Here is a 54,122-nt window from a genome sequence, read left to right as displayed (position 1 = left end):
CGACCGCTCGCCATGCGATCCGCGAGAACATCGTCGACCTGATAGGCATGACGCGGGCGCACATCGCCGACCCGGATATCGTCAACAAGATTCTGCGCGGTGAAGAAGAGCGGATCCGTCCATGCGTTGGCGCCACCTACTGCCTCTATAAGAAGGTGAACTGCATCCACAATCCAGTGAGCGGCCGAGAGACCACGCTGAGTTCCACGATCGATCGCGCCGCCAGCTCCAAAAGGATCGTTGTCGTGGGCGGTGGGCCGGCAGGCCTGGAGGCAGCCAGAGTCTCCGCCGAGCGAGGACATTTTGTCATCCTCTTCGAGGCGGGGGCGAAACTTGGAGGGCAGATCCTGGTTGCCGCGTCCGCGACCGAGCGAAGGGATCTGCTCGGTATCGTGGACTGGCGGGCAACCGAGCTTGAGCGCCTCGGTGTCGATGTTCGTCTGAACGCATATGCCGACGCCGATACCGTGCTTGCTGAAGGTCCAGACGTCATTGTGGTGGCAACTGGCGGTGTTCCCGATATGGAATGGCTGGAAGGGGCCGAACTCTGCGACAGTGTTTGGGACCTGCTGACCGGTACGGCATCCAGCAAGGACGATATCCTCATCTATGATGGCACCGGGCGCCAGGCGGCCCCGTCCTGTGCTCTCCAGCTTGCTGGGCAAGGGAAGTCGGTCAGTCTCGCGACCCCTGATGACGCCGTGGCGGTGGAGATGCCTTATCCCGAAAAGGCCAGCTTCCGTAAACGCATCTCGGAACTCGGCATTCGGACGATGGTGGACATCAGGCTGACCAAGGTGGCCCGCCAGGGCAACGGCCTGACAGCAATCTTCCGCAACGAGTTGACGGACACGGAAACGACCTTTGCCGTCTCGCAGGTAGTCATCGAAAATGGGACCATTCCGGCGGAAGAAATTTACCAGGAGCTGAGGTCCAGGTCTGCAAACGATGGGGTGCCCGACGCGTTCTTTGTCAATGATAATCAGGGTGATTTTGTAGAAGAACATCAGGTGGGAAAGTTTAAGCTATATCGTATTGGCGATGCGGTCTCCAGTCGGGATATATATTCCTCGATCTATGACGCTTATCGATTGTGTGCGGAAATTTAAGCTTAAATCGTGCTTACAGTTGCTGGAACTTCCGGCGAAAATTGGAGCGAAAAATGTCAAAATCATCGGGTTTTCACGACGATCTTGGCTCGGTCGACGGCGACAGACCGGCTGAGAACATCCTCGCCGCTTCGGCGGTGATCGTTGGGCGGCATCGGGGCAAGTCTGCGCCGCGCAATATTGCGACTTCGCCGCCAGTTCAGAATTCTCTGCCGTGAAAGCCAGTCTCTTCAGCCATTCAAACCGTCCGGATGCCATAAGCTCGGAAAAATGGCAGCCCCTCGGAAAAAGGCGCATGCACGTGAAAAAAGACTTCAGAGTGCTGACCTTCGATGTCGTCGGGACGTTGATAGATTTCGAAACGGGCATCGCCAGCTATGTGCGGGATGTCGCCGAAAAGGCAGGACTATCCGTCGATGGCGAAACGGTTCTGACCGCCTATCGCAAGGCGCGCGCCAAGCCGGATGCCGGCCTGTTTCCGGACGATCTCGCCCGCTGCTACCTCGAAATTGCTCGGGCGCTCGGCCTGCCGGCTACGGATGAGGCGGCGCAAGGCTTGCGCCAATCCGTGAAGCACTGGCCGGCCTTCGCGGATTCGGTCGAGGCGCTTGCCCGCTTGCACAAGCGGTTCAAGCTGGTCGCCATGACCAACGCCCAAAACTGGGCGTTGGCGCATTTTTCACAAACACTTGGCAATCCGTTCGACCTCACCGTCACGGTGGACGATGTCGGCCTGGAAAAGCCGGACCCACAATTCTTCGCCTTCGCCCGTGGCCGCATCAGCGCCTGGGGCTTCGGCCTGAAGGACATTCTGCATGTGGCGCAGAGCCAGTATCACGATATCGGCGTGGCGCGCGAGCTTGGCTACACCGTCTGCTGGATCGAGCGCCGCAAGGGCATGAAGGGATTTGGCGGCACGCTCGAACCTGCCAGGCTAACGGTGCCCGACCACCATTTCTCGACACTTGCCGAACTGGCCGACGCGGTCGACGAGGACCGCCTGGATCGCGTCGCCTGAATACGCCTGCGATACCCGCGTCCGCTCAGACAGTGGCGCCAAGATCATAACAAGACCAAAGAAACCAACAGGGGAACAGGAATGGAATGATGGGAAGACAGCCACACTGAATGTCATCGCCTGAGGTGCCTTCGGGCGCTTGAAAATGAACCAGAATGGTCTCCGGTGCGCGCCAAGCCTGGCCGGCCGGCTCAACGAAAGGCTGACACGATGAAACCCTATTTTGACAAGATTTTGCGCCCGGTCGACACCGCCCGGATCGAAAGCGCCATCCGCCACGGTGCCACAAGGCGCGAGCTTCTCGGCATGCTTCTGGCTGGCGGAATGGGCGCCGCGCTGGCCGGCACGGTGCTGGGCTCTGCCACCAAGGCCTATGCCGACACACCGAAGAAAGGCGGCAGCATGCGCGCCGCCGGTTATTCGAGCGGCACCACCGACACACTCGATCCGGCCAAGTCATCGCTTTCCACCGACTATGTTCGCTGCACCAGCTTCTACAACGGCCTTACCAGCCTCGACGACAAGCTCTCGCCGCAAATGGACCTGGCTGAGAGCTTCGACACCAACGATTCCGTCACCTGGACCGTAAAGCTGCGCAAGAGCGTGACTTTCCATGACGGTTCGACCTTCGGTCCGGACGACGTCGTCTATTCGCTCAACCGGCATAAGGACCCGGCCGTAGGGTCGAAGGCCAAGTCGCTCGCCGACCAGATCGGCGAGGTCAAGAAGTCAGGCGACAATGAGGTCACCATCGTTTTGACGGGGCCGAACGCCGATCTTCCCGTCATCCTCGGGACGTTCCATTTCCTGATCGTCAAGGCTGGCACAACCGACTTCACCACGGCCAACGGCACCGGCGCCTTCAAATGCAAGGAGTTCCAGCCTGGCGTGCATTCCATCGCCGTTCGTAACGAGAACTACTGGAAAGGAACCGGACCCTATCTCGACCAGGTCGAGTTCTTCGCCATTGCCGACGAGAATGCTCGCGTCAACGCCTTGCTCTCGGGCGACGTCGCGCTGATCGGCTCGGTCAATCCGCGGTCGACGCAGCTGATCAAGCAGGCCGGCGGTTTCGATCTCCTGACGACGACGGCGGGCAACTATACCGACCTGAACATGCGGCTCGACACCGCGCCGGGCAGTGATCCGAATTTCGTCGAGGCGATGAAGCTGCTGCTCGACCGTGAGCAGATCAAGACGGCGATCTACCGCGGCTACGCCGAGGTCGCCAACGACCAGCCGGTGCCGCCGACGAACCGCTTCTACAATGCCGACCTGCCGCAGCGCCCCTATGACCCCGAGAAGGCCAAGTCGCTGCTTGCCAAGTCGTCGCTGGCGGGCACAAGGATCCCGGTCGTTGCTTCGACGGCCGCCGACCAGTCCATCGACATGGCGGTGCTGCTGCAACAGTCCGCGTTCCAGATTGGCCTCGATCTCGATATCCAGAAGGTGCCTGCAGACGGCTACTGGTCGAATTACTGGCTTAAGGCGCCCATCTGTTTCGGCAATATCAATCCCCGCCCGACGGCCGATATCCTGTTCTCGCTGCTCTACACATCGAGCGCGCCCTGGAATGAATCGCATTGGAAGAGCGAGCGTTTCGACAAGATCCTTGTCGAGGCCCGCAAGGAACGCGACGACGCCAAGCGCAAGGAGATGTACGGCGAACTGCAGAAGATGGTGCACGAGGAGAGCGGCGTCGCGATCCCGGTCTTCATCAGCAACATCGACGCTCACAGCTCCAAGCTCAAGGGGCTGAAGCCGATGGCTACCGGTGGTATGATGGGCTTTGCGTTTTCGGAAAACGTCTGGCTCGAAGCTTGATGGTACCGACCTGGCGCGGGTGGCTCGCCACTCGCGCTTCGCCCGCATTCCGCTGGAGTTGCACGGCATGATAACGCGCATGATCCTGACCCGCCTCGGGGTGGCCCTGCTCACGCTGCTGATCGTTTCGGTGGTCGTCTTCGTGGCGACCAACATGCTGCCGGGCGATGTGGCGCAGATCGTTCTGGGTCAGGCCGCCACGCCTGAAGCGGTCGCCGGCCTGCGCAAGGCGATGCATCTCGATCAGCCGGCGGTGCTTCGCTATATTTTCTGGCTGGGTGGGATGATGACGGGGAATCCCGGCACGTCGCTGGTCAACGACATTCCGATCGTCACGCTGATCGGCGGCCGCCTTCACAATACCCTACTGCTTGCCGGCGTCACCGCCGCCTTTTCCGTTCCGATCGCCCTTACCTTGGGGATCACCGCGGCGATGTGGCGAAACACGCTCTACGATCGGCTTGTCAGTTTTGCCACGATCGCGGTCGTGTCGGTGCCGGAATTCATGGTCGCCACGATTGCGGTGCTGGTTTTCGCCGTGCACCTGCACTGGTTTCCAGCACTTTCCTTCGCAAACGACGTGCATTCGCTGGGTGAATTGCTGCGTGTCTTCGCTATGCCGGTCATCAGCCTGAGTTTCGTCGTCTCGGCACAGATGATCCGCATGACCCGCGCCGCATTGATCGACACGCTCGGCCAGCCATTCGTCGAGATGGCGACGCTCAAGGGCGCCGGCCGGGTTCGTGCGGTGCTGACGCACGCTCTGCCCAATGCGATCGGTCCGATCGCCAATGCCGTCGCGCTCAGCCTGTCCTATCTGCTTGGCGGCGTCATCATTGTCGAAACCATCTTCAACTACCCGGGCATCGCCAAGCTGATGGTGGACGGGGTGGCCACCCGCGACATGCCTCTCATTCAAACCTGCGCGATGATCTTCTGTTTCGGCTATCTCGCCCTCGTGACCGTAGCCGACATATGCGCGATCCTCGCCAACCCGCGTCTGCGATACAAATGACCAAGCACACCGATATCATTCCCGAGAGCCGGCGAACGACGTTTGGCGCAGGCGGCCTGACCATCTCCGCGGTCGGTGCGGTCTGCTTCTGCATCATACTGTTCTGGGTCGTGATTACGCTCGTCGGCCCATGGCTTGCGCCGTACCCGATCGGCAAGATCGTCAGCATGGACGTGTTCACCTCGCCGAGCCGCGATTATCCGCTCGGCACCGACTACCTTGGACGCGACATGCTGAGCCGCATCATTCTCGGGGCGCGATACACGGTCGGCGTCTCGATTGCGGCCGCCTTTATCGCCTGTACCATCGGCGTCGCACTAGGCATGATCAGCGCGGTCCTCGGCGGCTGGTTCGACACGATAGTCAGCCGCGGCATAGATGCACTGATTGCGATCCCGCACCTGATGTTCGGTCTCGTGATCATAGCGGCGATCGGCAGTTCGCTTCCGGTGCTGGTGGGAACGCTCGCCTTTCTCTATTTTCCCGGCTCTTTCCGCATAGCGCGTGCGCTCGCCGTCAACATCAACGAGCTCGACTTCGTGCAGGTCGCCAAGGCGCGTGGCGAAGGCTTCGTCTACACGGTTCGCGAAGAGATCCTGCCCAACATGATCGGGCCGGTGCTGGCGGATTTCGGCCTGCGCTTCGTCTTCATCGTGCTGTTGCTGAGCGGTCTCAGCTTTCTCGGTCTGGGCGTACAGCCGCCCAACGCCGACTGGGGAGCGCTGGTGCGCGAGAACGTATCCGGGCTGGCCTATGGGGCGCCTGCCGTGATCATGCCGTCGCTCGCCATCGCCTCGCTGACCATCAGCGTCAATCTAGCGATCGACAATCTTCCGCGCCGCCTGCGGGATCGCCTGCCATGAGCGAGCTCGTCGAAGTTAAGAACCTACGCGTCATCGCCCGTAGCGACAGCGGCCGCGAGACGCCGATCGTCCACGATATCAGCTTCACGGTCCCGCGCGGAACGGTCGTCGCGTTAATCGGTGAGTCCGGTTCCGGCAAAACGACGATTGCGCTTTCCCTGATGGGTTATGCCCGCAGCGGCTGCCGCATCACCGGCGGCTCGATCCGGATCGGCGAGCGTGAGATCCTGTCCCTGTCGGAAGCAGAAAAGGCCAAGATCCGCGGCCGCAATGTCAGCTATATTGCGCAAAGCGCGGCAGCCGCCTTCAACCCGGCGAGAACGATCATGTCGCAGGTTGTGGAAAGCGCGATGATCCACAAGCTGGCACCGCGAGCAGAAGCGGAAGCGAAGGCGGTGGAGCTGTTTCGCGCGCTGGCGTTGCCCGATCCCGAAGGGGTCGGGTCACGCTATCCGCACCAGGTGTCGGGCGGCCAGCTGCAGCGCCTGGCGGCGGCGATGGCGCTGATCGCTGAACCGGAGCTGGTGATCTTCGACGAACCGACGACGGCGCTCGACGTCACCACCCAGATCGAGGTTTTGCGCTCGTTCAAGTCGGTGATCCGCGAGCGCAACACCACCGGCGTCTATGTCTCCCACGACCTGGCGGTGGTGGCGCAGATCGCTGACCACATCGTCGTGCTGCGCGATGGCTCCATTCAGGAAAGCGCTCCGACCGGGCAGATTCTGACGGACGCCCAAAGTCCCTACACCCGCAGTCTGCTCGCCGCGGCCAATCCCGCCGTGCACGCCCAGGCCGCTCCGCCTGCCGAGATGACGCGGGAGCTGCCCTTGCTCGAGGTCGAGGGGCTGGTCGCCGGATACGGCAAGTCCCGTCCGGACGGCCTGCCGAATGTGACGGTGCTCAACGATGTCGGCCTCAGCCTGCAGCCGGGCACCAATCTCGGCGTCATCGGCGAGTCCGGCTGCGGCAAGAGCACATTGGCCCGCGTTATCGCCGGACTGCTTCCCGCTGCCGGCGGAACGGTGAAGTTCCGCGGCGAAACCCTGGCAGGATCCGTGGCGCAGCGCTCCAGGGATCAATTGCGCAACATCCAGATCGTCTTCCAGATGGCCGACACGGCCCTCAATCCGACCCGCTCGGTCGGGCAGATCCTGGGCCGGCCGCTGACCTTCTATCATAACGTGAACGGTGCCGAGCGCAGCCGCAGGGTGCGCCGGCTGCTCGACCTCGTGCATCTGCCGGCCAACATTGCCGAACGGCTTCCGGGCGAACTATCCGGCGGCCAGAAGCAGCGCGTCAACCTTGCCCGCGCGCTCGCTGCCGAGCCGGCGCTGATCCTGTGCGATGAGGTGACGTCAGCCCTCGACACCGTGGTCGCCGCGGCTATTCTCGATCTGCTGGCCGAGTTGCGAAAGGAGTTGAAGCTTTCCTATCTGTTCATCAGCCACGACCTGTCGACGGTGCGCGCGATCTGCGACGACGTGATGGTGCTTTATGCCGGGCGCAAGGTCGAAGCCGGCAGCCGCGCGGCAATGCGTGCGGCGCCGCTCCATCCCTATTCGGACCTTCTGGTGTCCTCGATCCCCGAATTGCGCACAGGCTGGCTGGACGGCCTCGGCAAAAAGGCTGCCTCGGCGGAAATGGGCGTCGCACCCGTCTTGGCGCGATCCGACCGCTGTCCCTTCGTGCCACGATGCCCGGTCAGGAAGCTCGGAGTTTGCGACGTGCTGGCGCCGCCCATTCGTCACCTGTCGAAGGGAAGCGAAATCCTTTGCCATCTGGAGGAGCGGGAATTGTTGGCAATGGGCGTGGGCGCCTAGCTCGTCAGAACTCCGCCACCTTGCCCCAGGCGGACGCATCGAGCCGCTCCGGGCGATAGGGCATGGGATCGACCACAGGAGTCGAGCCGGTTGCCAGATCGGCGATCAGGTGGCCCGCGCCAGGACCGATACCGAAGCCGTGACCGCTGAAGCCGGCCGCCAGGATGAAGCCCGGCAGCCCCTCGACCTCGCCGATGGCGGGAACGCCGTCCGGCGTGCTGTCGATATAGCCGGCCCAACTGGCCGCGACTGGCACATTTTGCAGCGTCGGCAGCAACGCGCAGGCGCGCCGGTGTGTTTCCCGGATCAATCCCCGGTCGGGGCGCGGGTCCAGAATGCGGTTGTGCTCCATCGGCGTCGGCGCATCGAGCCGCCAGCGGGCCAGCCTCTCGTGTCCCGATTGCCATCCCTGCAAGGTGCCGGGAGCAAGGCTGCGCCAGCGCCGGGCGAACATCGGTACGAATTCGCGGGCGAAACGCAGCTGCTGCAGCGTCGGATCAAGGCTGCCGCGGCCGCTGATAGCCAGCGTGTGGCCGCCGTCGCCGCGGCGGGTGACCGAGATCTCGGCAGTGTGCAGCGCATCCGGCAGCCCCGAAGGTCCGGGTGCGAGCGAAAGGATCGAAGAGCGGACGGAGGCTTGCGGAAAGCGTACGCCGAGCTGGCGACAGAACGAAGAGGCCCATGCGCCCGCCGACAGCACCACTGTCCTGGTACGGATTGTGCCCGCCTCGGTGATCACCGCGCTGACCCGGCCCGCTTCGGTCTCGATGCCGCGCGCGGCGCACATCTGATGGACACTTCCGCCGGCCTTCAGGACGCCACGCGCCACTATGGGTGCTGCGCGGGAGGGGTCGGCGGTTCCGTCGGAAGGTGAAAAGACGCCGCCCTTCCAGCGTTGGCCGGTGGCTTTTCCATGCTCGCTTGCCTCGTCGGGGCTGAGCATATGCGTGGTCACGCCGACGCCGTGGGCGAAATCACGCCAGCGGGCCCAGCGGGCTATCTCGGCCTCGTCGTTGCTGAGGTAGAGGAGCCCGCAACGGCGAAAGCCCGGATCTTCGCCGATTTCGCTGGCAAGCTGCTCCCAGAGTGCGAGGCTTGCCGTGGCCATCGGCAGTTCCCGGGCGTCGCGGTTCTGCTGCCGGCACCAGCCCCAGTTTCGGCTGGACTGTTCGGCGCCGATCCGGCCCTTTTCCAGCAAGGCCACCTGCAAGCCGCGCCGGGCGAGATAATATGCCGCGAAGGCGCCGACGATCCCGCCACCGATCACGACGACATCGGCCGCCGCCGGCAAGGTTGGCGTGGTCTCGATATGCAGAAGCGGGGAGGGCATGCGAAATCTCCGGCAGCGGCGACCACTCTACTGCTCCGGGCGAGGCGACGATTGCCACAGATCGACGGGCCGCAGCATTTCCTTTGGTCAAGAGCTCTGCCAGCGGGGGATTCTGCTACCGCATATCGAGCAAAAGCGCGCGGCAGGCCGACGAAATGCATAGAACGAAGACCTCAGGACATCGTACAAATCCGTTCAAACGCGCGCTTGGGTGCAGGTTTCCTGGAATTGCCGAAAGCGGCAGCGGGTGTTTGTCCTTGCTCCTGCTCGGCTTCGGCATAATATGCTTCGATCAGATCCGCCGGCGCCGTGCCGAGCCTTTGCCTTGGACCGTGCATGAAACTCGATCGGATCGACATCAAGATCCTCTACGAACTGCAGAAGAACGGCCGCATCACCAATGTGGAATTGGCGGAGCTGGTCAATCTCTCGCCCAGCCCCTGCCTGATGCGGGTGAAGAAGCTGCAGGCCGAAGGCTATATCGTCCGCTATTCCGCCCAGATAGACATCGCAAAACTGGGGCAGACGCTCACCGTCTTCACCGAGGTGACGCTGAGGAACCACCGCCAGATCGACTTCGCGCGCTTCCTCGCCGCTGTTGAAAAGGTGGATTCGGTGGTCGAATGCCACCTCGTTTCCGGCGGTTACGACTATCTGCTGAAATTCGTCACCGCCGGGATTGCCGAATATCAGGCGATCATGGAGCGGCTTACGGACATGGATATCGGCATCGACAAGTACTTCAGCTTCGTCGTGCTGAAGTCGCCGATCGTCAAAAATTACATGCCGCTCAAGAGCCTGTTTCCGCTGTAGCAGGCCATGCAGTGACGCGCTTCGGGTTCACGCCATGGTGGCGCGAACGTCCGGGTCTTCCAGCGTCTGGTCGAGTGTCATGCGCGTGCGATCGACGATGGCGTCGATCTCGGCCTCCGTGCAGCAGAGCGGTGGGGCATAACCCAGCACGCCATTGCCGAAAGCCCGGATGATGAGCCCGTTGTCCCAGGCGCGGTCGAATATCCGCCGCGACGGATTGGCCGCTGGTGGAAGCGGGGTCTTGCGTTGCTTGTCGACGACCAGCTCGATCGCCGCCAGCATGCCACGGCCGCGCACGTCGCCGACCAGCGGATGGTCGGCTAGGCTTTCGAGGCCCGACATCAGCCGGGCTCCTGCCTTGCGGCCGTTGTCCAGCAGACCGCCTTCATAGAGCCGCAGAACCTCGAGGCCGACAGCCGCACTGACGGGATGAGCGGAATAGGTATAGCCATGGCCGACGGCGGATTCGCCCGCGCCGTCCGCGATCGTGTCGTAGACATGGTCTGACATGAAAACCGCCCCCATCGGCGCATAACCGGAGGTCAGGCCCTTGGCGGTGGTCATCAGATCCGGGACGATGTTGTCCTCGGAACAGGCAAACAGCGGTCCAGTGCGGCCGAAGCCGGTGATGACCTCGTCGGCGACGAAGAGGATGTCCAGCTCCGTGCACAGATCGCGCATCGCCTTCATCCAGCCCGGCGGCGGCACCAGCACGCCGCCGGAACCCTGGATCGGTTCGGCATAGAAGGCCGCCACACGATCCTGGCCGAGCTCTTCCACCTTATGGCGTAGTGCGGCGACCGAGGCGGCGATGATCACCTGCGGATCGCTTCCTACCGGATTGCGGTAGGCATAGTGCGACGGAATCTTGTGCTGCCAGTCCAGCGGCACGCCGAAGCCGGCGTGGAAAGCAGGCAAGGCGGTGAGCCCCGCACCCACCGTTGACGAGCCGTGGTAGCCCTGTTCGATCGAAATGAACTGGTTCTTCTGCCGCATGCCCCTGGCATTCTGGTAATAATGGATGAAACGGATGGTGCTATCGACGGCATCGGAGCCGCCAAGCGTGAAGTAGACGTGATTGAGGTCGCCCGGCGCCCGCTCGGCAAGTTCCGCCGCCAGCCGGATGGCCGGTTCGGAGCCGAGGCCGAAATAGCCGGTGGCATACGGCAATTCGCGCAGCTGCCGGGTCGCCGCTTCGACGATGCTTTCCTGGCCATAGCCGGCGTTCACGCACCACAGGCCGGCAAAGCCGTCGATCATCTGATGGCCGGTGGCATCGGTGACGGTGGCGCCGGTGGCGGATTGCAGGACGCGTACCCCGGCCTTCTCATGGCCGCGATAGGAGGCGACCGGATGCACCAGATGGGCGCGGTCGAGTTCGATCAAGGAATTGCTCCGCATGTTTTCCTCCGGGTTCAGCCAAGGGCCTGACTGGCCAGGGCAAAGGTCTGGACGCGTGGCGCCCGCCGGGAAGCGGGGTCGCCCCTGCGCATGGTGATCCCGCCTCCCACCCTGGCCAGGCCCAGTCCGGCAAGCCACGGCGACAGCCCTGAACTCTCTGATGTATCGACACGCAACAAGGTGCCGGGGCTGGCGGCAAAAAGGAATGAGAGCAGGCTGCGGGCGGCCTCAGATGTCTCTGCTACGACCGGCCCCGCGACCTTGCCGCGGCCGAAGGTGCGCACCGCCGCAAAACCGACGGGCTTTCCCTCCCGGCGCAGAACGGCGATGCGCGCCTGTTCGCACAGCAGCCTGATCAGACCACCGCGGTCCATGCCGCAGGCCGAACGGTCCAGCTCCACGAATGCAGCGGCATCGTCCGCCGTCGCCCACTCGACGCCTTCGCCGGCAAGGGTCTCGGCGAGCAGGCCCTGATGCTGCAATACCGCCCCGGTCGCCTGGAAGCCGAGCTTTTCGTAAAGTGGCAGGCCTTCCCGTGTCGCCACCAGCCGGCATTCGCGGCTTTCGCTCGCTTGCAGGGCAAGATCCATCAGCTTGCGCCCGATGCCCCGGCCGCGCATCGCAACATCGACGATTACCATGTTGATGGTGGCGGCAGCTTTGCCGTATGGTGTGACCAGCGTGGTTGCGACAACCCGCTCGCCCTCCAATGCGACGAAGCCGGCGCTGAGCGCCAGCCCCATCGCCCAGTCCTCCCGCCTGTGCGGCCAGCCCGCCTGGGACGACAAAGCCACCGCGCCATCGAGATGCTCGGGGGCAAAATCCACGAGTGTGATTTCGTCTGTCTGCATGAGCTCATTTCCGACGGTTCGCTGCCCTGTGATAGACCCGTCGGCAAAGAAGATCGTCCCGACGACGTGCCGGGCGCGGTATCTTCCGCCGTCCCTTGCGGCGCTCGCCGCATCTTCTGCCGCAGGTTGACGACCGCGATGGAACGTCCGCTCCCCTGAGGTGGCGGCGACGGCACAACTTTCCGCCCCGGCAGCAATGATACGAAACATTCTGCTTTCAATGGCTGCAATTGCGGTGATCGAACGGGGATGCCTCTGCCTATGATGCAGTCCAGGCCCGCACCGCAATTTGGAAGGACTTTCGCGACATGTCACAGTTCCGGCCCAAATACATCACCTTCGACTGCTACGGCACGCTTACCAACTTCCAGATGGCCGAGGCCGCGCAGAGGATATACGGACCCCAGCTCGACGCGCCGGAGATGGCGCAGTTCATCAAGAATTTCGCGGCCTACCGGCTGGACGAAATCCTCGGCGACTGGAAGCCCTACAACGAAGTCATTCACAATGCCGTCGAACGCACCTGCCGCAAGAACGGGGTGGCCTTCCGCGCCGAGGACGCGCGTGCCATCTACGAGACTGTGCCGAGCTGGGGCCCGCATCCGGACGTGCCGGCTGGTCTGGCAAAGGTCGCCAAGGAAATCCCGCTGGTCATCCTGTCCAACGCGATGAACGAGCAGATCATGTCGAATGTGGAAAAGCTCGGTGCACCCTTCCACGCCGTCTACACCGCCCAGCAGGCCAATGCCTACAAGCCGCGCTTCCAAGCCTTCGAATACATGTTCGACATGCTGGGTTGCGGTCCGCAGGACGTGCTGCACTGCTCTTCGTCGTTCCGCTACGACCTGATGTCCGCCTATGATCTGGGCATCAAGCACAAGGTCTGGGTCAATCGCGGCCATGAGCCCGCCAACCCCTACTATGAATACACCGAGATCAAGGACATCTCGGGCCTGCCCGGGGTTGTCGGGCTCTGATGGAGTCTTGGCGATGAAGTTCGAGTCCTACTGGCACGATACCGCTCCGGTCTTCGCAGGAGCGGCCGAAGGACCGGCCGAGGGTCGCTACGACGTGGCCGTCATCGGCGGCGGCTTCACCGGGCTGGCGGCGGCGCGGCACCTGGCCAAGGCAGGCGCCAAGGTGGTCCTACTGGAAGCGGGCCGCGTCGGCTGCGGCGCCTCGGGCCGCAATGGCGGCCATCTCAACAATGGCCTCGCCCATAGTTTTCTCGCCGCCAAGTCCGAACTGGGACCCGAACGTGCCGTGGCGCTCTATCGCGCCTTCGACGATTCCGTCGATACGATCGAGCGCATCGTGGCGGAGGAGGCGATCGATTGCGACTTCCGCCGCTCAGGCAAGCTGAAGCTTGCCTCCAAGCCGGCGCATTTCGAGGCAATCGCCCGCAATTTTGCAGCCGTCAACCGCGAGGTCGATCCCGACACCGCACTGCTGACGGCAGCTGATCTGAAGAGCGAGATCGGCTCGTCCGTATTCCATGGCGCGATGCTGTCGAAGAAGAGCGCGATGATGCATATGGGACGGTTTGTCTCTGGCATCGCCGGGGCCGCGGTGCGGCAGGGTGCAACGATTTTCGAGAACACGCCGGTGACCGGGCACCGGTCGGCCGCGGGCCGGCATGAGCTGACGACACCGAGAGGCACTGTCGCCGCCGACAATGTCCTGTTGGCGACAGGCGCTTATACCACCAGTGCCTTTGGCTACTTCCGCCGCCGCATCGTGCCGGTCGGCAGTTTCATCATTGCCACGAGGCCGCTTTCCCCGGCCGAGATCGCGGCAACGGTGCCGGGCAACCGGACCTTCGTCACCTCGCTGAATGTAGGCAACTACTTTCGCTTGTCGCCGGACAACCGGCTGATCTTCGGTGGACGCGCGCGATTTTCGGCCACCTCCGACCAGCAGTCGGACGAAAAGAGCGGCGCGATTCTGCGCGCAAGCCTGGCGCAGATCTTCCCGCATCTGGCCAAGGTCGAGATCGACTATTGCTGGGGCGGGCTGGTGGACATGACAAAGGATCGGTTCCCGCGCGCGGGCTTTGCCGACGGTCTCTGGTTCGCCATGGGCTATTCCGGCCACGGCGCGCAGATGTCCACCCACATGGGAATGATCATCGCCGACGCCATTCTGGGCAAGGCCGATCGCAACCCGGTCGCCGGTCTTGGGTGGCCCGCGGTCCCGGGTCACTTCGGCAAGCCCTGGTTCCTGCCGCTCGTCGGTCTCTACTATAAGACGCTCGATCGCTTTCAGTAACGGCCATTGGACTGGCTAGCTCAGCCCGCCGATATGGAAGCTCTTCATTTCGAGATATTCCTCAATGCCGCACTGCGCCCCTTCGCGTCCCAGGCCCGATTGCTTGACACCACCAAACGGGGCGACCTCGGTTGAAATCGCGCCGGTATTCAGCCCCACCATTCCGAATTCAAGCGCTTCCGCCACCCGCCATGACCGCTTCAGGCTCTCGCTGTAGAAATAGGCGGCTAGACCGTAGGGTGTGCCGTTGGCAAGAGTGATGGCCTCGGCCTCGGTTTCGAAGCGGAACAGCGGCGCGACCGGACCAAAGGTTTCCTCGCCGGCCAGAAGCATGTCCGCCGTCGCATCGCCCAGCACCATCGGCGTCGCATATTGCTTGCCCTCAGGCATCGCGGGACTTGTCGACAGCACGCGGGCGCCCTTGGCCAGCGCGTCGCAGACATGCCGGTCGATCTTGTCGATGGCGGCGGCGTTGATCATCGGTCCGATCTCCACGCCGGGTTCGGTGCCTGGCCCCACCTTCATCGCCGAAACCCGCGCGGCGAGCTTGCTGGCGAAGGCGTCGTAGACACCCGACTGCACGAGGAGACGGTTCGAGCAGACGCAGGTCTGCCCGCCATTGCGGAACTTGGAGACGATGGCACCCTCGATGGCGAGGTCGAGATCGGCGTCGTCGAAGACTATGAACGGCGCGTTGCCGCCGAGTTCGAGGCTGAGGCGCTTGATGCTGTCGGCCGCCCCGCGCATCAGCAACGATCCGACGCGGGTCGAGCCGGTGAAGGAGATCTTGCGTACCGTTTCGTTGGCCGTCAGTTCGGCGCCGATGTCCGCTGGCATGCCGGTAACGATGTTGATGACGCCGGCGGGAATGCCGGCGCGCTCCGCCAGCACGCCGAGCGCCAGCGCCGAGAACGGGGTGAATTCCGAAGGCTTGACCACCACGGTGCAGCCCGCCGCCAACGCTGGCGCGACTTTCCTTGTGATCATGGCATTGGGGAAGTTCCACGGCGTGATGATGGCGCAGACGCCGACCGGTTCCTTCAGCACCACGATCCGCCGATCCGGCGTCGGCGAGGGAATGGTGCTGCCGCCGATCCGGCGCGCCTCCTCGGCGAACCATTTGACGAAAGAGGCGCCGTAGCGGATTTCGCCAAGCGCCTCCGCCAGCGGCTTGCCTTGCTCGAGCGTCAGGATGCGGGCCAGGTCCTGCGCATTTTCGATCATCAGCATGTGCCATGCTTCCAGCAGCGCGGCACGCTCGGCGTGCGTTTTCGCACGCCATGGGCCGAAGGCCGCTTGCGCCGCCTCGATCGCCGCGCGGGTTTCAACCCTACCGACATCGGGGACCGAGCCGATCGCTGCCTGGGCGGCGGGATCGATCACTTCGACGCTGGCGCGTGAGGTCGCATCCTGCCACCCGCCGGCGATCAGGCATTGCTGCCGGAACAGGCCTTTGTCGTTCAATTCTTTCATGTCTTTCCCTCCCGGTTCAGGCAAGTGCTGCCAGCACGGCCGTGGTGATCACCTCGGTCCGGTCCTCGCCCGGCCGCGTGCCGATGCCGCGCGCGGTCGCGGCTTCGATCGCCGCCATCACCCTCGCTGCCGCGTCATGCTCGCCCAGATGGCCAAGCATCATCGCCCCGGACCAGATGGCAGCGATCGGGTTGGCGATGCCGAGATGGGCAATGTCGGGGGCTGAGCCATGAACCGGTTCGAACATCGAAGGCGCGCTGCGATCCGGATTGATGTTGGCGGAGGCGGCGAAGCCGAGGCCACCCTGGATCGCCGCGCCCAGATCGGTGAGGATGTCGCCGAACAGGTTGGAGGCAACGACAACGTCGAGGCTTTCCGGCGCCATCACCATCCGCGCGGCCATGGCATCGATATGGTAGCTGGTGACCTGGATGTCCGGATATTCGGTGGCAAGGCGCGCCGTCACCTCGTCCCAGAACACCATCGAGTATTTCTGCGCATTCGACTTGGTCACCGAAGCGAGTTTTCGCTTCCGCAACCGCGCCTGCTCGAAGCCAAAGCGCAGGATCCGCTCGACGCCCTTGCGTGTGAAGATCGAGGTCTCCACCGCGACCTCATCGCCGGTGCCTTGGTGCACGCGGCCGCCGGCGCCGGAATATTCGCCCTCGGTATTCTCGCGGATGCAGAGGATGTCGAAACTTGCGGCCTTCAGCGGTACCTCGACCCCGGGCAGCAGCCGGTGCGGCCGGATGTTGGCGTATTGCACGAACGCCTTGCGGATCGGCAGAAGGAGCCCATACAGAGACACCGAGTCCGGCACTTCCGCCGGCCAGCCGACTGCGCCGAGCAGGATCGCGTCGAAGCCGCGCAAGGTCTCGATCCCGTCTTCCGGCATCATCCTGCCGGTTTGCTTGTAGTAGGCACAGGACCAGGGGAAGTGCTGGCCCTGCAGCGCGAAGCCGGAGCCCCTGGCCGCGGCCTCGAGCACCTGCCAGGCCGCGTCGGTGACGCTCTTGCCGATGCCGTCGCCGGGGATCAACGCGATGGAATAGCTCTTCATATTCCGTCCTTCAGCATCAAAGGTCGATCAGCACGCTTTTGCTTTTGCGGTTCGCGAGATAGGCCTCGCGGCCAAGATCCTTGCCGATGCCGGAGCGCTTGTAGCCGCCGGTCGACAGGATGTGGTCGCGGGAGCGGTTGTAGCGGTTGACCCAGATGGTGCCGGCCTGGAGGCGCTTCGTTACCCGGATGGCGCGGGAAAGATCGCGGGTAAAGACACCAGCGGCGAGCCCATAGGTCGGATGGTCGGCGAGGACCATTGCTTCTTCCTCCTCGGCAAATGTCTGCAGGGTCAACACCGGCCCGAAAATCTCCTCAGTCACCGCGGGGGAGGATTGGTCGACGCCCCCGATCAGTGTCGGCGCGTAGAAATAGCCCTCCCGGTCGAGCCGCTTGCCGCCGACGAGGCATTCGGCGCCGGCACTGACGGCGGCCTGGACGATGGCGTCGATCCGGCCGAGCTGGCGTTCCGAGATGATCGGCGAATAACGCGTCGCCTCGTCCCAGGTCGGGCCGGGACGGATTGCCGCCATGTGCGCGGCGATGGCCTGTGCCAACGGCTCAGCGATCGCTTCGGCCACGATCAGCCGCGAACCTGCCACACAGGCCTGCCCCGCATTCGACAGAATGCCTTGCGCGACGGCCCTGGCCGCGAGATCAAGATCGGCATCGGCAAAGACGAGCTGCGGGCTCTTGCCGCCCAATTCCAGGGTCATCGGCTTGATGCCTGTGCGGGCGATGTTCTGCATGATCGCGGCACCGGCAGCCGTCGATCCGGTAAAGCTGATCTTGCCGATTTCCGGATGGCCGGTGATCGCATTGCCGGTAGTCGGGCCGTCGCCCAGAACGATGTTAATGAGCCCGGCAGGCAGGCCGGCCCGAACCGAGAGTTCGGCCATGTAGAGCACTGAGAAAGGGGTCATCTCGGAGGGCTTCAGCACCACGGCGTTGCCCGCGGCCAGCGCCGGCCCCAGCTTCCAGCCTGCCATCGAGAGCGGGAAATTCCACGGCGTGATCGCACCGACGACGCCGTAGGGCTCGGTGAGGATCATTCCCAGGCTGGCGTCGGCGGTCGGCACCAGGTCGCCGCCTTCCTTGTCGGCGAACTCGGCGAAAAAGCGGATCTGCTCGGCCGTGATCGCGATGTCACCTTCGATGAGCTGGCCGACGGGGCGGGTGGACGCGACGGCCTCCAGTCGGGCCATTGTCTCGGCTTCGGCCTCGATCAGGTCGGCCCAGCGCTGCAGGACACGGGTGCGTTCGCGCGGGCGCAGGCCTGCCCAGCCACTGTCCTTGAGTGCGTGCTTTGCTGCGTCGACGGCCTGGTCGACGACGTCGGTGCCGGCCACCGGACAGTCCGCATAGGCCGCGCCGTCCGACGGGCGATGCATCGGCAGCACGCCGGCTGCGGGGATGAGCCGTCCGCCGATGAAGTGGCCATGCGGGAACGCAAGGGCGTCGGGATCGAAGCTGAGGGACATGGTGTCGCCTTGTCTTGAGGACAGGGGCACTCTAGCCGTCATCGCAGCGCAGTTTGCATCGACCGCGACGGGGCCGGCGATGGAATATCCCGTTTCACGACGTTGTTTCAGCGCAATCTTCGGAGGATAGGGCTGCCACCGAAGGGCGATCGCGAAGATCAGTCAGTGACGGTGACGTAGATCTTGCGCACGGTCTCGACCGTTCGCCATATTCCGGTAAAACCCGGTTTCATGACGAAGCTGTCGCCTGCGCGATAGGTGTTGGTCTTGCCGCCGTCTTCCGTCAGCTCGATCACGCCCTCGAGGATATGGCAAAATTCAAAGGTCGTTCCCTTGATGGAGCGCGTCTCGCCCGGTGTCGCCTCCCATATTCCGGTGTGAATCGTGGCGTCGCGTGCGGTGTCTTGCGCCCAGGTCTTGAAGGAGGGATCGCCGGAGATCAGGCGGTCGGGCAGCGCCTTTGATTCCCGCGGCGCGTTGAGCGGCTTCGGATCGATTGTCTTGAGCAGGGACATGGGATTTCCTTTGTCGAGCGAGGGTCAGTAACCCCGGTTGCGGTCGACGAGACCGATGGGATCGAGTCCGGCTTCATGCCGGCGAATGTTGGCGACCACGGCTTTTGCCGCCGTCTCCGGCTGCGTGACGCCGGCCACATGCGGGGTCAGCAGGATCTTGGGATGGCGCCAGAACGGATGGTCGGCCGGCAAGGGCTCGGGATCGGTCACGTCGATCATCGCCCCCGCAAGATGGTCGCTGTCGAGTGCGGCAAGCAGAGCTGCTTGGTCGAGTTGCGGCCCGCGTCCGACATGCACCAGGCTCGCCCCGGCAGGCAGGCTGGCGAACACACTGGCATTGAGGAAACCACGTGTTTCGGCGGTCAGCGGCAAGAGGCAGATCAGAATGTCGGTTTGGGAGAGAAAGGTCTTCAGCCCCGCTTCGCCGCTATGGCAGCGGATGCCGGGGATGTCGCGCGCGGAGCGGCTCCAGCCCGACAGCGCAAAGCCGAAGGGCCGCAGCCGATCGAGGACCGCCGACCCCAGCATGCCGAGGCCGAGCACGCCCACCCGCCGGTCCGGCGCCTGCCGCACTGGACGAGCCCGCCAGTCGCTGCGCGCCTGCTGGGCAAGGTAGCCCGGCAGGTCGCGATGCAGCGCCAGCACTGCGAGTGTCACATATTCCTGCATCATGCGGATGATGCCTTCCTCGACCATCCGCACCAGCTTGACCTTCGCGGACAGGAGGTCTGTGCGGAACTGGTCGACGCCGGCACCGATCGAAAACAGCACTTCCAGATTGGGAAAACTGCCGAGATCTTCGGGTGCCGACCAGGTCAGCAGATAACGGACCTCGGCCTTGTTGACCGCGGCAGGGTCGGCAGCAAAACGCAGTCCCGGCAATTCGCGAGCGAACTCGTCCGCGAAAATCCGGACCCGCTCGGGATCGGAATTGATCAGGAAAGCCATTCGAGGTTCCTTGGCAAGCGATGATCGAGCTTGGCTGACGCAGCGCCGCAGGATGCGTTGAAGCGGTCGAGCCTGACGGCAGATCGCGCTGAAATTCATCACCAGTCGAGAAGGCTTCAGGAGCGAAGCCGCTCCCCCAGATCCTCGATCATCCGCTGGCAAGCGGCCATCTCGCCGATCTCGATGTATTCGTCCGGCCGGTGTGCACGACCGATGTCGCCCGGCCCGCAGATGATCGCCTCTATTCCCGCCGCCTGATAAAGCCCTGCTTCGGTGCCGTAGCTCACTGCGGCTAGCGGCTCTTGCCCCGACAGGTCCCGCAGCAGGCTGGCGAGCGGCGCTTCGGCGGCGAGTGAGAGCGCCGGATATTCGCTGAGCATGTCCCAACTGATATCGAACCCCTGAATGCTCAGGTCTGCCGCTGCGGCCTGCAGGGGAGCCAGCAATGCGGCGGGAGAGACGCCAGCGATGGCGCGCGCCTCGATCTCGGCGGCGCAGAAATCCGGAATGATGTTCAGCGCCTGTCCGCCGCCAATTACGCCAACCTGGAGCGAGGAATAGGGCGGCGAAAAACTTGCATCCAAAGGCCCTGCCTTGAGTGCTTCGGCGCTTTGCACAGCCCCGGCCAGGACCGCGGCCATGGCATGGATCGCGTTCAACCCCTGGTCGGGTCTCGAGGAGTGGCCTGAACGGCCGCGAATTTCGACACGCGCCGCGGCCTTGCCTTTATGGGCGAGGACCGCGCGCATCCCACTTGGCTCGCCGACAATGCAGCCTAGCGGCTTTGCGCAGAGCTGAGGCAGACGTTCGATCAGATGCCGCACGCCGCGGCAGCCGGCTTCCTCGTCATAGGAGAAGGCTAGATGGATGGGACGGAGAAGAGGCTTGGCCGCCAACACGGGCAGGGCGGCCAGAACGCAGCCCAGAAAGCCTTTCATGTCGCTGGTGCCGCGTCCGTAGAGCCGCTTTCCCTCGGCGCGCAGCACAAACGGATCGGTTGTCCAGCCCGGCTCCTCGGCCGGGACCACATCCATATGACCGGACAAGATGAAACCCGGCACGTCTGCCGGGCCAAAAGTGGCGAACACGTTTGCCCGGTCGCCTTCCGGTCCGGGGAGGATCGTTACCTTCGCGCCGCAACCTTCGGCATGGTTGGCAATCCATTCCACGATCGCCCAGTTTGGCTGGCCGACGACCGAGGCAAAGGCAATAAGCTGGGCCAGGATTTGCTCGGCCGTCATGTTGCTTGCTCGCGGGTACGGTGTCGGACGAAAGGAGACATTGCGGATCCTCTGCGGCAAACTGGCGGGCGATTCCGGGAGCCTTCCGCTTCAACATAGAGACGCGCTCCAAATCCTGGATGCGGAAAGCCGTTGATCTACAGTGAAAAGTTTCGACTACAGCCTCATCTGAAGCGGATTCTGTGATTTAGATGGCTATGCTTGACTCGATGAAGTCAGGTCCATCAAATTTGCCCCGAGAGGCGTCGTTGAAGGCAGCGGAATCCATCCGGCTCAGTTCTTTCGAGTTGAAGGTCGGCGACATCGCCAACGTTGAGCTTGAAAAGCTGCATGGGCTTTCGATCAGCGTCGGCTGGCCGCATCGGGCCGAAGACTGGCAGATGTTGCTGGAAATCGGCGAAGGAATAGCGGCTCAGGACGAAATCGGGCGGGTCGTGGCCACCGCCATGTGGTTTCCCCTCGGAGCGAACTTCGCCACGGTTGGCATGGTCATCACCTCGCCGCGCTTGCAGGCCCATGGCGCCGGCCGCTGGATCATGAACAACGTATTGGCGCGGGTCGGCTCGCGCAGCCTAGGCTTGAACGCCACCCGAGCGGCGCGCCGTCTTTATCTGTCTCTTGGTTTTGCTCCCGCGCGGCTCGTCTACCAGTGCCAGGGCGACGCGGTGATGCCCGCATCCGCATTGCTGCCTGCCGGAGCTACCTTGCGCAACATCGAGCATTCCGATCTAGCCCGACTCGTGGCTCTCGATCGCAGCGCCTACGGCACTGATCGTTCCGCGCTGATGGCACGGCTGTTGGACGTTTCGAAGGGCGTGGCGCTTCTGCGCGAAGGCCGCATCCAGGCTTTCGCTCTTTGTCGTCCTTTCGGACGCGGCCATGTTGTCGGGCCGGTGGTGGCCGCGACGGATGACGATGCGATTGCCGTCACGGGGCCGCATGTCGCGGAGCACGTCGGGCAATTTCTGCGCCTCGACACGCGGCAGGAGACGGGCCCGTTCCCGGAGTTCGTGGCGCGGTCAGGTCTGCCGGTCTACGATACGGTGACCAGCATGTGGCTTGGCCGGCCGTGGGCTGTCGCAAGCGAACAGGATACCGGTATGTTGCCAGTCACCTACGCATTGGCCAGCCAGGCCTTTGGCTGATCTTTTCTTGAAATGACGACGGGATCGTCCGTCGTGGGAGAGTCGGCCCGTCGACAGCGCATAACCCGAATCGGATCACACGCCCAACAGCCTGCGATAGTGGAATCGACGCTGGTTCATTTCGCCAGGTCAACCGGCCGAGTTGGTCAGTGACGGGTAAAGCGCCTAACGCTGTCGGGAGGACTCCGGCGTAGAATTACTTGCAATCGGCGGTCCGCTTTGCGCCCACTCTCGATATCGCGCCATCGCGACCCCTGACCTGGACCCGGCATTGGCGCCCTGCGCCGCAACCGTCGAAAAAAATTGCAGGACGATGTCGATTTCCTAAAACTCCGTTCGTCGTTCCGATGCCAGGCCGATGAGGCCGGCTCAAACAAGGAGACAGACGATGCGTGTGATGGTGCTGGTGAAGGCTACCGAGGACAGCGAAAAGGGCTTTCTTCCCACGCCCGAGGCGAAGGAGGCGATGGAGGCGATGGGCAGATTCAACGATGAGCTGCGCAAAGCTGGCATCTTGCTCGACGCCGACGGCCTCAAGCCCTCCTCGCAGGGCAAGCGCGTTGCGTTCGATGGTCCCCGCCGTACCGTCATCGACGGGCCTTTCGCCGAGACCCGCGAGCTGGTCGCCGGCTTTTGGCTCTGGGAAGTCAAGAACATGGACGAGGCAGTTGCCTGGGTGAAGCGCTGCCCCAATCCCATGCCGGGACCAAGCGAGATCGAAATCCGGCCGCTGTACGAGATGGCTGATTGGCAATGGGAACCTGACGCCGGAGGTCACGGAAATCCATGACCGGATGCGCGAGAAGCGCAGCGGCAACTGAGACTGTCGGCCGCAATCTGCTTGCCTCCCTCATGGCTTTGGCCAACAAGACAGCATGACTGCAGGCGAGACGCATCAGGCGATCGAAGCGATTTTTCGCATTGAACGGGCCAGGCTCATCGCGGGCCTGGTTCGCTTCGTGCGCAATGTCGACCTTGCAGAGGAACTGGTGCAGGACGCCCTGGTCATAGCCCTGTCCGAATGGTCCAGGACCGGCGTTCCGGCCAATCCCGGCGCTTGGCTGATGACGGTCGCCAAACGCCGCGCCATCGACGCGATCCGTCGCGACAAGATGCATGAGCGCAAGCATGAAGAGATCGCGCGTGAGCTGGACGGCGAGTGCGACGACTCTGCCGAGGTGATCGAAGTGGCCACTAACGATGATCTTGGCGACGAGCTGCTGGGCCTCATCTTCACAGCCTGCCACCCCGTACTTTCGGCCGACGCGCGTGCGGCGCTCACGCTGCGTGTCATCGGCGGTCTGACGACTGACGAGATCGCCCGTGCTTTCCTGTCGAGCGAGGTGACCATCGCCCAGCGCATCGTCCGCGCGAAGAGGACGATCGGAAAGGCCGGACTGAGCTTCGAGGTGCCGCGCGGCGCCGAGCGTGCGGCGCGTCTCTCCTCGGTGCTGGAGGTTATCTACCTCATCTTCAATGAAGGCTATGCTGCCACGGCGGGCGACGACCTTGTCCGGCCGGGCCTGTGCCTGGAGGCGCAACGGCTGGGCCGCATGCTGGCGGGGCTGATGCCCGAGGATGCCGAGGTGTTCGGTCTGCTCGCTCTGATGGAAATCCAGGCATCGCGCCTGTCGGCACGCATCGGGCCGGACGGCGCCCTCGTAACGCTGACCGAGCAGAATCGCGCACGCTGGGACCAGCTGCTGATCCGCCGAGGCCTTGACGCGCTGGCCCGCGCCGAAGCTCTCGGGGGCGATGGCCCCTATGCGTTGCAAGCCGCGCTTGCAGCCTGCCATGCGCGCGCGCGCAGTCCGGCCGATACCGACTGGCCCCGCATCGCAGCGCTCTACGACCGGCTGCGAGCAGTGATGCCCTCGCCGGTGGTCGATCTCAATCGAGCGGTCGCCCACAGCATGGCCTTCGGGCCTGAAGCGGGCCTGCGGCTGGTAGACGAGATTGCCGACGCCGCCGCCCTGCGCAACTACGCGCCATTGCCGGCGGCGAGGGGCGACTTTCTATTTCGGGCGGGCCGACTGGCCGAGGCCCGCGCCGAATTCGAGGCTGCGGCCAAGCTCACCCGCAATGTGCGGGAAGCGGCCTTTCTCCTCGCCCGCGCAGACGCTTGTGGTTGACAGCGTCGATCTCTGTGTCTGAAGCGCGGCCCGGGCTGGGCTTCCCCACGGTGGATGTAGCGGGCGCTGTGGCCGCGGGGATTGGTCGAGGCCTCACGCGGTCACCGCCCGGTTGCGGGCGACGGTTTCATCGTGGGTCAGCTTGCCGCCGGCCGCCATGAATTCCTTGAGTAGTGCGTCGCGATTGCCAGGCGCACGAGACCGGTCGGCCGACTGCAGCGCCGATTTCAACTCGTTCGTCGTCAGTTCCGTGCAATAGGCCGGGGTGCCCGGCTGCTGACGCCAGGACTCACTGAGACTCCCAGAGTCTAGCGCGTCAAAGCCGGTGGCCTCGACCAGCTCCATGGCAGTGGCCTTGGCCCTCGGGTCGTCACCGGCAACCGGAATTGCGATACGCCGAGATGCCCCGGCCGGTTCTCTCGGCCAGCGTTGCAGCCAGCACGGCGTTCCATGCCTTGATGACGGGACGACCGATCTGCCCACTCACCCAGACGCTTTCAGGCTTGCCGCCATCGACCTCGGCGACCACGCCGTCACGGAACGGGTAATAGTTAGAGGTGTCGATCACGACGACGTGGGCGGACACCTCGTTGAAGAGGCTGGCGAGATCGGGATAATTCGCGAACGGGATCGAAACAACGATCACCTCCACGCCCTGCACGGCTTCGTCCCTCGACACAGCCCTAGCTCCTGCGTCGCGGGCAAGGTCGCGAATGGTGTCGGGCCCCTTCGAATTGGCGAGCCTGACCTCGTGGCCGCTGGCGGCAAGCTTCCGTGCCAAAGTGGCGCCGATGGCTCCCGCGCCGAGGATTCCGATCTTCATTAGATGTCCTTTCGTGAAAAGTGAGAGCGCCTGCCTTGTCCGCGCAGCGCCACAATTGCTACCTCCCGAACGCGCTCACAGCTCCTGCTATGCGCTCGCCCCGGCCAGCTTGTCCGTCCAGCACCGGAACAACGCGCTGGCGTTGACTCCTCCGAAGCCGAAGCCATTGCAGATCGCGTAGTCCATCGCCATCGGCCGCGCCTGGTTTGCGACGAAGTCGATGCCGTCGCCCGCCGGGTCGGGAACTCTCAGATTGAGCGTCGGGGGCGCCACCTGGTCCCTGAGCGCCAGGATCGTGAAGATGGCCCCAAGTCCGCCGGCGGCGCCAAGCAGGTGTCCGGTCGCCGACTTTGTTCCGCTGACAGCTATGGTGAAATCTGCGCCGAAGAGCCTTCTGATCGCCTCGATTTCTCCCAGATCACCGACTGCCGTGGAGGTCGCGTGCGCATTGAGGTGGCGAACCTCACGCGCCGAAATGCCGGCTTGGGCAATCGCGATCTCCATGGCTCGGCGCGCACCGTCGCCGTCCTCGGGACTGGATGTGGCGTGATGAGCGTCCGCCGTCGTGCCGTAGCCGACGAGCTCGGCGAGCGGTTTGGCGCCGCGCGCAAGCGCATGGCTCAATGCCTCGACGACCAGGATGCCGGCTCCTTCGCCCATGACAAAGCCGTCCCGCGACGTATCGAATGGGCGAGAGGCCTGCTCCGGACGGTGATTAAAGGAGGTCGAAAGCGAACGAGCCGCAGCAAAACCGCCGAGGCTGACGGTATTGATGCATGCTTCCGTTCCGCCGCACACGGCGATATCGGCTTCACCGGCGCGGATAAGACGAGCCGCATCGCCGATCGCCTGGATGCCGGCAGCGCACGCGGTCACCGGTGCGCCGAGCGGACCTTTGAAGCCGTAGCGAATCGAGATGTGGCCCGCCGCGAGGTTCACCAGGAAGGATGGCACCGTAAAGGGCGATAGACGGCGGACGCCGCGCTGATCGACCGTTCGCACTGCCGCGGTTATGGCGGGGAATCCTCCGATGCCCGAGGCGATGATCGTGGCTGTGCGCAAGCGATCCGCTTCCGAGATGGGTGCCCATCTCGCCTGAGCAAGCGCCTCTTGTGCCGCCGCCAGCGCGAAGAGAATGAAGCGGTCCACCTTGCGCTGGTCCTTCGGCGCAAAGGCGGTATTCGGATCGAAACCAGCTTTGGGGTCGTCTTCCAAGGAGGGAACCATTCCGCCGACCTTCGCCGGCAGGTCTCCCGCCACATCGTCCGGAAGCCTTCGGATGCCCGAGCGACCGGCCAGGAGACGCGACCAGGACGCTTCGACCTCTGCAGCAAGGGGCGTGACCGCTCCCATGCCTGTAACAACAATCCGTCGCATCTATTCTCCTAGCAATTTGGGTGCGCCGCCAGCGGCCCACGCCGTGGCTGTGCGGACACTTGCACGCGGCGACGTTGCGTTTCCTTTCAGGCGACGACGGCTGCGTGAACCTGTTCGCTTGCCGCATCCAGAAAGGCCCGGGCGAGGTCCGGGTCGTTGACGGAGCGCGATAGCGTCAGCACACCGACCATCGTCGCGAGAATGGCCAAGGCCTTACCCTTGCGCTCCTCGCCGTTCGTCTCGCCGATCAAACGGCCGAGGATTTCGAGATGCGCCTTGATCCCGGCTTCGAATGACGCCTTCACATCGACGCCCTGCCGGGCAGCATCTGAGCCGAGCGCAACGATCGGGCAGCCGTCCATCCTTTCTGCGCGATGCTCCATGCTGAGGTAGAACGCGATCACCGCGCCAAGCGGGTCCTGCGGATTGGCTGCGACCGCGGCTGACCATCGCCGGGAGGCGCTCTCAAGCGCCCGCCCGGACGCCTGCGCCGCCAAGTCGTCCTTTGACGCGAACTGCTTGTAAAACGCGCCCTGAGTCAGGCCGGCACCCTTCATCAGGTCCTTAAGGCCGACACCGTCAAAGCCGTGCTCCCGAAAAAGGCGGCTCGCCACATTGATCACCGTCTGCCGGTTTTCCTCTGCCTGAATGCGACTGACGCGCATCGTCGACCTCCACAATTAGATTGCGATCGACATCTATTACATATAGTGTTCGATTGCAATCTATTTGGCGCACCCGACGCAGCAAGTTCCGATCGTCAGGCTGGTTCGACGGCATGGATATGTGCGGCAGGCAGTGTATGCCGCCGGGCTCGCGCTCGCATGTATGTGGCCGCTGCAAGGCAATCTTCTGCCAATCGTGCCGTTCACCATGCTGAGCGGGCTGGGTCTTGGGTTCTTTCAGGCTGCCAATAACCGGAACATGTTCATTTTGGCGCCACGCGAGGGGAGTGGCGCCGCTGGCGGCATGCAGGGCACGGCCCGCCTTGTTGGGCAGACGACGGGCGCTGTCATCATGACGATGCTTTTCTCGCTCGTTTCGCTGGAATCGGCTCCTCGCATTGGCCTCGCCGTAGCCGCTGTTCTCACCCTTGATGGGCGGACTGGTTGGTGTGATCCGGGTAGGGCGCGACCAGGCTTTGCTTAGCCGAGAAAACGTCTGGGCAGACGCCGGCCTGTCCAGATCGGCCACGCTACCCTGACGAATTGGCTTGACTCACACATATCCCGGTGGTTATGCATCGATCAATAGCCGAAGGGTTATCGATCCCAATGCCAAACGCTCACGATGTGCTCTTCAGAACGCTTGCCGATCCGACTCGGCGCGCTATTTTTGAGCGGCTGTGTCGCGAAGGAGAGCAGACGGTCGGGGCTCTGACGGCTCGCGCCGGGATCTCGCAACCGGCCGTGTCGAAGCATCTCGGGGTTTTGAGGCAGGCCGGGCTGGTGCGCGACCGCCATGCAGGACGGCAGACCCATTACAGCGCGCAGCTCGCTGCGCTTGCCCCCCTGATCGACTGGACAAGCCAGATGACCGGGTTCTGGCAGAGCCGGTTCGATGACCTCGAAGACCTGCTCAAAAGGATGGACCAGTGAACCAAACGTCGACCGAAACGCTCTCCGTCGTCGTCGAACGGGAAATCGCTTATCCGCCCGAGAAGATCTGGCGCGCGCTCACGCAACCACACCTGATCGAGGAGTGGCTAATGAAAAACGACTTCAAGCCTGTCGCGGACCACCGTTTCAATCTTCACGCAGACTGGGGCTCTGTCGAATGTCAGGTCCAGACGGTCGAGCCGAACAGAACGCTGACTTACACGTGGGATACCAAGGATCTCAAGAGTGTCGTCTCCTGGACGCTCACTCCTACAAGCGCCGGAGCCCGCTTGCGCATGGAGCAGTCGGGCTTCCGGCCGGATCAGCAGCCTTACTTCCGGGGCGCCAAAGTTGGCTGGCCGAGATTCTTTGACAGTTTGGAGGAGGTTCTGGCGCGAACCGACTGAGGTCCGCCGGCGCTATTCAAGCAAGGGCTCTGTTCCAGAGCGGCACGTCATGAGGCGACAATGGAGGCAAGCCAATGAAGATCAAGTTGACCAAAGTGTACGTGGACGACCAGGAGAAGGCGCTGGGCTTCTACACCGAAATGCTTGGCTTTACCAAGAAGGCCGATTTCAGCAATGGACCGTTTCGCTGGCTGACCGTCGCATCGCCCGACGAGCCGGACGGGACCGAGCTGCAACTCGCGCTCAACGACAACCCGGCAGCCAAGGCCTACCAGCAAGCCATTTTCCAGCAGGGCCAGCCAGCGGTCATGTTCTTCACCGACGACATCAAGGGCGACGACGAGCGCATCAAAGCGCGTGGCGCCGAGTTCACCATGCCGCCGACCGAGGTAACCGGCTCGACGATTGCCCAGCTGAACGACAGCTGCGGCAATCTCATTCAAATCACCCAGCTGGCGCGCTGGTAGGGCACACGTTCGGTGGCGTGGCTGCCCGGCGAGAGCCGCCAAACGGGCCGCCCGATCCGCTTCGGCTCGTCTTCACAGGAGATCTCAATGAATTGGAACAAATGGGTTCGGCAGATCCATCGCTGGCTGTCGATTATCTTTGCGGCGGTCGTCGCCGCCATCTTCATCAGCTTGGGAGTAGGCAAGGAACCCGCCAATTGGGTGTACTTCTTGCCGCTGTTCCCGCTCGGCTTGCTCCTGCTCACCGGTCTGTACATGTTCGTGCTGCCTTACGCGCCCAAGTGGCGCAGCGCAGGAGGCACCGGCGCATTGGAGTGAACGCATGGCCAACAAGACGTCCATAAAGCCATCGGCGGTCGCAAAGAAGCCCGCCGCCAAGCCTGCCGCTGCCAAGCCGGCCCTCCTCGCAGGCGGCAACCCTCAGATCGCGAAGGCCGACGGCGACGCTCCGGTGCAGGCCTATATCGCGGCCATGCCGGGCTGGAAACGCGACGTCGGGCGCCGCCTCGACGCGCTCATCGTGCGGAACGTGCCCAACGTCCGCAAGGCCGTCAAATGGAACTCGCCCTTCTATGGCGTAGAGGGCCAAGGCTGGTTCCTCAACTTCCATTGCTTCACAAAGTACATCAAGCTGGCTTTCTTCCGCGGCACGTCGCTGCGTCCTGTCCCTCCCGGCGAGTCCAAGCACAAGGAAGTGCGCTACCTCGACATCCACGAGGACGACCAGCTCGACGAAGCTCAGCTCGCCGCTTGGGTGAGGCAAGCCAGCCAATTGCCAGGCGAGCGAATGTGAGTGGGAATGCCAGTCATCCCCGCAAACCCGGTGCCGACTGGCGGTATTCAAGTGACGGGCGAGCGGCAACAACCCTAGGGAAAGCGACAATAATGATGAAAAGTGGCTCGATGGAAGGAAATGCAGGCAACTCTCCCTCTCAGCTGATCGATGCCAGAATCAACGAGCTAGGCGATTGGCGAGGCAAAACGCTTTCCCATGTCCGCGCTCTGATCAAGCAGGCCGACCCCGAAGTGGTCGAGGAGTGGAAGTGGCGAGGCGTTCCCGTATGGTCGCACGCCGGAATAATCTGCACCGGTGAGACCTACAAGAACGTCGTGAAGTTGACCTTCGCCAAGGGCGCCGCGCTGGAGGACCCTTCCGGCCTGTTCAACTCCAGCCTCGAAGGCAACACCAGGCGCGCCATCGATATCCGCGAGGGCGAGGAAATAGATGAGGACGCGTTCAAGACGCTGATACGCGCCGCTGCAGCCCTGAACGCGGCCCGATAGTCGGATCCCGGCCGATATGGTCGGCCGACGGGCCGAGAGCGGCGAGCAAGGCTTCGCCGCTGGCTTGCGTTGCATTCTCATGCGGCGCGCGCAGGTTCAGCCAGCGTCTGTCGCCGGACCGTACCGCCAGCACCGCCTTCATTGCAGCGATGAGGCCGGCGTCCTGGATGATTTTGCGAAACGCTTTGACGGCGGCGTCCGCCTCGGCAACATCCTCTCCCGCCAGTGCCGCGTCGTAGAGGGAACGGATCGCTGCGGCATTCAGATTGACTGTCGCCGAGATGCACCCCGCAGCACCGTTCGCGAGGCCTTTGGTCAGCTGTGCTTCCGAACTCGGGAAGACCGCGACCCTTGGCGCCGCCGCGATAACCGCCGCGGTGTTGTTCCAGTCGCCGGCGCTGTCCTTGTAGGCCACCACGACATCGGGAAACGCTTTGCTCAACCGGGCGGTCAGCGCCGGGCTCACCGGCACGCCTGAATTCTGCGGGATGTGGTAGAGGATCATCCTCATAGCCGGGTTCGCCACCCGTTCGATCAGCTCGCTGTAGTAGCGGGCCTGGCCGTTGTCACCGACAGCCGTGTAGAAGAATGACGGCAGCACCATCACCCCGGCACCGCCGAGACCGACCGCATGCGCGGTCAGTTCGACGGTCTCGGCAAGTGCTGTGACACCGGTGCCGGGCATCAGCCGGCTTGGCGAAATGCCGGCCTCGACCAGCCACTCCAGCGCTTGCATGCGCTCGCGCAACGAGACGGACAAGGCCTCGCCCGTGGTGCCGAACGGCGACAGGAAATGCGCTCCCTGATCCAGCACCCACTTGGCGTGGGATGTCCAGAGGTCGCGGGCGATGCGGCCGTCGTTTTCGAAAGGCGTCAGGATCGGAGCGATGGTTCCTTGCGGGCGGATCATGGGCGTCCTTCTACCGGTGAAAATCTGTGCAGTGCTCAAAACCCGGTGACCTGTACCCCACCGGGCAAGCCACATGAGCAGTGCTGCTGAAGTACCGGCCGTTCGGCCCCGAACGCAAGCCGCTCGTGCATAGGCGCGCGATTGTGATCGGGCGACGGCTCTGAAGCCTGTGCGAACGGCTCGACGCCAGACTCTACGAAGCGAAGCGGACTAGGCGCAACAGGGCCGGACGTCCCTGACACTCGACGAGGCTCTCGAGGTATATCCTGGCACCGGATAACATCGTCTGGTCGAGGGGGGTGACAAACGAGTTCTGCTGTTCCATCAATGCCGCTTTTTGAGGAGAAGCCCATGCGGAGGATCGGTGTCGGCATCATTGGCTGCGGCAACATTTCAGATGCCTATCTGAAGGCGTCACCGCAATTTCCGGTGCTCGACATTGTCGGCGTCGCCGATATCAACCGGACGGCGGCCGAGGCCAAGGCAGCGGCCTACGGCCTGGCTGCCATGCCGGTCGACACGCTGTTGGCCGATCCCCGGGTCGAGATCGTGCTCAACCTGACGACGCCGCAGCATCACGTGCCGGTCGGCTTGCAGGCTGTCGGCAAAGGCAAGCACGTCTATTCGGAGAAGCCGCTGGCAACGACGCTCAGCGACGCGGAGCGGCTCGTCGCGGCCGCGCGCGAAAAGGGCGTGCGTGTCGGCTGCGCACCCGACACTTTTCTTGGCGGCTCCCACCAGACGGCGCGGCGGCTGGTCGATGAGGATACCGTTGGAACCATTGTCGCCGGCTCTGCTTTCATGCAGGTGCCCGGCCACGAGCTCTGGCATCCGAATCCGGATTTCTACTACCAGCCCGGCGGCGGGCCGATGCTCGACATGGGACCTTACTATTTGACCTGCCTGGTCAATCTCCTGGGGCCGGTAAAATCGGTGACCGGGCAGGCGAAGTCATCCTATGCCACCCGTACCATCGGTTCTGGACCGCGCCAGGGCGAAACGATCCAGGTCGAGGTGCCGACCCATATTTCCGGCCTGCTCACATTCGAGAATGGCGCGGCGGTCTCGATCACCACCAGCTTCGACGTCTGGAAGCACGATCACAATCACATTGAGCTCTACGGCACCACCGGCTCGATGATCGTCTCCGATCCCAACCAGTTCCAGGGCGACATCAGCACCAGCCAACGCAAGGGCGACTGGACGATGGCCGATCAGATCCATTCCTATGGCAACGGCAATTACCGGGGCCTCGGCCTCGCCGACATGGCGCAGGCGATCGTCTCCGGCAGGCAACACCGCGCCAGCCTCGATCTTTCCCTCCATGTCCTGGAAATCATGGAATCGATCATCTCTTCAGCAGAGAGAGGGCGGCGTATCGACCTGAGATATGGCTGCGCCCGTCCGGCGCCGATGCACGCCGACCTGCCTTTCGGAATTCTGGAATAGGGAATAATGCAATGAGCAAGACGGCACTGATTTTCTGGGGCGGCTGGGAAGGTCACACCCCGGCTCGAAGCGCCGAAATCGTCAAGGAGATGCTGACCGGCAACGGCTTCGACGTGCGGCTGGAACAGGGGACTTCGGCACTCGCCGATCCGCAAATATCCAAGCTCGATCTCATTGTCCCGGTGATCACCATGTCGACGATCGAAAAGCCGGAGCTGCAAAACCTGACCAGCGCCGTCAAGGCCGGCACCGGCTTTGCGGGCTTTCACGGCACCATGTGCGACAGCTTCCGCAATGAGCCGGAATACCAGTTCATGACCGGCGGCCAGTGGGTCGCCCATCCCGGCAACATCATCGACTACAGGGTCGATGTCATCAGGTCCGATGATCCGGTCGTGCTAGGCATCGACGGCTTCGCCTACCGCTCAGAGCAGTATTACATGCATGTCGATCCGACCAACGAGGTGCTGGCGACGACGACTTTCACCGGCGAGCATCTCGACTTCATCGCCGGCGTCGTCATGCCGGTCGTCTGGAAGCGCCGATACGGCAAGGGCCGCGTCTTCTACAGCGCGCTCGGCCACACCGCCGACGAGTTCGCCGTGCCGCAAATGCGCATGATTTTCGAGCGCGGCGCGATTTGGGCCAGCCGAAACCCGGACCTTGCGTAGCCCTTCTATCTGAACGCCACGTATCGTCGTCGTCTTTTTTCAAGGAGCAAAGCCGTCCGACGGCTAACTCACAGGGTCCCGAACTACAGGCGATTGACTGCCATGGTAGTATCCAATACACCGGCGGCCGTCATCGGGAATTCCGCAGCTGGAGGTCGAATGGAGCAGACGTGGCGATGGTTTGGGCCGAGCGACGCGGCAACGCTTGCCCACGCAAGGCAGGCCGGCGCAACCGGCATCGTGACGGCATTGCACGACATTCCATACGGCGAAGTCTGGCCGGTCGACGCCATCAGGCAGCGCCGGGCGCAGATCGAAGCGGATCCGGTGATGGGCCTCAAATGGAGCGTCGTCGAGAGCGTGCCCGTGCACGAGGACATCAAGCTCGGCCGCGGCGATCTCGACCGGCTCTACGACAATTTCAGGCAGACCTTGCGCAATCTCGGCGCCTGCGGTGTGCGCACGGTCTGCTATAATTTCATGCTGATCCTTGATTGGACCCGCACCGACTTGGCTGTGCCGCTGCCGGGCGGCGGACGGGCGCTGCGCCTGAACATGCATGAGCTTGCCGCGTTCGACTGCTACATGCTGCAGCGCAAAGGGTCGGAGCGCGACTATGCGTCCGATGTTCTCCAGCGGGCGAGCGAGTGGTTCGAGACGACGCCGGATGCGGCGAAAGAACGTCTGCTCGCCAATATCATGGCCGGCCTGCCGGGTGCCTTCAAGCGCTACGACATAGCGGAATTGCGCGAAGTGGTGGCCGAGCAGTCGAGCCTGTCGCACGACCGGTTGCGCGAGAATCTCGTCCGTTTTCTCGAAAACGTGCTGCCGGCGGCCGAAGAGGCGGGCGTCACGTTGGCGATCCATCCGGACGACCCGCCGCGCGATCTCGTCGGACTGTGCCGGATCGTCAAGAATGCCGAAGACATCGCCTTTATCCTGGACGCCGTGCCCTCGGCCAACAGTGGACTTACCTTGTGCACGGGGTCGCTGGGCGCCAATCCGGCCAATGACGTGCCTGCCATCGCCAGGCGTTTTGCGCATAAGATCAAGTTCGTGCACCTGCGCAATGTCAGCAAGGATCCGGACGGCTCCTTCATGGAATCCGAGCATTTGAACGGCGATGTCGACATGGTTTCGGTGGTCTCGATCCTGCTCGACGAGCAGCAACGCCGCCGCGATGCCGGAGAGCCGGCGGCGCTGCTGCCGTTTCGTCCGGATCATGGCCACGAGCTGATCGATGACGCCACGCGGCACACCCATCCCGGCTACCCCGTGATCGGTCGTCTTCGCGGCCTTGCCGAACTGAGAGGCGTAATGACGGCGATTGCTCATCAGCGCGGCTACCGACTTCAATGACGGCGCCCCGCCTGCTCTGTGTCGGCGCGCTCACCTACGACACGATCTTGCGCCTCGACGTCCTGCCCTCCGGCGCCGGCAAGTTCCTGCCGAGCGAGGCCGTGCAGATCGCGGCCGGCATGGCGGCAAGTGCCGCCGCGTCGGCCAGCCGCCAGGGCGGGCAGGTCTGGCTATGGGCAAGCGTCGGCAACGATGCCGTCGGCCGCGACGTCATCGCCCAGATGGAGGCGGAGCGGGTCGACTGTTCGCTGGTGCGCAGGGTCGAAGGTGGCCGCTCCGCCATTGCCACGATCCTGGTCGACGCCGTCGGCGAGCGCATGATCGTGCCCTTCTATGATGCCATCACACAAGCCGATCCGGACCGTCTTCCGCCCGCGGATTTTTCCCGCTTCGACGCCGTCCTGGTCGACGTACGCTGGCCGGGAGCCGCCGCGCTCGCGCTGGCGAAAGCCCGCGAATGCGGCATTCCGGCGATCCTTGACGCCGATGTCGCGTCGCGACCGGTGCTCGACCGGCTACTGCCGCTCGCCTCGCATGTCGTTGCTTCGCTGCCGGCGGCGCGTATTCTGTGCGGTCCAGAGGCTTCCGCTGGTTCCGCCGTCGCCATTCTCGGCGAACGGACCGGCGCCTTCGTCGCGGTCACCGATGGGGCGAACGGCACCGCGTTCCAGCACCCGGGCAGCAATGATGTCCGTCATCTGCCGTCGCCACGGGTCGAAGCCGTCGACACCCTGGCGGCGGGCGACGTGTTTCACGGCACCTTCGCTCTGGGTTTGGCCGAAGGCTGGAATGAAGAGTGGGCCATAGCAGTGGCCAGCGCTGCCGCCGCCCTGAAATGCCTGCGCTTTGGCGGACGTCTCGGCGCACCGACGCGCGCGGAAACGCTGGCCTTCATGCAAGGATCGCCGACATGACGCCGAACCCGCTTGCCGGCTCGACGGAAAAGGGCACGTCAAGTAGCGCTGATCGACTACCATGGTAATCGCTGTACAACCGCTCGTGGAGGATAAATGGCTGAATTCAAAAAACGCGCGCTGGTCACCGGGGCAGCCATGGGTATCGGCCGTGCCGTCGCCGAAAGGCTGGCCGAGCAAGGCGTAGACCTGGTCCTGTTCGACCGGGCGGGCGATCAGCTGGATGAGGTCGCGGCGCAGCTTTCGACGCGCGGCGTGACCGTGCGCACCATACTTGGCTCGACCGCCGATGCTGAGACCTGCGGCCGCGCCGTCGAGCTTGCCCGATCCGCGTTCGGCGGGCTCGACATGCTTTCCCACAATGCCGGCATCCAGCGTTACGGAACGGTGGAAACCACCGACGAGGCGCTTTGGGACGAGGTGATGAACGTTAACCTCAAGGCTGCCTATCTGCTGTCGCGCGCGGCGATGCCGCTGCTGCGCCAAAGCCGCGGCGCCATCGTCCATATGAGTTCGGTGCAGGGCCTGGCCAGCCAGGAAGGCGTTCTGGCCTATACCACGGCCAAGCACGGCCTGATCGGCCTCGTAAAGTCGATGGCCGTCGACTATGCGCCGCTCGGCGTGCGCGTCAATGCCGTCGCTCCGGGCGCGGTCGACACGCCGATGCTGCGGGATGCGGTCAAGCTCAACGACAACCCCGAGGAGATCCTGCGCATCCTCGACAATATGCATCCGCTCGGCCGCACGGCCCGGCCGCAAGAGATTGCCGCCGTCGTTGCCTTCCTGCTGTCCGACGATGCCTCCTTCGTCACCGGCGAGGTCGTGCGCGTCGATGGCGGCCTGCTGGCGCGCATCGGCGGTTCTCCGCGCAAGGAATAACGCCGTTGTGTCTCATGTCAGCCTGGACGGCCAGCGCCAGCGCATCGCCATGGCTCGCCCAACCTCGTCATGACGGCCACAGTGCTGGCGAGAGTCTTTAAGGGGATTGCCGATGGCGGGGCTTTTGGGAATGCGGACCATCACCGAGGGACGGCTGCTCGAATCTGGCCCCGGCGTATCGGTCGCGGCGAGAACCTTCGAGGTTTTGCTCGACCAGATCCTGACCTTCCGGCTGAAGCCGCACGAATTGATATCCGAAAAGGCGATGTCGGAAGCCCTCGGCGTGAGCCGCACGCCGGTCAGGGAGGCGCTCGCCCGGCTCGCCGGTCTTGGCCTGATCGACATCTATCCGCAGCGCGGCAGCATGGTGGCGCCGCTCCGGATCGCCGATCTCGAGAGATCGCAATTTCTGCGCGAATCGCTTGAAGTCGGCCTGATCAAGCGTGCGGTCGAGAGCCCGCGCCGCGCCGAACTGCTCGCCATGCTCAAAGGCGAACTGGCGGTCCAGGAGACGTTCGCCTCTATCGCGGACGACAGGCGCTTCTTCAAGTCGGACGAGCTGTTCCATCAGCACATCGCCAGCCATGCCGGCTTCCCCGGAATCTGGGCCGACATCAGTGCGGCGAAGCTGCACATGGACCGCTTCCGCTTCCTGTCCTTCCCGCGCCTCGACAGCATGTCCGTGGTCCTCGGCCAACATCGGCGGATTGTCGATGCGCTCGAGCAGGCCGACGCGCTTGCGGCGGAAGAGGCGATGCGAACGCATCTTCGCCGCATCTTCGACGTGCTCGAAATCGTCCAGGAGCGCTATCCCCATTATTTCGAGGCACCAGGCTCGACGGGAAAGAGGACAGAAGCGGCTGCCGGCGGTCTGCCCGAATGACAACCGGTCGCGCGACAGAGCGAGGAGGAGACGACGTGAAAACGTGAAACCAGCCGGCTCAGTCCAGGCCTGAGCCTTTCTTCGGCGGTTCCGAAGGCGTTTTGGTCTTGCTGCGGGATTTGTCGGAAGCCGGCTTGGCTTCGCGTTTTTGCCCCTCGCCGCCTTGCTCCTTGCGGAGTTGCTTTTCCACTGTCGATCGCGATCCTTCCGCAGGGTCTTGTTCGGGATGGCTTTCCCTAGCCGTCATGTCAGCTCCTATCCATTCTGGTCTATTGCATGAGGCGCGGGCTGAGGACCGCCACTGGTTCTGTCGCGCCCAAGCATCAGCCATGCGGCGAAGAGCACGACCAGTACGACCACGATCCAGGCAACGAGACGAGGCATTGGGCCTCATTTCCCCCGCCGCTTGCTGCCGCGCGCCTCGGGATCGGAGCCGGCCCCGACCGTTGGATCGGGCACGACCGGACCGCGTTCGGCCTCGGAACCCTCAGCTTCGATCTCCTGCACGGCCTGATCCCAATGCTCGCGCTCGCGTCCTTGCGGACGGCCTTCGCGCTCCCAGATCTCATGGGCTCGCTGCCTGATACGCTCTTCCCTGTCCATGACCTTTGCCTCCTAATCCCCTAATCCGGCGATCGGTGGTTTGTTCCGGGCGGCCAGGGCAGTCATCGCGGTTAGTTGACGTGATCACCGAGCGCTCTAGATCAAATTGCACGCGGAAGTCGCTTGGTGCGGGGAGAGCAATCGTGTGGCAGCCACGCTACAAGCACGTATTGTAGATGCCATTGCAGCTGTCGGTCTTCGACCAGACCGCCTGTGCTTGCTGCTGACGATGTTTGTGCTGACGGCATGCTCGCCTTCCGACCAGATCGAGCAGCAGTCGAAAACCGCGGCTTCCGCCGCACAGACCGCATCGCTGGTGCTGGATGCCTGGGCTTCAGGGGCGGCCCCCTCGAAATACACGTCGCGCACCTTGCAATCGGTAGGCAAGACGCTCGCCGATGCCGGTGCGCAAATCCAGTCCGCCAAGTCGCCTGAAGCCAGCGAGCAAGCCGGTCTGACGGCGGCAGTCGGACAGCTTTCGACGGCGGTGACACGCGCCGCGACGGCAGTGCAGGACGGCAACCGCCCGGGAGTGGAACAGGCGCAGCAGGATCTCCGGGCTGCCACTGCGGCCCTGAACGCGTCCCAGTCCAAATATTTCGCGCCGAAACCATGAAGAAGCTGCTCGAAATATCGTTGGGTATCGTCACCAGCGTTGGTGGCTTTCTCGAGGTCGGATCGATGGCAACCGCCGCTCAGGCGGGCGCGGCGTTCAGGTTCCAGCTGATCTGGGCCGTCGTTCTGGGCACGATCTGCATCATCTTTCTGGTCGAGATGGCCGGCCGGTTCGCCGCCGTAAGTCATCACACCATCGCCGACGGGATCCGGGAACGGTTTGGCTTCAACGTCTTTCTGTGGCCCTTGCTTGCGACTTTGCTGGTCAACTTCCTGGTGATGTCCGCCGAGATCGGCGGCGCTGCCATTGCGCTCGAGCTCGCGACCGGCATCGGCTTTCAATGGTGGGCGCTGCCGGTCGCTTTTCTGGCATGGCTGTTCCTCTGGAAAGGCACGTTCGGCTTCATCGAAAAAGGCGTCTCGATCCTCGGCCTCGTCACGCTATGCTTCGTGGTTGGCGCCGTCATGCTGGGACCCGATTGGGGGCAGGTCGCGGCCGGCGCCGTGCCCACTCTGCCGGACCACGACGCCGCCAAATACTGGTTCATGGCGGTCAGCATTCTTGGCGCGTCGATATCGCCTTACCTGTTCATGTTCTATTCGTCGGGAGCGATCGAGGACCAGTGGGACAAGAGTTATCTCGGGACCAATCGGGCCATTGCCGGCTTGGGCATGAGTTTTGGCGGCACGATCGCAATCGGTGTGTTGATCGTGGCGGCGCTCGTGCTTGCGGCACACGGCATAGACCAGGTCGACGATTACCACCAACTGCCGCTGATGCTGATCCCGATCTTCGGCTTCTGGGGGTTCGTCCTGTTCGTCGCTTCACTTGGCATAGCCTGCTTCGGTGCTGCGCTGGAAGTCGGGCTGCAGCAAGCTTACCTCGTGGCGCAAGGTTTTGGCTGGACCTGGGGCGAGGACCAGAAACCGCGCGACGATCCGGGCTTCAGCACCGTCTACACGGTCTCGTTGCTCCTCGCCGCCATTCCGATCGCGCTGGGTCTCGATCCACTGAGGCTCACGATCTTTTCCATGGCACTGACGGCCGCCAGCCTGCCTCTCTCCGTGGTTCCGTTCCTCTTCTTGCTGAACGACGAGCGGTATGTCGGCGAGCACCGCAATGGCATGATCTCGAACGCCGCGGTCATCTTCATTATCGCACTCGGTTTCGTGCTCGCAGTCGTGACCATTCCGTTGCAGATATTCGGAGGCACGTGATGGATTTGCTGCGCGACATTCTGGACAAGCAAGTTGTCGACCGCGAGCAGGTCAAAATCGGCAAGGTGGACGGGCTGGTGGTTGAGCTCAGGCCAGGCAAGCCGCCCAAAATCGTTGCCGTCGAGCTCGGCTCGATCACGCTGGCGCGGAGGCTTGGCGAGCGGCCCGGGCGCTGGATGGCGCGGCTTGCCGCGAGGCTTGGCGGCAAGCGCCATGCCGAGCCGCACCGCATCGCCTGGAACAAGGTGCGCGACATCGGCGTCGACATCGAGTTCGACATCGACGTCCGCGAAACCGCGATTCTCGACTGGCAGGACTGGCTGCGCGACCATGTCATTGGGCGTATCCCAGGGGCCGGATGATGGCCACTGTCAACCTTGAGCAATTGGCTGGCAGAAATGTGCTTTCGCAGCGCGGCAAAAGCATCGGCCATATCGAGGAGATACGCGCCGAACCGGAGGGCGACGACCTCGTGATCACCGAGTACCATGTCGGCATTTACGCCGCATTCGAGCGTCTTTCCGCTTCGGCCATCGGCATAGCGGTTCTCGATATCTTTCGACTGCGCAGTCGCGACAGCATGTACCGCATTCCCTGGGACAAGCTCGACATCTCCGACCCGTCGCGGCCGCGACTGTTATGCACGAAGGAAGAACTTTCAGGTATGAAGGGGAGTATCGAGGGCGATACGCTGGAATGAACGATACTTTCCCGCCGTCGGAGAATGCGGTCCAGTGAAAGTTCTGGTTACCGGCGCCACCGGCCTGATCGGTGCCTCGGTCGTCGCACGCCTTCTTTCCGAAGGGCATGAGGTGATCGGATTGGTCCGCAACCCCGGCGCAAACCGGGCCGGCAATTATCAGTTGCTGGTGCTGGACATGACGGTGGCGCTGCAGCCCGAAGACTGGCTGCCGCATCTGACGGGCGTCGACGCCGTCGTCAATTGTGCGGGCGTTCTGCAGGACAGCCCCCGCGAAAAGACGCGCGAAGTCCATCGCGATGCGGCGGCTGCGCTCTTCCTTGCCTGTGCGCGGGCAGGGGTTGCCCGGGTGATCCACTTCTCGGCGATAGGCGTCGATCGGGCGCAGCCTTCGTCGTTCTCGGCGACGAAATTAGCCGGCGATGAAGCGCTTATGGCGCTTGATCTGGACTGGGCGATCCTTCGCCCGTCCGTGGTGCTAGGCCGGCCGGTGTTTGGAGCCAGCGCATTGTTTCGGGGTCTCGCCTCGCTGCCGATGCTGCCGTCCATGCCCGACACCGGCCGGCTGCAGGTGGTGCAACTCGACGACATGGTCTCTACCGTCGTCTTCTTTCTCGATCCGGCCAGTCCGTCTCGCATTGTGCTGGAACTTGTCGGTCCCGAACCGCTGAGCATGGACGAGGTCGTCGGCACCTATCGCCGATGGCTCGGCTGGGCTCCGGCAACCAGGTTTGTCTTGCCCGGGATACTTGCAAAGCTTCTCTACCGCCTCGGTGATCTTGCCGCGATGTTCGGCTGGCGGCCTCCGATGCGCACCAACGCGGCCAGGGAGATCGCACGAGGGGCGGTCGGAGATCCCTCGGACTGGACCGCCTCGACCGGCATACGGCCGCAGACCCTGGCGGGATTCCTCGCGCTCAATCCGGCGACGGTGCAGGAAAAATGGTTTGCCCGGCTGTATTTCATCAAGCCGGCGATATTCGTCGTCCTGCCCTTCTTCTGGATAGTGACGGGAATTGTGTCGCTGACCACCGGCTATGACAGCGGCATCGGCCTGATGCAAAGCACGGGGGCTGGCATTTTGTCGGCGCCGACCGTGATCGCCGGCGCTCTTGCCGACATCGCCGTCGGGGCACTCATAGCCTGGCGGTCGACGACGCGAAAGGGCCTCTATGGCGGGATCGCGCTGTCGCTCTTCTATCTAGTGGTGGGAAGCTTCCTGCGCCCGGAGCTGTGGAACGAACCGCTTGGACCGTTCCTCAAAGTGTTGCCGATCCTGGTGCTGCATTTTGTGGCGTTGGCAGTGCTGGAGGAGCGTTGATGCTCTATTTCCTGCTGAAATTTCTGCATGTCATCGGCGCATCCGTGCTGCTTGGCACCGGCGCCGGCATCGCCTTCTTCATGCTGCTCGCCCACAGGAGCGGCAACGCGGCGACGGTTGCGGCGGTGGCGCGCATCGTTGTCGTCGCCGACTTTCTGTTCACCGCAACAGCCGTCGTGGCGCAGCCGCTGACCGGAGCCGCGCTCGCCTGGCAGGCAGGCTACTCGCTGTCCGAGGGCTGGATCGTGCTTTCGATTGCGCTCTACATCTTCACAGGAATGTTCTGGCTTCCGGTCGTCTGGATGCAAATGGAGATGCGCAAGCTGGCCTCGCTAGCCGCTGCTGCAGGCGCGCCGTTGCCGCCGCGCTATCATCGGCTCTTCTGGCTGTGGTTCGCCTTCGGCTTTCCCGCCTTCGCTGCGGTGCTCGGGATTTTCTGGCTGATGATCGCGCGGCCTGCGATCGACTGGTGAAGACAAGCGGCGGCAGCTGCCGCGGTTTAGCTATTCCGGTCCGGCACCGCCTCCCGTCCCGACGCGGCGAGCAATGACTTTCATTTCAGCGAATAGAGATAGGCCGCGATATCCCGCGCCTCCTGCTCGGAAATTCTGGTCGAAGGCATCGCCGTATGCGGATTGACCTCCCTTGCGGCGCGTAGCCAGCGGATCATGTTTTCCGGCTTGTTGGACAATACGCCGCCGACATAGACCTTAGCTGCCAGGCTGGCGTCGAGGCGTGGACCGACCAATCCTTGCGCACCAGGGACGCCGGTTATTGTATGGCAACCGGTGCAGCCATTGGCCGTCATGATCGGTATGGCGCGGGCGGCGACACCGCCGGTCGCCCTGTTGGCCTTGTCCTCGACTCGGCGGCTTTGCTCCGAGTACAACGTGACCCCAGCCAAAGCTGCAACGATCACAACGATTGCCCCGGCGCCGATTACCGGTCCAGACAGCATGAAGCGCGGTGTGCTGCGCACGCCAACGCCGCTGGTGGCATTGTCGGCCTCATGCTCGACCCGGTCGGGATGCTTCTGCCATAATGTCAAGGCCACCCAGGCTGTGGCCAACACGGCAATCACCGTCCCGGCACCAATGACCATCTTAGACAGGGTGGAGCGCATGCGACGCCTCCCGATCCTTTCGGCCGCTGGAGCGGATCCACAGGCCGGCCAACAGCAACGCCGCGCCGCCATAGATCAGGCCGGCCGGAACCCACATCACCAGACCGGCGAGTTGCTGGTCCTCGAGCGGACTAAGGCTCCACAATTCTGCGCCGGCGGCGTTTTCCGGGTACCACAGCCTTGGCGAGACCAGCAGCAGCACTCCGAGCAGACCAGTGTGCAGCGAGGTGAAGAAAAGGTGCATGACCGCGCTGCCATAGGCTTGTTCGCGGCCGGGGCGCGGCAGCAGCACCCACCAGAACAGCAGGCCGCTACCGAGGAAGCTGGCATGTTGCGCATAGTGCAGGGCACCCTGTGCAAGCGCTGCCTCGAACAGGGCCGGAACGTGCCACGCCCATATCGCGACGCCGTGCAGGACGGTGGCGGCTGCAGGGCGGCTGATGGCGGCCCAAATCGCTCGCAGCATCTTGGCGTGCCCGGCTGTGCCCAGCGCCTGCCGCAGCTTGATCGGCAATGCCCACATCATCGCCGCGGCCGGACAGGAGGCGACCAGCAAGGGCGCCGCCACCGCCATCAGCAGCTCATGTTCGATCATATGGGCGGTGAAAACGCGCTCACCCAATGCATGGAGCGGACTGACCAGCGCTGCTGCCAGGATGACCCAGCCGGCCGCGAACAGCAGGGCTTGCCACAGCCGCAACGGGCGGCTGCGAGCACTCCGCCGCCACAACCGAGCGGCTCCGGCCGTGTAAAGCAGTGCGATCGCTGCCAACGGCAGCGTGATTGGCAGCGCCAGCGTCCAACCGGCCTGCGGGGCGCCGGCACCGTAGCAGATCGAGGTCGAGAAGAGTGCCTCGAAGCTCATCGTATGCAGCCGTCAAGAATGAGCGAGGCAGCGCCCTGCATGACGATTACCAGCGCAAACAGCACCGCGCTGAGAATGCTGACATTGGCGACGAAATCTTCGGTGCCGCGCGTACGCTCCGGTTTGAAGGCGGCGCCGCCTTGCTGTCGCGCCCGCCACGACAGCGCGCCGCCAAGCAGGGCCAGCACTGCCAGCACCAGTGCAATGACTGGTATGACAGGAATACCGTGGGCGCACTGCCACTCGACAACCGCGTAATTCAGTTGCGTCGACACCGCCCAGGCCAATGGCCCCGACAACAGCCCACCCCATGAAGTTCCATACCGAACCGCGCGCATTTCAACCAAGCCTCGGTGTCCAGTAGATCAACAGATAGATCGGGATCCAGGTCGCGACCACGAAATCCCAGTAGAAGACGTTGTCGCCCACATCGCCGAAACGTCGACCGCTGTAGCCATGGCGCGTGAACATCAGGACCGTCAGCACCAGCGTGTCGCCGACATCGGTGATCAGGTGTGTGGTGTGAAGGCCGAGCAGGACCCACAGCATCGAGCCGTAGGCGTTGGCATCCCAATAGATGTTGAGGGCCGGAAACTCGAACCAGCGCACGACAAGCGGTGCGATGCCGAGCACCGACATCACCACCAGGCCGATGCGAACCGGCACCATCGCACAGGCTTCGGCATAGCGGTTCAGTATGTGGTTAGGCACCACGCTGGCGAGCAGCAACAGCGTGACGATGGTGCCTGGCCAATGGTTGGGCGGCGGCACGCCTGGCGGCCATTCGGGCGACAGATACGCAAGGTAAAGATAGGCGCCTGCGGCGAGCGCGAACCCAGTGCCCTCCAGTGCCATGAAGGCGAGAGTGCCCCACCAGGTCGGGCTGCGTGGTCCGAGCCCGAAGGTCGGGAGTTTGGAAAGATCGGCGGCAAGGCGCTGTTTCATTCCTCATCCTCCGGGTCGCCTTTTGGCCAGAACCAGCCGATCAGAGTGATGGCGATCGGCCCGGCTCCCCAGACCACCGCCCACGGGCTGAAGATCGAATAAAGAAAGGTTGCGCCGATCGCGAGCGCGGCGAACAATGGCCAGATCGATGGCGTCACCGACGTCTCGCGCACATCGGGATGCGCCTCTGCCACCGTCGAAATAACAAGTTCGCGCACGTCGACGCGAAGCCCGATCGCTACGGGCAGCGTATCGCGTTCGGCCCAGAGCGGCTCGGAGTGCGTAACCACCGGAATCCGAGCGAAATTATAGCTCGGCGGCGGAGACGCCGTCGCCCATTCCAGCGTGCCCGCATGCCAGGGATTGTCGCCGGCCGGGTCACCTCTCAAGGCGCTGTGCACCAGATTTACGGTGAACAGCACGAAGCTCACAAACAGGATGACCGCCCCGGCTGTGATGAACAGGTTGATGTTGCCCCAGCCGAGCTCCACCGGGTAGGTGTAGACGCGGCGCGGCATGCCCCACAGGCCGACAATGTGCATCGGGAAGAACGCTGCATTGAAGCCGATGAAGGCGAGCCAGAAGTGCCAGCGTCCGAGACGTTCGCTCATCATCCGGCCGGTTATCTTGGGGAACCAGAAATAGGTCGCGCCCAGTAATGGGAACACCGAGCCGCCGATCAGAACGTAGTGGAAGTGCGCGACCACGAAGTAGGTGTCGTGCACTTGCAGGTCCAATGGCACCGACGCCAGCATCACGCCGGTCAGGCCGCCCGCGACGAACGTGAAGAAGAAGCCGAACACGAACAGCAGCGGCGTCCTGACTATCGGCCTTCCGTCCCACAACGTCGCCAGCCAGCAGAAGATCTGCAGTCCGTTCGGAATGGCGATCATCATGCTCGATGCGGTGAAGAAGCTCGCGCCGAGCTTCGGCAGGCCGGTTGCGAACATGTGATGAACCCACAGTCCGAACGACAGGAATCCGACCGCAATCAAGGACAGAACCATGCCCAGATAGCCGAATACCGGACGCCGGGCGAAAGCGGCGATGATCGAGGACACGATGCCGGTTGCCGGGAGAAATATTATGTAGACTTCGGGGTGGCCGAAGAACCAGAACAGGTGCTGGAAGAGCAGTACGTCGCCGCCCTCCGCGGGATTGAAAATATGGGTGCCGACCAGCCGGTCGAGGATCAGGAACGTCGACGTGATCATGACCGCCGGCATGGCGAACACGATCACGAATGAGGTGACCAGCATCGCCCATACGTAGAGCGGAATCCTGTCCAGCGACATGCCCGGCGCGCGTTGCTTCAGCACGGTAACGATGGTGGCGACGGCGACCGCCAACGACGACACTTCGGTGTAGGTGATCATCTGCGCCCACACGTCGGAGCGCTTGCCTGGCCCGAATTCGGGGCCCGATAGCGGCACGTAGGAGAACCAGCCGACGTCGGGCGCCATGTCGAGTGCAAACGACACCCAGGCGAAGAGGCCTCCCGAGAGATAGATCCAGAAGCTGAACGCATTCAGGCGCGGAAAGGCGATGTTGCGGGTGCCGACCATCAGCGGCACGAGGTAGATGCCGGTCGCCTGCACGATCGGCACCGCAAACAGGAACATCATGGTCACGCCATGCATCGTGAACAGCTGGTTGTAGCGGTCGGGCCCGATCAGTCCCCGCTCCGGCCCCGACAGTTGGATGCGCATGGCAACGGCGCTGAGGCCGCCGAGGCACAGGAACACGAAAGCGGTGATCAAATAGCGCCGCGCGACGATCTTGTGGTCGACGCTCGACAGCGCACCGATGATGCCCGGCGTCGTCTGCCATGTCCGCGCCAGCCAGCGGTCAAGGCTGGCGTCGTCGAGACCGGTATCGCGAGGACCGTCGCGCTCGGGAGCCAGGTCACCCTTTTGTGCCGCCTCGCGTTGCTGGGCGAGGTGACGCTCATGGGCCAGGTTGGCGCTGCTCATTTCAGGCCCTCGAGATAGGCGACGATCGCATTCAGCTCGTCGCCGTTCAGTCCCACCACGGGCATGTGGGCACCTGGCTTGATCCCCTGCGGATCGGCTATCCAGGCTGCGAGATTGCCACGGCTCATCGTCAGCGTCCCGGCGGCGAGCGTTTGCCGGCTCGCGATATGGGTGAGGTTGGGGGCGACCGTGCCGCCGGCGATGGTGCCGCCGATCTTGTGGCACATCACGCAGGGCCGTTTGAGGAACAGGTCATGGCCGGCTTTCGCCTCGGCCGAGGCAGGAGCGATGGCCGGCCGCAGCTGATCGTTCAGCCAGGCGTCGAAAACAGGCCGGGGTTCGGCGACGATGAAGGTGCTCATATTGGCGTGCTGCGCACCGCAGAACTCGGCGCACTGGCCACGATAGACGCCGGGCTTGTCCGCCTTCAGATCGAGAATGTTCTCGTGGCCTGGAATGAGGTCCAGCTTGCCCGAGAGGTTCGGCACCCAGAAGGAATGGATGACGTCGGTCGAAGTCACTACAAGCCGCACCGGCTCGCCCGCCGGGATGTGGATTTCATTGGCTGTCGTCAGGATGCGGTTCGGCTGATCGTTTTCGTAGCGCACCTCCCACCACCATTGATGCCCGGTCACCCGGATCGTCAGCGCCGCATCCGAGCCGATGGCGGCGAGCGTCCGGTTGGCGAAGTAGCTCAGCAGCGTCAGGCCGACCAGGATCAGGGCAGTAGCGGCGAGTGCGGCGACGACAATTCGCATCTTGCGGCGCTCGGCGGCGGGATCAAGGACAAGCGGATCGCCGAGCGGAGCCGGGCGCCGGGCCAATGGCATGATCAGCACGGCCATCACCAGAAGCCAGACCACCGTGCAAAGCGCGGTGAAGAACCAGATCAGCCATGCGAGCTCGCCCGCGGCCGGGCCTTTTGGGTCGAGCGCGGATTGCCAGCCGCTGCACCCTGCAAGGAGCAGCGTGCAGGTTGTGCAGCAGCACACCTTGCAGACAAGGCGGTTCACGGCGACTTTCCCAGCGTCGCGGCATGCGGCAGGCGATTTTCGGATGGATGGGGCATCATGTCGTCGTCGCGGCCCGGCGCAGCGGACTTCGGTGCGTTGCCGCTCAGCGCGCGGACGAAGGCGGCAAGCTCCCAGATCTGGTCATCCGGGATCTTGTTGCGAAAGCTCGGCATGCCGTTTGGCCGGCCGTCCCTGATCGTGGCGTGGATGCTTTCGATCGAGCTGCCATAGAGCCACTTCTGGTCCATGAGGGCCGGGCCCATGCCGCCACCGCCATTGGCGTGGCAGCCGGAACAGTTAAACCAGTTGAACAGGCGCTTGCCCTCGCTGAGGTGGAAGGCATTGGCCTCGAACACGCCGGCCTTGTCGTCGGACGCGGCCGGCCGCTGGCCGCCCGGTTCAAGGGCTGTGACGGCTGCCGGTTGGTCACCCGAGCCAAGCGCCGACTGTGGACGCGTATCGCGTTTCTCGCGCTGGCAAGCGACAAGGACGAGCATTGCCGACAGCAAGCATGGAAGGCCGCGGTTCATCGCGCTGCTGTCCCGGTGATGTCCAAGCGGGGCACGCCATATTCCGCCAGGATTGCACCGATTTCGGCGCGGTGCTTGGCGAGAGCGGCGTCTACTTCGCTGCGCAGCGCATCGTCCTGGCGGCGCACGCCCATCGAGATGTCGTAGATCATCGGCAGCAGCGGGCCGTCGATGCGCGGCGCAACCGGCGTAATCCGCAACGGCACTTTTTGCCTGGCGGCGAAGTAGCCGGCCAACGGTCCCCAGACGACGGCCATATCGATGTCGCCATTGGCGACCGCCTCGATGATGCGCGCCGGCGGGTTCGGCGCTGAATAGTCGCCATAGACCGGGAAACCGATGAGATGGCCGACAATGCCGCGGCGCCCCAGCGCCTGGACGGGCGGCGAGTTGGCGCCGTCGTCGCCGATCAGCTGGACGCCGACATGCAGATCGCGCAGGCGAGGATCGTTGAAGGACGTAATTTCCGGCGCATCCTCGCGTGTCACGAACACGTAGGAAGACCGGTAGTAGGGCGCGGTGGTGCGCAGCATCTCGAGATTGGCGGGCGTGCCGGGCACCAGATCGCACAGGCCGGCTTTCAGTGTGTTGCGGACGAAGCCACGGCGCTGTGCCCACCAGGTGTAGGAAACCGTCGCACCAAGCTCGCTGGCGACGAGTTCGGCAATCTTGTTTTCAAAGCCCTCTCTGGCGGCATTGGAGAATGGCATGTTGTTGGGATCGGCGCAGACCCTCAGCTCGCGCGCATCGGCAAGGGTGGCGACAAGCGAGAGCGCCAGTGCGCCGATCGCGGCGGCAAGGTGCCGGGAACGCTTTCGCCGTGGGCGCGCAACGCGGTCGATCCTCTCAAGGCAGCCGGAACACATACAGCGTACCTCCCGGCGTGGTTACATCCTTCAGATCCTTCATGACGTTGACAAAGCCGAGCGCAGCGGTGGCGTCGCGCGGGTCGAGATCGCCGGACACGATCGCGCCGGCCCAGCCGCCGACGCCCGAAAGGATCGCGACATATTGGTGCCCGTCCGGGCCGCGATAGGTGATCGGCTGGCCAATGATGCCGGACGACGTCTTGAACTGCCAAAGCAGTTCGCCGGTCCTGGCGCTGACCGCCTTGAACCAGCCTTCCATGGTGCCGTAGAACACGACATTGCCGGCGGTGGCGACGGCGCCGCTCCACACCGGAAAATCCTCCTTCAGGCTCCATGCCGGCTTGGCGGCAGCGACATCCCAGGCGGTGAATGCACCGCGATTGCCGCCCGGCCCGGGGATCATGCGCACATTCATGCCGACATAGGGTGTGCCGGCGATGTAATTCACCTCGACGCCTTCTTCGTCCATGCACAGGTTGTTGTGCGGGATATAGAGCAGGCCGGTCTTGGGCGAGAACGCCGAGGGCTGCCAATCCTTCAGGCCTGATGCGGTCGGGCAGATGTCGCGCACCACCTTGCCGGTGCCGGTCTTTTTGTCCGGATTTGCAATCAGCCGGCCGGTCTTGAGATCGACCCCCTTGCTGGAATTGACCGGCCCGAACGGCACCGCCGACAAGACCTCGCCGGTCGTGCGATCCAACAGGTAGACGTAGCCGTTGCGTTCCGGCCGCACGAGCACCTTGCGGGGCTTGCCCTGCCAAGTCATGTCGAGCAGCACCTGTTCGTTGATGCCGTCATAATCGTGCAGGTCATGCGGGGTCCATTGATAGAACCATTTGGCCGCGCCGGTATCGGGATCGCGGGCAAAGACGCCGGCGGTCCATTTGTTGTCGCCGGGTCGCAGATCCGGATTCCACGGGCCGGGATTTCCGGTGCCGTGGAAGATCAGGTTCAGATCCGGGTCATAGGAGATCCAGCCCCACACATTGCCGCCGCCGATCTTCCAGGCGTCGGGCGGCCACGAGGTCACGCCGAGATCCTTGCCCCTGTCCATATCGTAATGCGGCTTGAAATCGGGGCCGATCAGCACCTCGGCGTCGGGGCCGGTGTTGTAGGCCGTCCAGACGACGTGCCCGTCGCCGGCGTCGAGGGCCTTGATCCAGCCGCGCACGCCCATTTCGCCGCCGGAATTGCCGACCAGCACCTTGCCCTTCACCACCAGCGGCGCCATGGTGATGGTCTCGCCGATATTGATGTTGCCGATATGGGTGTTCCAGACCGGCTTGCCGGTGGCCGCATCGACGGCGATGGCGTGGCCGTCAAGCGTGTTGAAATAGATGCGCCCGTCGAAGAAGGCCGCGCCGCGGTTGACCACGTCGCAACAGGCAACGCCCTGCGCCGCGGGCTCGGGATTGGGCTCGAACTTCCACTTCATCGGCGCGCCAGGCTTGGTAAGGTCAAGCGCGTAGAGGATGTTGGGAAACGGCGTCACGATGTACATGGTGTTGCCGATGACCAGCGGCGCGGCCTCGTGACCCTTGTTGACGCCGGTCGAGAAGGTGAAGGCCACCTGCAGGTTCTTGACGTTGTCCTCAGTGATCTCCGCAAGTTCGCTGTAGCGGGTCGAGGCATAGTTCTTAGCCGGCATCGTCCACTGGCCGTCGTCGGGCGGAGCAGCTGCGGCCGGCGGATTTATCGCAGGGCCTGATGCGGGCTGAGCAACCGCCGCGGCGATCAGCGCAAACCCTGCCAGCAGCGTCCAACCCAGCATCGCCGCCATTGGCCTCTTTCCCGCTTTGCCAGGCCTAATTCTCGCCGCCACCAGTCGCGCTTGCCTCATTTGCATGTCGAGCTGCCGACGTTGGCGCCGAGCTCCATTAGCTGCAGCGGCGCCGTGTTTGTTGAACACTCTCCAACGCGTGAGCGGCGCAGAAGTGCCAATGGAATGAAATAAATGTCGGATTCGGTTGGCCAAAGTCGACGGCCGGGCGGTCGGGACAGCCGATCCGAGTGTTCGTATTCAAGTCGGAAATAAAACTGCTCCCGCGGCGGTCCGGGTTCGGCTGGAACGGAGCGGCGCTTTTCGCAGTTGTGTCGAATGCTGTCTGCAGTCGAGCAACTGGCTCAATCGGTGAAAGAGCGGCGAGCGATCTTGTTCGTTGGAGCCGGGGTGTCGATGAGCGTCGGCTTGCCGTCCTGGCAAAAGCTCATCGAGCACATGCAAAACGAGCTCGGTCTCGATGACGACACGACCGGCGCACCGGAGGCCAGCTATCAGGCCCTTGCCGAATATTACCGGCTGAAGCAGGGGAGCCTCGGCTCGTTGCGCAGGTGGATGGATCGCGAATGGAGCGTGTCGCGGGAAAAAGTGCGGGGTTCGGCGATCCACAAGCTTATCGTGTCGCTCGATTTTCCGATCATCTACACCACCAATTATGATCGCAACCTCGAGGTTGCCTTCGAGATACATGGCCGGCCCTTTGTGAAAGTGGCCAATGCAAAGGACTTGCCCAAGACGACCGGCGAGGTCACCCAGATCATCAAATTCCACGGCGATTTCGACGACGACAAATCGCTGGTCCTGGCGGAGACCGACTATTTCGACCGGCTTTCATTCGATTCGCCGCTCGACGTGAAGTTTCGCGCCGACGCGCTTGGGCGTACTATCCTGTTCATCGGCTACAGCATGTCCGATATGAACATCCGTCTGCTGCTGCATAGGCTTTGGCAGACCTGGCGGCGGTCGGGTTACGAGAAGAATCGCCCGAAATCCTTCATCTTCATGTCGCAGCCGAGCATCGTCCAGGAGGCTGTCCTCGGCCGCTGGGGAATCGATATGCTGACCGAAGAGGCCGACGATCCTGAGGACGCGCTGCTCGCATTCCTGAACGAACTCAAGGACAGCATCGGCCGGCCCGACGGCGCCTGAAAAGCCTGCGCAGTGACGAAGCTGTGGGGAACCGGCTGGCCCGAAGTGAGTTGGGGAGGCTAAGTCTCACGGGGATCCAGCCTGTATGAGCGGACGCAAACACAAGCGAAGAATGCATACCAAACATGGCCTGTCGGCCGAGCAGGCCTACGAGATCAATTTCTTTGCCCGCAGGTGCGGCCTGACCAGGGACGAAGCGCTCAAGATGATGCAAGATGCCGGTCGGTTCAAGGATGGCGCGAAGGCATCTTACGAAACCGGGGCGAAGTAGCGGCATAGAGTCCCGCCTCGTGGGCGGCCTTTCTTGGGACGGTCATCCTGATGCAGATGCCGCCGGGGCCTGACAGTCTGCTGGTGATGGCGCGTGGCATCGGGCAGGGCCGTGAGGTTGCCCTGTTCACCGTCCTGGGAATGACCCTCGGCGCCGGCATGGTCCAGTTGCCGCTCCTTGCCCTCGGCATATCGTCGCTGCTCCAGGCATCGCCCCTTGCCTTTGCCATGCTTCGCTGGGTGGGTGCAGCCTATCTGGTTTGGCTTGGATCACGTCTGGTATTGTCGCCGTCGGCCGGCGTGGCCCTCGAGGAGCCTAGGGCCGTTGAGCCGCTCGCGGCAGCGCGCGAAGGGATGATCGCCAATCTGGTAAATCCCTGGCCAATAACCTTCATGGTGGCTTTCCTTCCACAGTTCGTCGATCCCGCGCGCGGATCGGTCACACTGCAATTGCTGCTGCTCGGCGGCACCCAAAAGATGACCGGTGTGCTGGTGCTGGGCACATATGCGCTCGCATCCGGTACGCTCGGGGCCTGGACCATGAGACGACCGAAGGTAAGGCTCTGGCAGCAGCGCGTGGCAGGCTGCTTCGTCGTCGGTCTCGGTATCCGCATGGCAATCGGTGGCGCGCACCGCTGAGGATCGAGCGATCCACCGGCCCTCGGTCATGGAACATCCGCCGACAATTTTCGTTGACATGCTCCACAAGGCGAAGAGGTCGAGCATGTCGAAGTTCCAAGCCGCTACCCCGGAGCGTTTGCAGCAGCTCAGGCTCGAGGCGACAGCGCACTTTGCGCCGCTCATATTGCGCGATGCGCTGGTGCGTCTCAGCCAGGCCTGTGGAAGCGAGAGCCTCGACCGGTTCGAGAAGACGATGGTCGACCAAATCGAGGCATCGCGTGACGAAAAGGCCGATTTTGATGCGATGAGGGAATTTGCCATCGAACAGCTCTATGGCTGGATTCGAGAGGTCAAGTCTTCACCGGACACGAAACAGCCGCTGGAGAACGTAGACACCCGAAGGACCCCTGGCCGGTCGGAAGAGCCGCAGACGCTGGAAGACCAGCTGCAGGCGGGTCTGGAGGATTCTTTCCCCGCAAGCGACCCGCCGGCTGTTGTTTCCACCGCGATCCCCGGCGGATCGAAGAAGCTGGTCGGAACCGACGAGGTCCTCAGGCAGCAGCGGGAGAAAAAGGCCGAGGACGCCGGCCATTCGCGATGAACGGCACTGCGGGGAGGCAGCCTGCCGGTTCACCCGCCGTCCGGCACGAAGGCTGCCGGGGCATGCGCGTCATGCGGCTCGCCTTCGACAAGAATGTTCGCTTCCAAAGCCGCGTCGATAAATGCTTCGCGGGCTTCCGCTGCCGTAATCTGGCCGATCTGGGCGCCATCCAATGCATCTGCCGCCATCAGCGACAACGGGGCATTGCGGGCAGGCCATTTCTCGCTTTTGAGGCAGTAAGAGGCCTCGAAAACGGAGCTGACCATTCGCGATCGTCCCGGCTTGCCGAAGTAGATGCAAACCGGAGCATCGAACTTTATCTCCAGCATGGCGGTCCTCCCGATTTAACCACCCTTGATATAAATTAGCCTCAGCGGGTCACATGGCCTGCAGGGCATTTTAGCCGACATCGCAGACCTCAGTGGGATTGGTGCCTGCCGGTATTTCGGCGACGACATCGTGCGCCAGAATGCCCGCCTTGCGGGCGAATGCTTCGAACGCCGCGCGCACCGTCTCGGCATCGACCTCGTCAGCCAGCCCGGCGCGACAGGCGTCGAACGCCGCCTTGTGCGCCGGGCCGCGGCTCGGCCATTCGT

The 54,122-nt window shown here is 63.5% G+C and carries 59 protein-coding genes and 1 pseudogene (2 of these 60 running past the window's edge); 35 read left to right on the top strand and 25 right to left on the bottom strand.

The window, feature by feature from the left end; translation table 11 throughout:
• The 7 genes from NKJ08_RS10575 to NKJ08_RS10545 form a co-directional block, all read left to right on the top strand.
• On the top strand, positions 1–1,109 hold the 3' portion of the coding sequence (locus tag NKJ08_RS10575) for an oxidoreductase (RefSeq protein WP_352530243.1). It extends 946 nt beyond the left edge of the window; only the last 1,109 of its 2,055 coding nucleotides appear in the window; the start codon falls outside the window, past its left edge; its stop codon occupies positions 1,107–1,109.
• 53 nt (positions 1,110–1,162) lie between these two features.
• Complete coding sequence (locus NKJ08_RS10570; protein WP_352530245.1) at positions 1,163–1,327, top strand: hypothetical protein; 165 nt, start codon at positions 1,163–1,165, stop codon at positions 1,325–1,327.
• Positions 1,328–1,404: 77 nt separating this feature from the next.
• Entirely contained in the window at positions 1,405–2,127 is a 723-nt protein-coding gene (locus tag NKJ08_RS10565) for an HAD-IA family hydrolase (protein ID WP_352530247.1), read from the top strand.
• 210 nt (positions 2,128–2,337) lie between these two features.
• Complete coding sequence (locus tag NKJ08_RS10560) at positions 2,338–3,951, top strand: ABC transporter substrate-binding protein (RefSeq protein ID WP_352781714.1); 1,614 nt, start codon at positions 2,338–2,340, stop codon at positions 3,949–3,951.
• A gap of 67 nt (positions 3,952–4,018) precedes the next feature.
• Positions 4,019–4,966, top strand: coding sequence for an ABC transporter permease (locus NKJ08_RS10555; protein WP_352530251.1), 948 nt, complete (start codon positions 4,019–4,021; stop codon positions 4,964–4,966).
• Entirely contained in the window at positions 4,963–5,829 is an 867-nt protein-coding gene (locus NKJ08_RS10550) for an ABC transporter permease (protein ID WP_352530253.1), read from the top strand. Before NKJ08_RS10555 ends, NKJ08_RS10550 begins: the two co-directional genes overlap by 4 nt.
• Positions 5,826–7,652 (top strand): ABC transporter ATP-binding protein, encoded by a 1,827-nt coding sequence (locus tag NKJ08_RS10545; RefSeq protein WP_352530255.1) that lies wholly within the window; start codon positions 5,826–5,828, stop codon positions 7,650–7,652. Before NKJ08_RS10550 ends, NKJ08_RS10545 begins: the two co-directional genes overlap by 4 nt.
• A gap of 4 nt (positions 7,653–7,656) precedes the next feature.
• Here NKJ08_RS10545 and NKJ08_RS10540 read toward each other — a convergent pair whose 3' ends face one another.
• The gene (locus NKJ08_RS10540) at positions 7,657–8,982 is read right to left on the bottom strand and encodes an NAD(P)/FAD-dependent oxidoreductase (RefSeq protein ID WP_352530257.1); all 1,326 of its coding nucleotides are present in this window, start codon (positions 8,980–8,982) and stop codon (positions 7,657–7,659) included.
• Between the two features lie 336 nt (positions 8,983–9,318).
• Here NKJ08_RS10540 and NKJ08_RS10535 point away from each other — a divergent pair, with 336 nt between their 5' ends.
• Positions 9,319–9,795: an Lrp/AsnC family transcriptional regulator gene (locus NKJ08_RS10535; protein ID WP_111548027.1), complete on the top strand. Its 477-nt coding sequence runs from the start codon at positions 9,319–9,321 to the stop codon at positions 9,793–9,795.
• Positions 9,796–9,822: 27 nt separating this feature from the next.
• On the opposite strand, the gene NKJ08_RS10530 is transcribed toward NKJ08_RS10535, so the two are convergent.
• Together NKJ08_RS10530 and NKJ08_RS10525 are read right to left on the bottom strand one after the other, a co-directional pair.
• Positions 9,823–11,196: an aspartate aminotransferase family protein gene (locus NKJ08_RS10530; RefSeq protein ID WP_352530260.1), complete on the bottom strand. Its 1,374-nt coding sequence runs from the start codon at positions 11,194–11,196 to the stop codon at positions 9,823–9,825.
• Positions 11,197–11,210: 14 nt separating this feature from the next.
• Positions 11,211–12,047: a GNAT family N-acetyltransferase gene (locus tag NKJ08_RS10525; RefSeq protein ID WP_352530262.1), complete on the bottom strand. Its 837-nt coding sequence runs from the start codon at positions 12,045–12,047 to the stop codon at positions 11,211–11,213.
• A gap of 308 nt (positions 12,048–12,355) precedes the next feature.
• Between NKJ08_RS10525 and NKJ08_RS10520 the strand changes: the two genes are divergently transcribed.
• Together NKJ08_RS10520 and NKJ08_RS10515 are read left to right on the top strand one after the other, a co-directional pair.
• On the top strand, positions 12,356–13,024 hold the full coding sequence (locus NKJ08_RS10520) for a haloacid dehalogenase type II (RefSeq protein ID WP_352530264.1): 669 nt from the start codon (positions 12,356–12,358) through the stop codon (positions 13,022–13,024).
• A gap of 13 nt (positions 13,025–13,037) precedes the next feature.
• A complete protein-coding gene (locus tag NKJ08_RS10515) occupies positions 13,038–14,315 on the top strand; it encodes an NAD(P)/FAD-dependent oxidoreductase (RefSeq protein WP_352530266.1) in 1,278 nt (425 codons plus the stop codon).
• 15 nt (positions 14,316–14,330) lie between these two features.
• Here NKJ08_RS10515 and NKJ08_RS10510 read toward each other — a convergent pair whose 3' ends face one another.
• The 6 genes from NKJ08_RS10510 to argE form a co-directional block, all read right to left on the bottom strand.
• Positions 14,331–15,788 (bottom strand): NAD-dependent succinate-semialdehyde dehydrogenase, encoded by a 1,458-nt coding sequence (locus NKJ08_RS10510; protein WP_352530268.1) that lies wholly within the window; start codon positions 15,786–15,788, stop codon positions 14,331–14,333.
• A 16-nt stretch (positions 15,789–15,804) separates the two neighbouring features.
• Positions 15,805–16,848, bottom strand: a complete 1,044-nt coding sequence (locus NKJ08_RS10505; RefSeq protein WP_352781713.1) for a tartrate dehydrogenase — start codon at positions 16,846–16,848, stop codon at positions 15,805–15,807.
• 16 nt (positions 16,849–16,864) lie between these two features.
• The gene (locus tag NKJ08_RS10500; RefSeq protein WP_352530272.1) at positions 16,865–18,328 is read right to left on the bottom strand and encodes an aldehyde dehydrogenase family protein; all 1,464 of its coding nucleotides are present in this window, start codon (positions 18,326–18,328) and stop codon (positions 16,865–16,867) included.
• Positions 18,329–18,486: 158 nt separating this feature from the next.
• Entirely contained in the window at positions 18,487–18,843 is a 357-nt protein-coding gene (locus NKJ08_RS10495; RefSeq protein WP_352530274.1) for a cupin domain-containing protein, read from the bottom strand.
• Positions 18,844–18,867: 24 nt separating this feature from the next.
• The gene (locus NKJ08_RS10490; protein WP_352530276.1) at positions 18,868–19,791 is read right to left on the bottom strand and encodes a 2-hydroxyacid dehydrogenase; all 924 of its coding nucleotides are present in this window, start codon (positions 19,789–19,791) and stop codon (positions 18,868–18,870) included.
• A gap of 116 nt (positions 19,792–19,907) precedes the next feature.
• Positions 19,908–21,032: an acetylornithine deacetylase gene (gene argE / locus NKJ08_RS10485; RefSeq protein ID WP_352530278.1), complete on the bottom strand. Its 1,125-nt coding sequence runs from the start codon at positions 21,030–21,032 to the stop codon at positions 19,908–19,910.
• A 209-nt stretch (positions 21,033–21,241) separates the two neighbouring features.
• Here argE and NKJ08_RS10480 point away from each other — a divergent pair, with 209 nt between their 5' ends.
• The 3 genes from NKJ08_RS10480 (at position 21,242) to NKJ08_RS10470 (ending at position 24,309) form a co-directional block, all read left to right on the top strand.
• A complete protein-coding gene (locus tag NKJ08_RS10480; RefSeq protein ID WP_502904227.1) occupies positions 21,242–22,177 on the top strand; it encodes a GNAT family N-acetyltransferase in 936 nt (311 codons plus the stop codon).
• Positions 22,178–22,574: 397 nt separating this feature from the next.
• The gene (locus NKJ08_RS10475; RefSeq protein ID WP_352776440.1) at positions 22,575–22,967 is read left to right on the top strand and encodes a YciI family protein; all 393 of its coding nucleotides are present in this window, start codon (positions 22,575–22,577) and stop codon (positions 22,965–22,967) included.
• An 85-nt stretch (positions 22,968–23,052) separates the two neighbouring features.
• On the top strand, positions 23,053–24,309 hold the full coding sequence (locus NKJ08_RS10470) for an RNA polymerase sigma factor (protein WP_352776442.1): 1,257 nt from the start codon (positions 23,053–23,055) through the stop codon (positions 24,307–24,309).
• A gap of 93 nt (positions 24,310–24,402) precedes the next feature.
• Here the strand turns inward: NKJ08_RS10470 and NKJ08_RS10465 are convergent.
• From NKJ08_RS10465 to NKJ08_RS10455, 3 genes and pseudogenes are all read right to left on the bottom strand, one after another.
• A pseudogene (locus tag NKJ08_RS10465) lies at positions 24,403–25,132 on the bottom strand (NADPH-dependent F420 reductase).
• Positions 25,133–25,219: 87 nt separating this feature from the next.
• A complete protein-coding gene (gene fabF, locus NKJ08_RS10460) occupies positions 25,220–26,509 on the bottom strand; it encodes a beta-ketoacyl-ACP synthase II (protein ID WP_352776444.1) in 1,290 nt (429 codons plus the stop codon).
• Between the two features lie 86 nt (positions 26,510–26,595).
• On the bottom strand, positions 26,596–27,174 hold the full coding sequence (locus NKJ08_RS10455; protein ID WP_352527079.1) for a TetR/AcrR family transcriptional regulator: 579 nt from the start codon (positions 27,172–27,174) through the stop codon (positions 26,596–26,598).
• A 609-nt stretch (positions 27,175–27,783) separates the two neighbouring features.
• Between NKJ08_RS10455 and NKJ08_RS10450 the strand changes: the two genes are divergently transcribed.
• From NKJ08_RS10450 to NKJ08_RS10425, 6 genes are all read left to right on the top strand, one after another.
• The gene (locus tag NKJ08_RS10450; protein WP_352527080.1) at positions 27,784–28,107 is read left to right on the top strand and encodes an ArsR/SmtB family transcription factor; all 324 of its coding nucleotides are present in this window, start codon (positions 27,784–27,786) and stop codon (positions 28,105–28,107) included.
• Positions 28,104–28,514: an SRPBCC family protein gene (locus NKJ08_RS10445; RefSeq protein WP_352527081.1), complete on the top strand. Its 411-nt coding sequence runs from the start codon at positions 28,104–28,106 to the stop codon at positions 28,512–28,514. The genes NKJ08_RS10450 and NKJ08_RS10445 overlap by 4 nt, the downstream gene beginning before the upstream one ends.
• Before the next feature lie 74 nt (positions 28,515–28,588).
• On the top strand, positions 28,589–28,981 hold the full coding sequence (locus NKJ08_RS10440; RefSeq protein WP_352527082.1) for a VOC family protein: 393 nt from the start codon (positions 28,589–28,591) through the stop codon (positions 28,979–28,981).
• A gap of 87 nt (positions 28,982–29,068) precedes the next feature.
• Positions 29,069–29,299 carry a hypothetical protein gene (locus NKJ08_RS10435; RefSeq protein ID WP_352527083.1) on the top strand — a complete coding sequence of 77 codons (231 nt, stop codon included), beginning with the start codon at positions 29,069–29,071 and terminating at the stop codon, positions 29,297–29,299.
• Between the two features lie 4 nt (positions 29,300–29,303).
• Positions 29,304–29,774 (top strand): DUF1801 domain-containing protein, encoded by a 471-nt coding sequence (locus NKJ08_RS10430; RefSeq protein WP_352527084.1) that lies wholly within the window; start codon positions 29,304–29,306, stop codon positions 29,772–29,774.
• Positions 29,775–29,866: 92 nt separating this feature from the next.
• Entirely contained in the window at positions 29,867–30,265 is a 399-nt protein-coding gene (locus tag NKJ08_RS10425; RefSeq protein ID WP_352527085.1) for a DUF1801 domain-containing protein, read from the top strand.
• Here the strand turns inward: NKJ08_RS10425 and NKJ08_RS10420 are convergent.
• Positions 30,219–31,175 (bottom strand): dihydrodipicolinate synthase family protein, encoded by a 957-nt coding sequence (locus NKJ08_RS10420; protein ID WP_352527086.1) that lies wholly within the window; start codon positions 31,173–31,175, stop codon positions 30,219–30,221. The genes NKJ08_RS10425 and NKJ08_RS10420 overlap by 47 nt on opposite strands.
• A gap of 351 nt (positions 31,176–31,526) precedes the next feature.
• On the opposite strand from NKJ08_RS10420, the gene NKJ08_RS10415 reads away from it, so the two are divergent.
• The 6 genes from NKJ08_RS10415 (at position 31,527) to NKJ08_RS10390 (ending at position 37,330) form a co-directional block, all read left to right on the top strand.
• Entirely contained in the window at positions 31,527–32,624 is a 1,098-nt protein-coding gene (locus NKJ08_RS10415) for a Gfo/Idh/MocA family protein (protein ID WP_352527087.1), read from the top strand.
• 11 nt (positions 32,625–32,635) lie between these two features.
• Positions 32,636–33,295: a ThuA domain-containing protein gene (locus tag NKJ08_RS10410; protein WP_352527088.1), complete on the top strand. Its 660-nt coding sequence runs from the start codon at positions 32,636–32,638 to the stop codon at positions 33,293–33,295.
• Positions 33,296–33,454: 159 nt separating this feature from the next.
• Positions 33,455–34,654, top strand: coding sequence for a mannonate dehydratase (uxuA, locus tag NKJ08_RS10405; protein ID WP_352527089.1), 1,200 nt, complete (start codon positions 33,455–33,457; stop codon positions 34,652–34,654).
• Positions 34,651–35,568, top strand: a complete 918-nt coding sequence (locus NKJ08_RS10400) for a PfkB family carbohydrate kinase (protein WP_352527090.1) — start codon at positions 34,651–34,653, stop codon at positions 35,566–35,568. The genes uxuA and NKJ08_RS10400 overlap by 4 nt, the downstream gene beginning before the upstream one ends.
• A gap of 96 nt (positions 35,569–35,664) precedes the next feature.
• Entirely contained in the window at positions 35,665–36,447 is a 783-nt protein-coding gene (locus tag NKJ08_RS10395; protein ID WP_352527091.1) for an SDR family NAD(P)-dependent oxidoreductase, read from the top strand.
• 112 nt (positions 36,448–36,559) lie between these two features.
• Positions 36,560–37,330: a GntR family transcriptional regulator gene (locus tag NKJ08_RS10390; protein WP_352527092.1), complete on the top strand. Its 771-nt coding sequence runs from the start codon at positions 36,560–36,562 to the stop codon at positions 37,328–37,330.
• 390 nt (positions 37,331–37,720) lie between these two features.
• Here the strand turns inward: NKJ08_RS10390 and NKJ08_RS10385 are convergent, their stop codons facing one another.
• The gene (locus NKJ08_RS10385; protein WP_352527093.1) at positions 37,721–37,933 is read right to left on the bottom strand and encodes a DUF2934 domain-containing protein; all 213 of its coding nucleotides are present in this window, start codon (positions 37,931–37,933) and stop codon (positions 37,721–37,723) included.
• 145 nt (positions 37,934–38,078) lie between these two features.
• Between NKJ08_RS10385 and NKJ08_RS10380 the strand changes: the two genes are divergently transcribed.
• Genes NKJ08_RS10380 through NKJ08_RS10355 form a run of 6 tightly spaced genes read left to right on the top strand, consistent with a single transcriptional unit; the run spans position 38,079 to position 42,260 of the window.
• A complete protein-coding gene (locus NKJ08_RS10380; RefSeq protein WP_352527094.1) occupies positions 38,079–38,549 on the top strand; it encodes a hypothetical protein in 471 nt (156 codons plus the stop codon).
• Entirely contained in the window at positions 38,546–39,766 is a 1,221-nt protein-coding gene (locus NKJ08_RS10375) for an NRAMP family divalent metal transporter (protein ID WP_352527095.1), read from the top strand. Before NKJ08_RS10380 ends, NKJ08_RS10375 begins: the two co-directional genes overlap by 4 nt.
• Positions 39,766–40,128: a hypothetical protein gene (locus NKJ08_RS10370; RefSeq protein WP_352527096.1), complete on the top strand. Its 363-nt coding sequence runs from the start codon at positions 39,766–39,768 to the stop codon at positions 40,126–40,128. The genes NKJ08_RS10375 and NKJ08_RS10370 overlap by 1 nt, the downstream gene beginning before the upstream one ends.
• Positions 40,128–40,466, top strand: coding sequence for a hypothetical protein (locus tag NKJ08_RS10365; protein ID WP_352776451.1), 339 nt, complete (start codon positions 40,128–40,130; stop codon positions 40,464–40,466). Before NKJ08_RS10370 ends, NKJ08_RS10365 begins: the two co-directional genes overlap by 1 nt.
• A 34-nt stretch (positions 40,467–40,500) precedes the next feature.
• Positions 40,501–41,787 carry an SDR family oxidoreductase gene (locus tag NKJ08_RS10360; RefSeq protein WP_352781711.1) on the top strand — a complete coding sequence of 429 codons (1,287 nt, stop codon included), beginning with the start codon at positions 40,501–40,503 and terminating at the stop codon, positions 41,785–41,787.
• The gene (locus NKJ08_RS10355; protein WP_352527099.1) at positions 41,787–42,260 is read left to right on the top strand and encodes a DUF2269 family protein; all 474 of its coding nucleotides are present in this window, start codon (positions 41,787–41,789) and stop codon (positions 42,258–42,260) included. The genes NKJ08_RS10360 and NKJ08_RS10355 overlap by 1 nt, the downstream gene beginning before the upstream one ends.
• Before the next feature lie 80 nt (positions 42,261–42,340).
• Here NKJ08_RS10355 and NKJ08_RS10350 read toward each other — a convergent pair whose 3' ends face one another.
• The 9 genes from NKJ08_RS10350 to NKJ08_RS10310 are packed head-to-tail and all read right to left on the bottom strand — an operon-like array spanning position 42,341 to position 50,876.
• Positions 42,341–42,910: a c-type cytochrome gene (locus tag NKJ08_RS10350; protein ID WP_352527100.1), complete on the bottom strand. Its 570-nt coding sequence runs from the start codon at positions 42,908–42,910 to the stop codon at positions 42,341–42,343.
• Entirely contained in the window at positions 42,891–43,775 is an 885-nt protein-coding gene (locus tag NKJ08_RS10345; protein ID WP_352527101.1) for a cytochrome c oxidase assembly protein, read from the bottom strand. Before NKJ08_RS10345 ends, NKJ08_RS10350 begins: the two co-directional genes overlap by 20 nt.
• On the bottom strand, positions 43,772–44,074 hold the full coding sequence (locus tag NKJ08_RS10340; protein ID WP_352776452.1) for a hypothetical protein: 303 nt from the start codon (positions 44,072–44,074) through the stop codon (positions 43,772–43,774). The genes NKJ08_RS10345 and NKJ08_RS10340 overlap by 4 nt, the downstream gene beginning before the upstream one ends.
• Positions 44,075–44,114: 40 nt before the next feature.
• On the bottom strand, positions 44,115–44,720 hold the full coding sequence (locus tag NKJ08_RS10335) for a cytochrome c oxidase subunit 3 (RefSeq protein WP_352527102.1): 606 nt from the start codon (positions 44,718–44,720) through the stop codon (positions 44,115–44,117).
• Positions 44,717–46,693 (bottom strand): cytochrome c oxidase subunit I, encoded by a 1,977-nt coding sequence (gene ctaD, locus NKJ08_RS10330; RefSeq protein ID WP_352527103.1) that lies wholly within the window; start codon positions 46,691–46,693, stop codon positions 44,717–44,719. The genes NKJ08_RS10335 and ctaD overlap by 4 nt, the downstream gene beginning before the upstream one ends.
• Complete coding sequence (coxB, locus tag NKJ08_RS10325) at positions 46,690–47,706, bottom strand: cytochrome c oxidase subunit II (RefSeq protein WP_352527104.1); 1,017 nt, start codon at positions 47,704–47,706, stop codon at positions 46,690–46,692. Before coxB ends, ctaD begins: the two co-directional genes overlap by 4 nt.
• Complete coding sequence (locus NKJ08_RS10320) at positions 47,703–48,236, bottom strand: c-type cytochrome (RefSeq protein WP_352781710.1); 534 nt, start codon at positions 48,234–48,236, stop codon at positions 47,703–47,705. Before NKJ08_RS10320 ends, coxB begins: the two co-directional genes overlap by 4 nt.
• On the bottom strand, positions 48,233–49,102 hold the full coding sequence (locus NKJ08_RS10315) for a substrate-binding domain-containing protein (RefSeq protein WP_352527106.1): 870 nt from the start codon (positions 49,100–49,102) through the stop codon (positions 48,233–48,235). Before NKJ08_RS10315 ends, NKJ08_RS10320 begins: the two co-directional genes overlap by 4 nt.
• Positions 49,083–50,876 (bottom strand): methanol/ethanol family PQQ-dependent dehydrogenase, encoded by a 1,794-nt coding sequence (locus tag NKJ08_RS10310; protein ID WP_502904208.1) that lies wholly within the window; start codon positions 50,874–50,876, stop codon positions 49,083–49,085. Before NKJ08_RS10310 ends, NKJ08_RS10315 begins: the two co-directional genes overlap by 20 nt.
• Before the next feature lie 327 nt (positions 50,877–51,203).
• Here NKJ08_RS10310 and NKJ08_RS10305 point away from each other — a divergent pair, with 327 nt between their 5' ends.
• The 4 genes from NKJ08_RS10305 (at position 51,204) to NKJ08_RS10290 (ending at position 53,526) form a co-directional block, all read left to right on the top strand.
• Entirely contained in the window at positions 51,204–52,034 is an 831-nt protein-coding gene (locus NKJ08_RS10305; protein ID WP_352527108.1) for an SIR2 family NAD-dependent protein deacylase, read from the top strand.
• A gap of 112 nt (positions 52,035–52,146) precedes the next feature.
• Positions 52,147–52,305, top strand: a complete 159-nt coding sequence (locus tag NKJ08_RS10300) for a hypothetical protein (protein WP_352781709.1) — start codon at positions 52,147–52,149, stop codon at positions 52,303–52,305.
• A 50-nt stretch (positions 52,306–52,355) separates the two neighbouring features.
• Positions 52,356–52,943: a LysE family translocator gene (locus NKJ08_RS10295; protein WP_352527110.1), complete on the top strand. Its 588-nt coding sequence runs from the start codon at positions 52,356–52,358 to the stop codon at positions 52,941–52,943.
• Between the two features lie 166 nt (positions 52,944–53,109).
• Positions 53,110–53,526 (top strand): hypothetical protein, encoded by a 417-nt coding sequence (locus tag NKJ08_RS10290; RefSeq protein ID WP_352527111.1) that lies wholly within the window; start codon positions 53,110–53,112, stop codon positions 53,524–53,526.
• 29 nt (positions 53,527–53,555) lie between these two features.
• Here the strand turns inward: NKJ08_RS10290 and NKJ08_RS10285 are convergent, their stop codons facing one another.
• Together NKJ08_RS10285 and NKJ08_RS10280 are read right to left on the bottom strand one after the other, a co-directional pair.
• Entirely contained in the window at positions 53,556–53,855 is a 300-nt protein-coding gene (locus NKJ08_RS10285) for a DUF982 domain-containing protein (RefSeq protein WP_352781708.1), read from the bottom strand.
• A gap of 70 nt (positions 53,856–53,925) precedes the next feature.
• A protein-coding gene (locus tag NKJ08_RS10280; protein ID WP_352527113.1) for a DUF982 domain-containing protein crosses the window boundary here: on the bottom strand, positions 53,926–54,122 show its 3' portion. The gene runs 97 nt beyond the window's last position; the window shows 197 of its 294 coding nt (coding positions 98–294); its start codon lies off the right edge, out of view — the gene reads right to left on this strand; its stop codon occupies positions 53,926–53,928.

Origin of the sequence: Mesorhizobium sp. M0244 (assembly GCF_040321795.1) — a bacterium.
In the GTDB taxonomy this organism is placed as follows: Bacteria; Pseudomonadota; Alphaproteobacteria; order Rhizobiales; family Rhizobiaceae; genus Mesorhizobium.
This window is presented reverse-complemented; position numbering and strand designations above follow the sequence as displayed.

Excerpts from the sequence above, each read along its gene's own strand:
- NKJ08_RS10285 (WP_352781708.1), bottom strand. The coding sequence starts at position 53,855 with ATGCTGGAGATAAAGTTCGATGCTCCGGTTTGCATCTACTTCGGCAAG.
- NKJ08_RS10545 (WP_352530255.1), top strand. The coding sequence starts at position 5,826 with ATGAGCGAGCTCGTCGAAGTTAAGAACCTACGCGTCATCGCCCGTAGC.
- NKJ08_RS10515 (WP_352530266.1), top strand. The coding sequence starts at position 13,038 with ATGAAGTTCGAGTCCTACTGGCACGATACCGCTCCGGTCTTCGCAGGA.
- NKJ08_RS10355 (WP_352527099.1), top strand. The coding sequence starts at position 41,787 with ATGCTCTATTTCCTGCTGAAATTTCTGCATGTCATCGGCGCATCCGTG.
- NKJ08_RS10495 (WP_352530274.1), bottom strand. The coding sequence starts at position 18,843 with ATGTCCCTGCTCAAGACAATCGATCCGAAGCCGCTCAACGCGCCGCGG.
- NKJ08_RS10570 (WP_352530245.1), top strand. The coding sequence starts at position 1,163 with ATGTCAAAATCATCGGGTTTTCACGACGATCTTGGCTCGGTCGACGGC.
- NKJ08_RS10470 (WP_352776442.1), top strand. The coding sequence starts at position 23,053 with ATGACTGCAGGCGAGACGCATCAGGCGATCGAAGCGATTTTTCGCATT.
- NKJ08_RS10420 (WP_352527086.1), bottom strand. The coding sequence starts at position 31,175 with ATGATCCGCCCGCAAGGAACCATCGCTCCGATCCTGACGCCTTTCGAA.
- NKJ08_RS10555 (WP_352530251.1), top strand. The coding sequence starts at position 4,019 with ATGATAACGCGCATGATCCTGACCCGCCTCGGGGTGGCCCTGCTCACG.
- NKJ08_RS10435 (WP_352527083.1), top strand. The coding sequence starts at position 29,069 with ATGAATTGGAACAAATGGGTTCGGCAGATCCATCGCTGGCTGTCGATT.
- NKJ08_RS10395 (WP_352527091.1), top strand. The coding sequence starts at position 35,665 with ATGGCTGAATTCAAAAAACGCGCGCTGGTCACCGGGGCAGCCATGGGT.
- uxuA (WP_352527089.1), top strand. The coding sequence starts at position 33,455 with ATGGAGCAGACGTGGCGATGGTTTGGGCCGAGCGACGCGGCAACGCTT.
- NKJ08_RS10530 (WP_352530260.1), bottom strand. The coding sequence starts at position 11,196 with ATGCGGAGCAATTCCTTGATCGAACTCGACCGCGCCCATCTGGTGCAT.
- NKJ08_RS10385 (WP_352527093.1), bottom strand. The coding sequence starts at position 37,933 with ATGGACAGGGAAGAGCGTATCAGGCAGCGAGCCCATGAGATCTGGGAG.
- NKJ08_RS10475 (WP_352776440.1), top strand. The coding sequence starts at position 22,575 with ATGGTGCTGGTGAAGGCTACCGAGGACAGCGAAAAGGGCTTTCTTCCC.
- NKJ08_RS10300 (WP_352781709.1), top strand. The coding sequence starts at position 52,147 with ATGCATACCAAACATGGCCTGTCGGCCGAGCAGGCCTACGAGATCAAT.
- NKJ08_RS10310 (WP_502904208.1), bottom strand. The coding sequence starts at position 50,876 with ATGCTGGGTTGGACGCTGCTGGCAGGGTTTGCGCTGATCGCCGCGGCG.
- NKJ08_RS10345 (WP_352527101.1), bottom strand. The coding sequence starts at position 43,775 with ATGAGCTTCGAGGCACTCTTCTCGACCTCGATCTGCTACGGTGCCGGC.
- NKJ08_RS10505 (WP_352781713.1), bottom strand. The coding sequence starts at position 16,848 with ATGAAGAGCTATTCCATCGCGTTGATCCCCGGCGACGGCATCGGCAAG.
- NKJ08_RS10305 (WP_352527108.1), top strand. The coding sequence starts at position 51,204 with ATGCTGTCTGCAGTCGAGCAACTGGCTCAATCGGTGAAAGAGCGGCGA.
- NKJ08_RS10565 (WP_352530247.1), top strand. The coding sequence starts at position 1,405 with ATGCACGTGAAAAAAGACTTCAGAGTGCTGACCTTCGATGTCGTCGGG.
- NKJ08_RS10315 (WP_352527106.1), bottom strand. The coding sequence starts at position 49,102 with ATGTGTTCCGGCTGCCTTGAGAGGATCGACCGCGTTGCGCGCCCACGG.
- NKJ08_RS10375 (WP_352527095.1), top strand. The coding sequence starts at position 38,546 with ATGAAGAAGCTGCTCGAAATATCGTTGGGTATCGTCACCAGCGTTGGT.
- ctaD (WP_352527103.1), bottom strand. The coding sequence starts at position 46,693 with ATGAGCAGCGCCAACCTGGCCCATGAGCGTCACCTCGCCCAGCAACGC.
- NKJ08_RS10410 (WP_352527088.1), top strand. The coding sequence starts at position 32,636 with ATGAGCAAGACGGCACTGATTTTCTGGGGCGGCTGGGAAGGTCACACC.
- NKJ08_RS10390 (WP_352527092.1), top strand. The coding sequence starts at position 36,560 with ATGGCGGGGCTTTTGGGAATGCGGACCATCACCGAGGGACGGCTGCTC.
- NKJ08_RS10540 (WP_352530257.1), bottom strand. The coding sequence starts at position 8,982 with ATGCCCTCCCCGCTTCTGCATATCGAGACCACGCCAACCTTGCCGGCG.
- NKJ08_RS10365 (WP_352776451.1), top strand. The coding sequence starts at position 40,128 with ATGGCCACTGTCAACCTTGAGCAATTGGCTGGCAGAAATGTGCTTTCG.
- NKJ08_RS10295 (WP_352527110.1), top strand. The coding sequence starts at position 52,356 with ATGCAGATGCCGCCGGGGCCTGACAGTCTGCTGGTGATGGCGCGTGGC.
- NKJ08_RS10510 (WP_352530268.1), bottom strand. The coding sequence starts at position 15,788 with ATGAAAGAATTGAACGACAAAGGCCTGTTCCGGCAGCAATGCCTGATC.
- NKJ08_RS10490 (WP_352530276.1), bottom strand. The coding sequence starts at position 19,791 with ATGGCTTTCCTGATCAATTCCGATCCCGAGCGGGTCCGGATTTTCGCG.
- NKJ08_RS10350 (WP_352527100.1), bottom strand. The coding sequence starts at position 42,910 with ATGCGCTCCACCCTGTCTAAGATGGTCATTGGTGCCGGGACGGTGATT.
- NKJ08_RS10440 (WP_352527082.1), top strand. The coding sequence starts at position 28,589 with ATGAAGATCAAGTTGACCAAAGTGTACGTGGACGACCAGGAGAAGGCG.
- NKJ08_RS10560 (WP_352781714.1), top strand. The coding sequence starts at position 2,338 with ATGAAACCCTATTTTGACAAGATTTTGCGCCCGGTCGACACCGCCCGG.
- NKJ08_RS10450 (WP_352527080.1), top strand. The coding sequence starts at position 27,784 with ATGCCAAACGCTCACGATGTGCTCTTCAGAACGCTTGCCGATCCGACT.
- NKJ08_RS10320 (WP_352781710.1), bottom strand. The coding sequence starts at position 48,236 with ATGAACCGCGGCCTTCCATGCTTGCTGTCGGCAATGCTCGTCCTTGTC.
- NKJ08_RS10550 (WP_352530253.1), top strand. The coding sequence starts at position 4,963 with ATGACCAAGCACACCGATATCATTCCCGAGAGCCGGCGAACGACGTTT.
- NKJ08_RS10520 (WP_352530264.1), top strand. The coding sequence starts at position 12,356 with ATGTCACAGTTCCGGCCCAAATACATCACCTTCGACTGCTACGGCACG.
- NKJ08_RS10335 (WP_352527102.1), bottom strand. The coding sequence starts at position 44,720 with ATGAAACAGCGCCTTGCCGCCGATCTTTCCAAACTCCCGACCTTCGGG.
- argE (WP_352530278.1), bottom strand. The coding sequence starts at position 21,032 with ATGACGGCCGAGCAAATCCTGGCCCAGCTTATTGCCTTTGCCTCGGTC.
- NKJ08_RS10480 (WP_502904227.1), top strand. The coding sequence starts at position 21,242 with ATGAAGTCAGGTCCATCAAATTTGCCCCGAGAGGCGTCGTTGAAGGCA.
- NKJ08_RS10425 (WP_352527085.1), top strand. The coding sequence starts at position 29,867 with ATGATGAAAAGTGGCTCGATGGAAGGAAATGCAGGCAACTCTCCCTCT.
- NKJ08_RS10455 (WP_352527079.1), bottom strand. The coding sequence starts at position 27,174 with ATGCGCGTCAGTCGCATTCAGGCAGAGGAAAACCGGCAGACGGTGATC.
- NKJ08_RS10500 (WP_352530272.1), bottom strand. The coding sequence starts at position 18,328 with ATGTCCCTCAGCTTCGATCCCGACGCCCTTGCGTTCCCGCATGGCCAC.
- NKJ08_RS10415 (WP_352527087.1), top strand. The coding sequence starts at position 31,527 with ATGCGGAGGATCGGTGTCGGCATCATTGGCTGCGGCAACATTTCAGAT.
- NKJ08_RS10370 (WP_352527096.1), top strand. The coding sequence starts at position 39,766 with ATGGATTTGCTGCGCGACATTCTGGACAAGCAAGTTGTCGACCGCGAG.
- NKJ08_RS10535 (WP_111548027.1), top strand. The coding sequence starts at position 9,319 with ATGAAACTCGATCGGATCGACATCAAGATCCTCTACGAACTGCAGAAG.
- NKJ08_RS10430 (WP_352527084.1), top strand. The coding sequence starts at position 29,304 with ATGGCCAACAAGACGTCCATAAAGCCATCGGCGGTCGCAAAGAAGCCC.
- fabF (WP_352776444.1), bottom strand. The coding sequence starts at position 26,509 with ATGCGACGGATTGTTGTTACAGGCATGGGAGCGGTCACGCCCCTTGCT.
- NKJ08_RS10400 (WP_352527090.1), top strand. The coding sequence starts at position 34,651 with ATGACGGCGCCCCGCCTGCTCTGTGTCGGCGCGCTCACCTACGACACG.
- NKJ08_RS10525 (WP_352530262.1), bottom strand. The coding sequence starts at position 12,047 with ATGCAGACAGACGAAATCACACTCGTGGATTTTGCCCCCGAGCATCTC.